General features: G+C 61.1%; 48 protein-coding genes, 1 tRNA gene and 8 pseudogenes. 25 read left to right on the plus strand and 32 right to left on the minus strand.

The window, feature by feature from the left end; translation table 11 throughout:
- Nucleotides 1-380: 380 nt before the first annotated feature.
- The 4 genes from NKJ93_RS31005 to ppdK all read right to left on the minus strand — a co-directional run bounded on the left by NKJ93_RS31005 (nt 381) and on the right by ppdK (nt 4,095).
- Complete coding sequence (locus NKJ93_RS31005) at nt 381-548, minus strand: hypothetical protein (protein ID WP_352593061.1); 168 nt, start codon at nt 546-548, stop codon at nt 381-383.
- A gap of 178 nt (nt 549-726) precedes the next feature.
- A complete protein-coding gene (locus tag NKJ93_RS31010; RefSeq protein WP_352593064.1) occupies nt 727-876 on the minus strand; it encodes a hypothetical protein in 150 nt (49 codons plus the stop codon).
- Nucleotides 877-1,046: 170 nt separating this feature from the next.
- A complete protein-coding gene (locus NKJ93_RS31015) occupies nt 1,047-1,232 on the minus strand; it encodes a hypothetical protein (protein ID WP_352593067.1) in 186 nt (61 codons plus the stop codon).
- 154 nt (nt 1,233-1,386) lie between these two features.
- Nucleotides 1,387-4,095: a pyruvate, phosphate dikinase gene (gene ppdK, locus NKJ93_RS31020; RefSeq protein ID WP_352593070.1), complete on the minus strand. Its 2,709-nt coding sequence runs from the start codon at nt 4,093-4,095 to the stop codon at nt 1,387-1,389.
- Nucleotides 4,096-4,280: 185 nt separating this feature from the next.
- Here ppdK and NKJ93_RS31025 point away from each other — a divergent pair, with 185 nt between their 5' ends.
- Together NKJ93_RS31025 and NKJ93_RS31030 are read left to right on the plus strand one after the other, a co-directional pair.
- Nucleotides 4,281-4,625: a VOC family protein gene (locus NKJ93_RS31025; RefSeq protein WP_352593073.1), complete on the plus strand. Its 345-nt coding sequence runs from the start codon at nt 4,281-4,283 to the stop codon at nt 4,623-4,625.
- A 121-nt stretch (nt 4,626-4,746) separates the two neighbouring features.
- A tRNA-Gln gene (locus NKJ93_RS31030) sits at nt 4,747-4,821 on the plus strand.
- 112 nt (nt 4,822-4,933) lie between these two features.
- Here the strand turns inward: NKJ93_RS31030 and NKJ93_RS31035 are convergent.
- The gene (locus tag NKJ93_RS31035; RefSeq protein ID WP_352593076.1) at nt 4,934-6,202 is read right to left on the minus strand and encodes a hypothetical protein; all 1,269 of its coding nucleotides are present in this window, start codon (nt 6,200-6,202) and stop codon (nt 4,934-4,936) included.
- A 182-nt stretch (nt 6,203-6,384) separates the two neighbouring features.
- On the opposite strand from NKJ93_RS31035, the pseudogene NKJ93_RS31040 reads away from it, so the two are divergent.
- The 4 genes and pseudogenes from NKJ93_RS31040 to NKJ93_RS31055 all read left to right on the plus strand — a co-directional run.
- Nucleotides 6,385-6,708 (plus strand): annotated as a pseudogene (locus NKJ93_RS31040) (SIS domain-containing protein); the annotation flags it as partial.
- 782 nt (nt 6,709-7,490) lie between these two features.
- Nucleotides 7,491-9,707: a calcium-binding protein gene (locus NKJ93_RS31045; RefSeq protein ID WP_352593079.1), complete on the plus strand. Its 2,217-nt coding sequence runs from the start codon at nt 7,491-7,493 to the stop codon at nt 9,705-9,707.
- A gap of 488 nt (nt 9,708-10,195) precedes the next feature.
- Nucleotides 10,196-10,381 (plus strand): annotated as a pseudogene (locus tag NKJ93_RS31050) (helix-turn-helix domain-containing protein); the annotation flags it as partial.
- Between the two features lie 295 nt (nt 10,382-10,676).
- Nucleotides 10,677-11,075, plus strand: coding sequence for a LysR substrate-binding domain-containing protein (locus tag NKJ93_RS31055; RefSeq protein WP_352593082.1), 399 nt, complete (start codon nt 10,677-10,679; stop codon nt 11,073-11,075).
- A gap of 90 nt (nt 11,076-11,165) precedes the next feature.
- On the opposite strand, the gene NKJ93_RS31060 is transcribed toward NKJ93_RS31055, so the two are convergent.
- Together NKJ93_RS31060 and NKJ93_RS31065 are read right to left on the minus strand one after the other, a co-directional pair.
- The gene (locus tag NKJ93_RS31060; protein WP_502898330.1) at nt 11,166-11,363 is read right to left on the minus strand and encodes a DUF2274 domain-containing protein; all 198 of its coding nucleotides are present in this window, start codon (nt 11,361-11,363) and stop codon (nt 11,166-11,168) included.
- Complete coding sequence (locus NKJ93_RS31065) at nt 11,296-12,003, minus strand: hypothetical protein (protein WP_352593085.1); 708 nt, start codon at nt 12,001-12,003, stop codon at nt 11,296-11,298. The genes NKJ93_RS31060 and NKJ93_RS31065 overlap by 68 nt, the downstream gene beginning before the upstream one ends.
- 146 nt (nt 12,004-12,149) lie before the next feature.
- On the opposite strand from NKJ93_RS31065, the gene NKJ93_RS31070 reads away from it, so the two are divergent.
- The gene (locus NKJ93_RS31070) at nt 12,150-12,314 is read left to right on the plus strand and encodes a hypothetical protein (protein WP_352593088.1); all 165 of its coding nucleotides are present in this window, start codon (nt 12,150-12,152) and stop codon (nt 12,312-12,314) included.
- 332 nt (nt 12,315-12,646) lie between these two features.
- On the opposite strand, the pseudogene NKJ93_RS31075 reads toward NKJ93_RS31070, so the two are convergent.
- A pseudogene (locus NKJ93_RS31075) lies at nt 12,647-13,558 on the minus strand (TIM barrel protein).
- 685 nt (nt 13,559-14,243) lie between these two features.
- Between NKJ93_RS31075 and NKJ93_RS31080 the strand changes: the two are divergent.
- From NKJ93_RS31080 to NKJ93_RS31115, 8 genes and pseudogenes are all read left to right on the plus strand, one after another.
- Nucleotides 14,244-15,431, plus strand: coding sequence for a magnesium transporter (locus NKJ93_RS31080; protein WP_352593090.1), 1,188 nt, complete (start codon nt 14,244-14,246; stop codon nt 15,429-15,431).
- A gap of 139 nt (nt 15,432-15,570) precedes the next feature.
- Complete coding sequence (locus NKJ93_RS31085) at nt 15,571-17,724, plus strand: SulP family inorganic anion transporter (RefSeq protein WP_352593093.1); 2,154 nt, start codon at nt 15,571-15,573, stop codon at nt 17,722-17,724.
- 312 nt (nt 17,725-18,036) lie between these two features.
- Complete coding sequence (locus tag NKJ93_RS31090) at nt 18,037-19,308, plus strand: tetratricopeptide repeat protein (protein ID WP_352593096.1); 1,272 nt, start codon at nt 18,037-18,039, stop codon at nt 19,306-19,308.
- An 11-nt stretch (nt 19,309-19,319) separates the two neighbouring features.
- On the plus strand, nt 19,320-20,129 hold the full coding sequence (locus tag NKJ93_RS31095) for a FecR family protein (RefSeq protein WP_352593099.1): 810 nt from the start codon (nt 19,320-19,322) through the stop codon (nt 20,127-20,129).
- Between the two features lie 63 nt (nt 20,130-20,192).
- Nucleotides 20,193-22,190, plus strand: coding sequence for a CHASE2 domain-containing protein (locus NKJ93_RS31100; protein WP_352593102.1), 1,998 nt, complete (start codon nt 20,193-20,195; stop codon nt 22,188-22,190).
- Between the two features lie 748 nt (nt 22,191-22,938).
- Nucleotides 22,939-23,184: a type II toxin-antitoxin system VapB family antitoxin gene (locus NKJ93_RS31105; RefSeq protein ID WP_023722247.1), complete on the plus strand. Its 246-nt coding sequence runs from the start codon at nt 22,939-22,941 to the stop codon at nt 23,182-23,184.
- Complete coding sequence (locus NKJ93_RS31110; RefSeq protein ID WP_023722248.1) at nt 23,184-23,612, plus strand: type II toxin-antitoxin system VapC family toxin; 429 nt, start codon at nt 23,184-23,186, stop codon at nt 23,610-23,612. The genes NKJ93_RS31105 and NKJ93_RS31110 overlap by 1 nt, the downstream gene beginning before the upstream one ends.
- Before the next feature lie 157 nt (nt 23,613-23,769).
- Nucleotides 23,770-24,435 (plus strand): annotated as a pseudogene (locus NKJ93_RS31115) (IS5 family transposase); the annotation flags it as partial.
- Nucleotides 24,436-24,459: 24 nt separating this feature from the next.
- Here NKJ93_RS31115 and NKJ93_RS31120 read toward each other — a convergent pair.
- Genes NKJ93_RS31120 through NKJ93_RS31150 form a run of 7 tightly spaced genes read right to left on the minus strand, consistent with a single transcriptional unit; the run spans nt 24,460 to nt 30,722 of the window.
- Complete coding sequence (locus NKJ93_RS31120; RefSeq protein WP_023722251.1) at nt 24,460-25,251, minus strand: sugar isomerase domain-containing protein; 792 nt, start codon at nt 25,249-25,251, stop codon at nt 24,460-24,462.
- A 36-nt stretch (nt 25,252-25,287) separates the two neighbouring features.
- Complete coding sequence (locus NKJ93_RS31125) at nt 25,288-26,058, minus strand: GntR family transcriptional regulator (protein ID WP_031195039.1); 771 nt, start codon at nt 26,056-26,058, stop codon at nt 25,288-25,290.
- Entirely contained in the window at nt 26,055-26,930 is an 876-nt protein-coding gene (locus NKJ93_RS31130; RefSeq protein WP_352593105.1) for an ROK family protein, read from the minus strand. The genes NKJ93_RS31125 and NKJ93_RS31130 overlap by 4 nt, the downstream gene beginning before the upstream one ends.
- Nucleotides 26,927-27,664: a PIG-L deacetylase family protein gene (locus NKJ93_RS31135; RefSeq protein WP_352593108.1), complete on the minus strand. Its 738-nt coding sequence runs from the start codon at nt 27,662-27,664 to the stop codon at nt 26,927-26,929. The genes NKJ93_RS31130 and NKJ93_RS31135 overlap by 4 nt, the downstream gene beginning before the upstream one ends.
- Complete coding sequence (locus NKJ93_RS31140; protein ID WP_352593153.1) at nt 27,661-28,494, minus strand: carbohydrate ABC transporter permease; 834 nt, start codon at nt 28,492-28,494, stop codon at nt 27,661-27,663. The genes NKJ93_RS31135 and NKJ93_RS31140 overlap by 4 nt, the downstream gene beginning before the upstream one ends.
- A 2-nt stretch (nt 28,495-28,496) precedes the next feature.
- A complete protein-coding gene (locus tag NKJ93_RS31145) occupies nt 28,497-29,429 on the minus strand; it encodes a carbohydrate ABC transporter permease (protein ID WP_352593111.1) in 933 nt (310 codons plus the stop codon).
- Between the two features lie 27 nt (nt 29,430-29,456).
- The gene (locus NKJ93_RS31150; protein WP_352593114.1) at nt 29,457-30,722 is read right to left on the minus strand and encodes an extracellular solute-binding protein; all 1,266 of its coding nucleotides are present in this window, start codon (nt 30,720-30,722) and stop codon (nt 29,457-29,459) included.
- 328 nt (nt 30,723-31,050) lie between these two features.
- Here NKJ93_RS31150 and NKJ93_RS31155 point away from each other — a divergent pair, with 328 nt between their 5' ends.
- The 4 genes from NKJ93_RS31155 to NKJ93_RS31170 all read left to right on the plus strand — a co-directional run bounded on the left by NKJ93_RS31155 (nt 31,051) and on the right by NKJ93_RS31170 (nt 34,994).
- Nucleotides 31,051-32,343 carry an ABC transporter substrate-binding protein gene (locus tag NKJ93_RS31155; RefSeq protein ID WP_352593117.1) on the plus strand — a complete coding sequence of 431 codons (1,293 nt, stop codon included), beginning with the start codon at nt 31,051-31,053 and terminating at the stop codon, nt 32,341-32,343.
- Nucleotides 32,344-32,386: 43 nt separating this feature from the next.
- On the plus strand, nt 32,387-33,277 hold the full coding sequence (locus tag NKJ93_RS31160) for a carbohydrate ABC transporter permease (RefSeq protein ID WP_352593120.1): 891 nt from the start codon (nt 32,387-32,389) through the stop codon (nt 33,275-33,277).
- Entirely contained in the window at nt 33,274-34,146 is an 873-nt protein-coding gene (locus tag NKJ93_RS31165; protein WP_352593123.1) for a carbohydrate ABC transporter permease, read from the plus strand. Before NKJ93_RS31160 ends, NKJ93_RS31165 begins: the two co-directional genes overlap by 4 nt.
- Nucleotides 34,147-34,313: 167 nt before the next feature.
- Nucleotides 34,314-34,994, plus strand: a complete 681-nt coding sequence (locus tag NKJ93_RS31170; RefSeq protein WP_352593126.1) for a hypothetical protein — start codon at nt 34,314-34,316, stop codon at nt 34,992-34,994.
- A 23-nt stretch (nt 34,995-35,017) separates the two neighbouring features.
- Here the strand turns inward: NKJ93_RS31170 and NKJ93_RS31175 are convergent.
- From NKJ93_RS31175 to NKJ93_RS31210, 8 genes and pseudogenes are all read right to left on the minus strand, one after another.
- Nucleotides 35,018-35,646 (minus strand): annotated as a pseudogene (locus NKJ93_RS31175) (DUF6088 family protein).
- 304 nt (nt 35,647-35,950) lie between these two features.
- Entirely contained in the window at nt 35,951-36,829 is an 879-nt protein-coding gene (locus NKJ93_RS31180) for an SMP-30/gluconolactonase/LRE family protein (RefSeq protein WP_352593129.1), read from the minus strand.
- Nucleotides 36,830-36,864: 35 nt separating this feature from the next.
- Complete coding sequence (gene kce / locus NKJ93_RS31185; protein ID WP_352593132.1) at nt 36,865-37,827, minus strand: 3,5-dioxohexanoate:acetyl-CoA acetone transferase; 963 nt, start codon at nt 37,825-37,827, stop codon at nt 36,865-36,867.
- A complete protein-coding gene (locus tag NKJ93_RS31190) occupies nt 37,824-38,771 on the minus strand; it encodes a 3-hydroxyacyl-CoA dehydrogenase (RefSeq protein WP_352484661.1) in 948 nt (315 codons plus the stop codon). The genes kce and NKJ93_RS31190 overlap by 4 nt, the downstream gene beginning before the upstream one ends.
- A 10-nt stretch (nt 38,772-38,781) precedes the next feature.
- Nucleotides 38,782-39,588, minus strand: a complete 807-nt coding sequence (locus NKJ93_RS31195; RefSeq protein WP_352593135.1) for an SDR family oxidoreductase — start codon at nt 39,586-39,588, stop codon at nt 38,782-38,784.
- Nucleotides 39,589-39,601: 13 nt separating this feature from the next.
- The gene (locus NKJ93_RS31200) at nt 39,602-41,671 is read right to left on the minus strand and encodes an ABC transporter permease (RefSeq protein WP_352593138.1); all 2,070 of its coding nucleotides are present in this window, start codon (nt 41,669-41,671) and stop codon (nt 39,602-39,604) included.
- Nucleotides 41,668-43,206, minus strand: a complete 1,539-nt coding sequence (locus NKJ93_RS31205; protein ID WP_502895957.1) for a sugar ABC transporter ATP-binding protein — start codon at nt 43,204-43,206, stop codon at nt 41,668-41,670. The genes NKJ93_RS31200 and NKJ93_RS31205 overlap by 4 nt, the downstream gene beginning before the upstream one ends.
- Before the next feature lie 72 nt (nt 43,207-43,278).
- A complete protein-coding gene (locus NKJ93_RS31210) occupies nt 43,279-44,406 on the minus strand; it encodes a sugar ABC transporter substrate-binding protein (protein ID WP_023722272.1) in 1,128 nt (375 codons plus the stop codon).
- Between the two features lie 232 nt (nt 44,407-44,638).
- On the opposite strand from NKJ93_RS31210, the gene NKJ93_RS31215 reads away from it, so the two are divergent.
- A complete protein-coding gene (locus NKJ93_RS31215) occupies nt 44,639-45,319 on the plus strand; it encodes a GntR family transcriptional regulator (protein WP_352484666.1) in 681 nt (226 codons plus the stop codon).
- 140 nt (nt 45,320-45,459) lie between these two features.
- Here NKJ93_RS31215 and panC read toward each other — a convergent pair whose 3' ends face one another.
- Both panC and panB read right to left on the minus strand, forming a co-directional pair.
- Nucleotides 45,460-46,419 carry a pantoate--beta-alanine ligase gene (gene panC, locus NKJ93_RS31220; protein ID WP_352494305.1) on the minus strand — a complete coding sequence of 320 codons (960 nt, stop codon included), beginning with the start codon at nt 46,417-46,419 and terminating at the stop codon, nt 45,460-45,462.
- Nucleotides 46,416-47,252 carry a 3-methyl-2-oxobutanoate hydroxymethyltransferase gene (gene panB, locus NKJ93_RS31225; RefSeq protein WP_352593141.1) on the minus strand — a complete coding sequence of 279 codons (837 nt, stop codon included), beginning with the start codon at nt 47,250-47,252 and terminating at the stop codon, nt 46,416-46,418. Before panB ends, panC begins: the two co-directional genes overlap by 4 nt.
- Nucleotides 47,253-47,700: 448 nt before the next feature.
- On the opposite strand from panB, the gene NKJ93_RS31230 reads away from it, so the two are divergent.
- Together NKJ93_RS31230 and NKJ93_RS31235 are read left to right on the plus strand one after the other, a co-directional pair.
- A complete protein-coding gene (locus tag NKJ93_RS31230; protein WP_023722276.1) occupies nt 47,701-48,012 on the plus strand; it encodes a hypothetical protein in 312 nt (103 codons plus the stop codon).
- Nucleotides 48,013-48,829: 817 nt separating this feature from the next.
- A complete protein-coding gene (locus NKJ93_RS31235; RefSeq protein WP_352593159.1) occupies nt 48,830-49,204 on the plus strand; it encodes an FCD domain-containing protein in 375 nt (124 codons plus the stop codon).
- Between the two features lie 153 nt (nt 49,205-49,357).
- On the opposite strand, the gene NKJ93_RS31240 is transcribed toward NKJ93_RS31235, so the two are convergent.
- The gene (locus NKJ93_RS31240; RefSeq protein ID WP_352593144.1) at nt 49,358-49,660 is read right to left on the minus strand and encodes a hypothetical protein; all 303 of its coding nucleotides are present in this window, start codon (nt 49,658-49,660) and stop codon (nt 49,358-49,360) included.
- On the minus strand, nt 49,657-50,319 hold the full coding sequence (locus tag NKJ93_RS31245) for a nucleotidyltransferase domain-containing protein (protein WP_352593147.1): 663 nt from the start codon (nt 50,317-50,319) through the stop codon (nt 49,657-49,659). The genes NKJ93_RS31240 and NKJ93_RS31245 overlap by 4 nt, the downstream gene beginning before the upstream one ends.
- A gap of 307 nt (nt 50,320-50,626) precedes the next feature.
- Here NKJ93_RS31245 and NKJ93_RS31250 point away from each other — a divergent pair, with 307 nt between their 5' ends.
- Nucleotides 50,627-50,890: a hypothetical protein gene (locus NKJ93_RS31250; RefSeq protein WP_352593150.1), complete on the plus strand. Its 264-nt coding sequence runs from the start codon at nt 50,627-50,629 to the stop codon at nt 50,888-50,890.
- A 55-nt stretch (nt 50,891-50,945) separates the two neighbouring features.
- On the opposite strand, the gene NKJ93_RS33690 is transcribed toward NKJ93_RS31250, so the two are convergent.
- Both NKJ93_RS33690 and NKJ93_RS31260 read right to left on the minus strand, forming a co-directional pair.
- Complete coding sequence (locus NKJ93_RS33690; protein ID WP_502895956.1) at nt 50,946-51,536, minus strand: hypothetical protein; 591 nt, start codon at nt 51,534-51,536, stop codon at nt 50,946-50,948.
- 229 nt (nt 51,537-51,765) lie between these two features.
- Complete coding sequence (locus NKJ93_RS31260) at nt 51,766-52,179, minus strand: Ros/MucR family transcriptional regulator (RefSeq protein ID WP_023722284.1); 414 nt, start codon at nt 52,177-52,179, stop codon at nt 51,766-51,768.
- Nucleotides 52,180-52,262: 83 nt separating this feature from the next.
- Between NKJ93_RS31260 and NKJ93_RS31265 the strand changes: the two are divergent.
- Nucleotides 52,263-53,123 (plus strand): annotated as a pseudogene (locus NKJ93_RS31265) (IS5 family transposase); the annotation flags it as partial.
- Nucleotides 53,124-53,324: 201 nt separating this feature from the next.
- Here the strand turns inward: NKJ93_RS31265 and NKJ93_RS31270 are convergent.
- On the minus strand, nt 53,325-54,911 hold the full coding sequence (locus tag NKJ93_RS31270) for a serine hydrolase (protein ID WP_023722286.1): 1,587 nt from the start codon (nt 54,909-54,911) through the stop codon (nt 53,325-53,327).
- A gap of 554 nt (nt 54,912-55,465) precedes the next feature.
- Here NKJ93_RS31270 and NKJ93_RS31275 point away from each other — a divergent pair.
- Complete coding sequence (locus NKJ93_RS31275) at nt 55,466-56,083, plus strand: alpha/beta fold hydrolase (protein ID WP_352484676.1); 618 nt, start codon at nt 55,466-55,468, stop codon at nt 56,081-56,083.
- Nucleotides 56,084-56,107: 24 nt separating this feature from the next.
- Here NKJ93_RS31275 and NKJ93_RS31280 read toward each other — a convergent pair.
- Nucleotides 56,108-56,523, minus strand: a pseudogene (locus NKJ93_RS31280) (molybdopterin cofactor-binding domain-containing protein); the annotation flags it as partial.
- Nucleotides 56,519-56,934: pseudogene (locus NKJ93_RS33695) on the minus strand (DHA2 family efflux MFS transporter permease subunit); the annotation flags it as partial. The pseudogenes NKJ93_RS33695 and NKJ93_RS31280, both read right to left, overlap by 5 nt.
- Nucleotides 56,935-56,995: the final 61 nt, after the last annotated feature.

Below are 56,995 nucleotides of genomic sequence, written 5' to 3' on the forward strand. Positions count from 1 at the left end.
GTCCAGAAGTTCCTTCTCAATAGCCATGCGATGATTCTCTCCTTTCCATCATCATGGCCTCGCGCACAGAATTCCCGACAGTCCCGTCCGCCGCTCCGCTAAACACGGGGGCTGCGCGGCGGACACGCCGACGTCACCGCGATGCCACGCCATTTTGCAGAACTTGACGCACACTACTCCGGTTGCCTCCAACCGTCAGACGAAAGCCTTGTTCGCACCGGCCAGCGGCACAGTTCTCTGGTCACACAGTGCAAGATGGCCCGAGCCTGACTTCACGACAGCTATTGCCACCCCAAACTATGGCTCATCACCCCCCTCGTTTGCACTCCGCGCGAGGCCAAGCTGGGCCATCAATGCTTTGGCTGGGCTGGCGTCTGGTATCAGCCCAGCGGCTGATCGTTGAGGGGACGTTGGCGGTTCGACCACCAGGTAAAGTAGATCGGGCCGATCTTGATGACGGGTATGCGGCGGGCGCGCTCGCGGTCGCGCAATTCGCGGTACACTTTCACCTTCAGCGTGCCGCCCGGCATCCTGATACGCACCGCCATCGGCCCTGCTCCATTGTGCAATGCAGCACGAGAGACCTTCCGTCGCGAAAGAGTCAATGCCTGGTCGCTGACTATTTCTGGGACTAGTTGAGCGGCCGTCGGAGGTTTGGGCGCGCACGGCGGTTCCTGATCCCGCACCGAGGCGTCAGTGCCGAGCCGAGATCGTCGGACGCGCGGGTTATTTCTTGGGCGAGGATTTTTTGGGCGAGGATGGGCGACCGGACATGCCGCTCGGCCACCAGATGACGAAGTAATTGCTGACCTGCCAAACCGGCACCTCGCGCTTCTGCTCGCGGCGGCGCAGCTCGTCCCTTTTCTTGATCTTCAAAGTCCCGCCCGGAAGCCTGATTCTTATCGTCACGTGTGCTCCCATACCCCCAAGGTACGAACGATAGACGGGAACAGTTTCATCCGGCTAAGCAATTTCGTCCAGGTCAAGCAATTTCGGGGCCGATAGACGCAGTACGGCGGAACGGAGCGAGATCACCGGAACCGGCTTCATTTGAAGAAATCTGCAATGCCGTTGATGGCCAGCACCGCGTAAACGATCGGTCCGGCGATAAACGCACAATAGAGGCAGAGGATCGCCGCCAGCACCACCAGCAGCGGCTTGTCGCGGCCGACCGCGCGGAGTTCGGACTTCACCGTCCAGCGCGCCGCAGCGGTTTGTTCATCATCAGACATGTTCACCATCCCATGCTCTTTTTCATATGGCCGGTTGATTCACATGGCCGGTTGAAAACATCAACTTACCCTTGCTGCGCGGAGGGATCCACTAGAAGGGTCGCGATGCCCCAAGCTCGGCGTCAGGCAGTAAGAATTTCCGTGGTCACCATGCTTATCTGTCCGAATCCCTTCGATCAGATTTATTCAGGTCCCCGGCTTTCGCAGCCTGTACAGCCGCCTGCGCGGCAGCCAGCCTGGCAATCGGCACCCGGTAGGGCGAACATGACACATAGTCGAGCCCGACCTTCTCGCAGAAATGGATCGAGGCCGGGTCGCCGCCATGCTCGCCGCAGATGCCGAGCTTGATGTCCGGCCGCGTCGCCCTGCCCTTTTCGACTGCCATCCGCACCAGCTCGCCGACACCCTCTATGTCGAGTGACACGAATGGATCCTGCTCGATGATGCCTTTTTTGCGGTAAGTCTCGAGGAACGAGGCCGCGTCGTCGCGCGAGATGCCGAAGGTGGTCTGGGTCAAATCGTTGGTGCCGAAAGAGAAGAATTCGGCCGCCTCGGCGATGACATGGGCGCGGATCGCGGCGCGCGGCAGCTCGATCATCGTGCCTGTCAGATAATCGATCCTGACGCCGGTCTCCTCCATCACGCTTTTGGCCACAGCGTCGATGCGCGCCTTGACGAAGTCGAGCTCCTTTACCAACCCGACCAGCGGCACCATGATTTCCGGAACCACCAGCGCGCCGGCCTTCCGGCCGGCCGCGACGGCCGCCTCGAAAATGGCGCGTGCCTGCATCTCGGCGATTTCGGGATAGGAGACGGCAAGCCGGCAGCCGCGATGGCCGAGCATCGGATTGAATTCATGCAGCGCTTCGGTGCGCCGCCTGAGCTTGTCCGGCGACACGTTCATGGCAGCGGCAACCTCGGCCACCTCCTCCTCGGTCTTGGGCAGGAATTCGTGGAGCGGCGGGTCGAGAAGGCGGATCGTCACCGGCAGGCCGGCCATGATCTCGAACAGTTCGAGGAAATCCGAGCGCTGCATCGGCAACAGCTTGGCCAGCGCCGTTCGCCGGTCCTTTTCCGTATCGGCCAGAATCATCTCGCGCATGGCAATGATGCGGTCGCCGTCGAAGAACATGTGCTCGGTGCGGCAAAGCCCGATGCCCTCGGCGCCGAAGGAGCGCGCCATGCGCGCATCGAGCGGCGTCTCGGCATTGGTGCGCACCTTCATGCGGCGGGCGCCGTCGGCCCATTCCATGATGGCGGCGAAATCCCCCGAGAGTTCGGGCTGCAGCATCGGCACGGCGCCCTTCAGCACCTGGCCGTTGCCGCCGTCGATGGTGATGATGTCGCCCTTGCGGAAGGTCGCTCCCATCGCCATCAGCGTGCCGGCCTTGTAGTCGACGCGCAGCGAGCCGGCTCCTGAGACGCAAGGCTTGCCCATGCCGCGCGCCACCACCGCGGCGTGGCTGGTCATGCCGCCGCGCGTCGTCAGGATGCCTTCGGCCGCATGCATGCCGTGAATGTCCTCGGGGCTGGTCTCGATGCGCACCAGGATCGCCTTGCGGCCTTGCGCCTTGGCCTCCTCGGCGTCATTGGAGGAAAAGACGACCTCGCCGGTGGCAGCACCCGGCGAAGCCGGCAGGCCGACGCCGATGATGTCGCGCGCCGCCTTCGGATCGATCGTCGGATGCAGCAACTGGTCGAGCGAGGCCGGATCGATACGGGCGACGGCCTCCTCCTTCGAAATCAGTCCATCCCTGGCCATGTCGACGGCAATCTTCAACGCCGCCTTGGCGGTGCGCTTGCCGGACCTGGTCTGCAGCATCCACAATTTGCCGCGCTCGATAGTGAATTCGAGATCCTGCATGTCGCGGTAATGTTCTTCCAGGCGGTCGGAGATGCTGACGAAAGCCTGGAAGGCGTCCGGCATGAGCTTCTGCAGCGACGGCTTGTCGGAACCGGCGGCAATGCGCGCCGCCTCGGTGATGTTCTGCGGCGTGCGAATTCCGGCAACGACGTCCTCGCCCTGCGCGTTGACCAGGAACTCGCCATAGAGCTGCTTTTCGCCGGTCGACGGATTGCGGGTGAAGGCGACGCCGGTGGCCGAGGTGTCGCCCATATTGCCGAAGACCATGGCCTGGACGTTGACCGCCGTGCCCCAGCTTTCGGGAATGTCGTGCAGGCGCCGGTAGGTGATGGCGCGGTTGTTCATCCAGCTGGAAAAGACCGCGCCGATGGCGCCCCAGAGCTGCTCGTGCGGATCCTGCGGAAACGGCTTGCCGAGCTCCTCCTCGACCTTGGCCTTGTAGAGCGCGATCACGCCTTGCCATTCGATGGCCGTCAGCTCGGTGTCGAGCTCATGGCCGAGACCGCCCTTCTGGTCTTCGAGGATTTCCTCGAACACCTCATGGTCGAGGCCCATGACGACATCGGAATACATCTGGATGAAACGGCGATAGCTGTCATAGGCAAAGCGCGGATCGCCTGAATCGGCGGCCAAGGCTTCGACCGTCTCGTCATTCAGGCCGAGATTGAGCACGGTGTCCATCATGCCTGGCATCGAAGCGCGCGCACCTGAGCGAACCGACACCAAAAACAGTTTCGAGGGATCGCCGAAACGGCGCCCGGTCAGCCGACCGATATGGTCGAGCGCGACCGCAACGTCCGCTTCCAGCGAAGCCGGGTAGGTGTGGCCGTTGGCGTAATAGGCGTTGCAGACCTCGCTGGTGATGGTGAAGCCCGGCGGCACCGGCAGGCCCAGGCTGCACATTTCGGCCAGGTTGGCGCCCTTGCCGCCGAGCAGATTGCGGTCGCCGGCACGGCCTTCCGCCGCGCCGTCGCCAAAGGTGTAGACCCACTTGGTCATGTTTGCTCCCCGGTTGCAGGAGATTGGAAAGGCTGGTGAATCGAGCGATATGATGCTGCAGTGCGAAAGGCAAGGCATCGACCAGGCCGGCTGGCCTCTACAATCGATTAATGAAAAGCGGCGCCGAAAAGACTTGCTTTTGGAAGGCTTTGTTTTAGAACATACCGAGAACAACGGGCAGAACGATGAGAATGACCGGAAAGCTCGATTATCTGGAAATGCCGGCGACAGGCGGAACGCTGGACAGCGTGAAGGCTTTCTACAGCGCGGCCTTCTCGTGGTCGTTCACCGATTACGGGCCGACCTATTCAGCCTTTGCCGAAGGGCTGGACGGCGGTTTTCAGGCGGATGCCGAAGATGCGCCGGCCAAGCCGCTACCCGTGCTCTATTCCGAAAGACTTGAGGAAACATTGAGCGCCGTCGAAAATGCCGGCGGCACCATCGTCAAGCCGATCTTTTCATTCCCCGGCGGCAGGCGGTTCCATTTCGTCGATCCGGCCGGCAATGAAATGGCGGTGTGGGGTGAATAGGTCCGTTCAAGTGACGATTGCAAAACTGGTGAATCGGTCGCGCATAGTCGATATGTCGGCATTGAGCTTTCTTCCGGCTCGTCCTATAAGGCCGCGCGCACAGCGGGCACGCTCCGGCTGTTGGGGCGTCGCCAAGTGGTAAGGCATCGGTTTTTGGTACCGACATTCCCAGGTTCGAATCCTGGCGCCCCAGCCATCGCCCTAGGGTCCATTCCGGAGACATGGGTAACAGAACCTGCGAAGCCGTTGCGCCGTTACATGATGCGGGTCCTGTACCATAAAAACACGGCGCGGCGAGGTGCTGCGGCCTAGGCGTTCCGATGCACACGTCTAGTCGGTGACATTACTCGCACTATGCCTCCGTCCGTCGTTCTAAAAGGGATGAAGTACATTGCCAGCCACACAACGGCGTATGCGAGCACGATAGGCCTCATCAACGCAAGAACGTTCTCGGGGCTGTTTCGGTGAGCATAGACGCCAAGCGTCGCGGCCAGAATGATAAACAAAAAGAACGTCATCCCGCCGCTACGCTGGACCAAATTGTTCAAGAAAACTAAGGACAGGCCGTAAACCATCCCGCCGATGATTACCCCGACTATGCCAAACATCGACCACCAGTGTGCCCAAAAGTTCGACGCGAGCCCGTAAGTCGCGTAGCTGATGACTTGGCTTTGTATCAGATCATTGTACCCAGTGCTGCCGAAGCCGAAAGCCGACGGCATCACCAAGAACTGCGCCAAGCAGTCCCGAACGGTCGCCCAAGGGGAATAGGAAACATTCAACGCGAGGACTCGTTCCAGCAACTCGTGAGTGCCGAAAGCTTCCCAGCCCATCTGGAATGACATAGTTGACATGCTGTTAAAAACCTCGCCGAACGAAGCTCCGGTTTTCAGCGCCACGTAAAACGGCTTGGCCAAAAAAATGATCGCAAGGACCAGGCCGGCGCCAAGCCATGCCCTGGGAGCGAACACCGCTCGACCAATTGGCATTCCCCAACTCAGAGACACAATGACGCCGACCATGGCGATGACTGGTGTTGTGCGATCACCAGCCACGATGTTGACCACAATCATCGCCCCGAAAAAGACAGTGTAGATTTTGCATAGCCGCGACCAGGTAAAAAAGTACGCTGCGATGAGGAGACCTAAGGCGTTGCTCCATTTCCAGATTAGCCAGTCCACTCCGACTAGTGAACTTAGATCTGAGCGCGTTTGCAGGAACCAACCCCCGCCGTACCTAATGACGAACGAGGCAAAAAGACCCATGCTGAGAACGAAGGTTAGGGTCAAGAATCGATTGATGTAGCGGGGGTGCGACAAAACTCGAACTTCTTGCCGATTTATGGCGTGAAAAGCGTTAGCAGCGATGATTGATAATCCAAACGCCATCCACACAACCGCCATGACCATGGTGGCCCGATCTGATGTGGGCGCGAAGTAGCCAGTCATACCAGGGGCGGCAACTGGACTGGTGAGCCCGACGAGTGCCGGGAGGGTGTATGAAAACAGCCCAGCGACCCCAATCCACGGTACCGACACTTTAGGGAAATTGGCAAGGCATACGGTGATGGTGCCCACCAAAGCGACCCATAGGACGAATATCAAGCTATATCCTCGCTGATGTTGATGACAGCTAGTCTTTGCTAGCCGGATTCAACACGGAAACTACCTGCTTCGCCGTAAGCGGTCTAGACGCGTCCGGGCCGAATTGCCTATTCTAGCATGTTGTATAGTTGCCAGCGTCGCAACGGCCTTGCCGTAAATACGGCCCGATCGCGCTGATCGACGAGAACATGCCAGTCATCGTCATCGCCCCGGCATGACCGCATCTTCGAAAAGACGGTGTCGAACATGCAGGAGGTCGCGGCACGCGGCGGCAAGATCATCCTGATCACCGAGAGCAAGGGCGCCGCACACGCCACGGTGAAGACGATGGAGACGATCGTTTTGCCGGACGTGCCGGAAATCATCTCGCCGATCATCTACGCGCTGCCGATCCAGATGCTCGCCTATTCACCGCTGTGTTCATGGGCACGGACGTCGACCAGCCGCGCAATCTCGCGAAATCGGTAACGGTGGAGTAAGTTTCTGGTCGCGGGTGTTTCTCGCCAACGAGATAGAAACGGAGATCAACCAGAAGCTCGGTCAGGAAGGCGATCCGCTGATTGCGGCCTCCATATGATGCATGCCCGACCCAACGACGCGCTTTCTGATGTATGGCCGAATCGTGCTGCTCGACATGCATAGCCCGACTTTCCAGTGGGTCGGTGCGGATGACTGAGTCGTGCTCTGGCACCTGCCCAGTGTTTGTCCACAACAAAGTGGTGTCGCCGGCAGAGAACATGGTCCGGCTAACACCTTAGCTTAACGTCGGCTCGATTGGCCGGCACGACAATGCATCTTGTGGAGAGAACCTGCTTGTCTCGCCATGGCTCGGCATTCTATTTTATAGCTTGGAACATCCTGATGTAGCCAACAATATTTTGCCGCGACAGCTTATGATAGGCGTACTACTATAAAAGTTTCTATACTGACTTGCTTCCAACGTCACTAATAAATACTTTTGACTGGTCGAGTTTTGTTAGAAGATATAAATTGTTCATTATCTTTATATAGTGTCAGCGTTAGGAAACAATAACACTTGTCAAATGACGATTCTATGTTTAACTGTTGAAAATCTACGTCAATAGATTGCAATTTTGAAAACTCACCCACTACTCAAAGTACAATTTTCCCGACATTGCGACAATCCTGCCGCCGATCAACCATTCTATCAGGGCGTGCAGGTATGTGATTTGGCGCTAATATACACCCTCTAGTAGGCAGACATCCGCGGGGCGCTATCGAATCAAATGAGGGATTATGGATGGCGACTCTCCATTACACGTCGGGCGGATCCGGCACGGACATTGCAAAGGCCGGATTCAATCTGGCTAGCGTGCAATATGTTGAGCAGGTCAACGAACTGCCGGAAGGCATGAAAGGCTTGGTCTACCTCGACGAAGCCAACGGAGTAACCCAATCCTTTATCGACAAAGTTACTCCTTTCCTCGGCAATCCGAACGTATTTGGGTTCTTCCTGGTTGACGAGCCGGATCCCACCGGCCAATGGGGCACTTACGCCTCCGCCGCAAATCTGAAGGCAGAATCCGACTGGATTCATGCGCATTTTCCAGGCGCCAAGACCTACATCACAATGATGAGCTTGGGGACGTCGGCAAATCCGGATTTTAGGGGGACGTACAATCCCGCCAATACGGGTATCGATTACTACGGCGTGGATGTCTATCCTGTCCGCACGGATGGCGCGGTCGACTACAACATGATCGACAAATTCGTCGCCGCCGCTCAGGCATCGGGCATCCCGACGAGCCAGATCGTTCCAGGCTACCAGGCGTTTGGAGGCGGCGAGTATAACACCGACATGGGTGGCAAATATGTCGTGCCCACCGCCGCCCAGATGGAAACCATGATGGAGCACTGGGCCAAGCTGGTTCCGTCACCCGCCTTCGACTACGCATACGCCTGGGGTTCTCAGCGAGGCGACACCGCGCTTGAGAGCTCCCCGGAACTGCAGGCCGTTTTCCGGCAACACAACCTCGCAACGACTACGACTCCCCCTCCTTCCGACACGAGCGGTACCACGCTTTATGGCACCAGCGGCGACGATGTGTTTCACGGGGCCGGCGGCCACACGATGATCGGCTATGGCGGCAATGACACCTATTATGTCGATGATGCCCGCGATAAGGAGATTGAGGCGGCGGGCGGCGGGGCCGACAAAGCATTCGCATCGGTAAGTCATGCCCTTGCGGCCGGCTCGGAGATCGAGCTTCTCGCCACCAACAACCCATCCGGGACCACGGCGATCAACCTCAACGGCAACGAGTTCGCCCAGATCCTCCAGGGCAATGCCGGCGCCAATGTCATCTACGGCGGCGGCGGCGCCGACACGATGACCGGCTATAGTGGCAACGACACCTATTATGCCGACAATGCCGGTGACAAGGTCATCGAGGCGGTGGGCGGCGGCTCCGACAAGCTGCTCGCCTCGGTAAGCTATGCGCTTTCGGCCGGCTCGGAGATCGAGACCCTCGCAACTAACAATCTGGCCGGCACGACCGCAATTAACCTCACCGGCAACGGGTTTACTCATACGATCGTTGGCAATGCTGGCACAAATATCCTCACTGGTGGCGGCGGCGCTAACATCATCTACGGCGGCGGGGGCGCCGACACGATGGCCGGCTATGCCGGCAACGATACCTATTATGTCGACAATGCCGGTGATAAGGTCATTGAGGCGGTGGGCGGCGGCGCCGACAAGATATTCACGGCGGTGAGCCATACGCTTTCAGCAGGCTCCGAGATCGAGATTCTCGCCACCACGAGGCTGTCGGGGACGGCGGCCATCAACCTTACGGGCAACGAGTTCGCCCAGACCATCCAGGGCAATGCCGGCGTCAATGTCATCAACGGCGGCGGCGGGGCCGACACAATGGCCGGCTATCTTGGCAATGACACGTACAATGTCGACAATGCGGGCGACAAGGTGGTTGAGGTGGCGGGCGGCGGCATCGACAGGGTGCTCGCCTCGGTAAGCTATGCCCTTTCAGCAGGCTCACAGGTTGAGTTTCTTGCCACTGCGAATCCATCCGGCACTACGGCAATCAACCTCACCGGAAACGAGTTCGCTCAGACGATCCTGGGCAATGCCGGCGCCAATGTCATCAATGGCGGACGAGGTGCCGACATCTTGACCGGTAACGGAGGCAATGATGCATTCGTGTTCAATAGCGCTCTTGGCGCGGGCAATATCGACAAGGTTACCGACTTCAACAAGCTCCAGGACAAGATCCAGCTCGACGACGCCGTTTTTGCCGGGCTTAAGGCGGGAGGCCTTTCATCCGACGCCTTCTTTGCTGGTACGGCTGCGCATGATAGCTCCGACCATATCATCTACAACAGCTCAACCGGAGCGCTCTCTTTCGACAGCGACGGGATCGGCGGCGCAGCTCAAATACAGTTCGCCACTCTCTCTCCAGGTCTGTCGCTTGCAGCAGGTTCGTTCCTTGTGATCTGAATCACCCGGAACGGCGGACCTTCAACTCGAGCCGGTCCGCCGCTCCGTCTTCGTTCAAGACCCGATTCCCGAAGCATGATGCCAGTTTTGGCCAATGATCTCCCCCATGGATCTAGTCTTACGGGGTGCCTTTCCATATGGTGAGCGAAAAGGCGGAGTGGCATCTTTGTGAGCGTTATCCGGGATCATCGCTGCAAGTGCATCAAGGCGAGCCGCCCTCTCTGTACATGAGAGCCACTTAAGGCCAAAGGCTGTCTTCAGGACAAGGCCAAAACCCAAAGAGATTCGGGTTCGTCTTCTCCGATGAGCGTTCCGAGGTCGTTTCGGTAATCGTGAGAGGTTGCTGCGAGCCATCTGACGCCCTCGTATGCGTTGCAAAGCGGCGTGGATGGTCTCTTCAGTGTCAATACTGAGATTTGGTGATAGCCCGCGGTCGCCAAAAGCGCTCAAAACGTCTTCAATTGTCGCTACGTAGACGTCGAGCAGAGATGCGGAGCTCCATTCAACTCGTGACCCTCAATTATGCGCTCATAGTCGCCGAGGAGGGCAGTTTTCTGCGAGCGGCGCGGCGCGCTGGGATCGATCACACCGCGCTCAGCCGGCGCATACGCGATCTCGAATACGCGATGGGAACGAGAATATTTCATCGCCATGCCGGCGGCGTTGGCCCAACCCCGGCCGGCGAGCGTTTCCTTGGTCGTCTACGGTCCGTGCTGCTCGAACTGGACAATACTCTGACGCTGGCTAGGACCGGCTTCAAAGACCAACAACAAAGACTTTGCATCGGCGCCAACGGGCTCATCCTTGCCGGGCGAGCGCTGGATGCGGTCCTCGAGTTCGGGCAATGTCATTCCAATGTGACCGTGAGCTTGATCGAAGGATCTCACCCTGAATTCGGGCTTGCCTCGGGCGGGGCGGACGTCGACGTCACCCTCCTCCCGATCTACTGGCGGCGCATTCGAACTGAGATTGTGGAACGATACCCTAGCCGTCGTTGTTGCTTCAAATCATCCTCTCGCAAGCAATTCCGTGATCGAGTGGTCGGAGCTAGGCCAGGAGACGCTGCTAGTGCGCAGGGGCGAAGCATTTCTCCTAGCCGATGCTGTTGGAAGCAGTGTACAGCTTCCCGCGATCGTCGAACATTGCGTCAGTGCGGGCATCCTGCTGCGCCTTGTCGGAAACGGTCTAGGAGTCGCTCTGATCCACCACGGAGATGCCAATAGTGTTCCTGAAGGTGCAGTCTGCCGTAAGCTGCGGATCGGGATCAAGCCAATCCAGATCTACAATTTTGCCCGTTGGCGCCCGGATAACGCCAATCCTGCCCTGCCGATCTTCATCGAGTTCCTGCGTGATCGGTATTCGTCCTGACGGCCGTCCGACCGGCATAAACTGGGAACACTTATCCCGGCTTCAGGCTTCGCCGGGTTCTGGCAAAGGCTCTGTCTTCTCATGAACGGGTCAGCATCGGGCTATCAGCTTTGCAGGATCGGCAACTATCTGTCCGGTCTCGCGGCCGAGCAATTCAGCATAGGCGACCAGATCGCGATGAAGGGCGCCGGGCAGTTCGACCGTGATCTTGACCGGACGGTCATCGGGAATAGCGGAGAGTTTCAGCTTGGTCGTGACGGATCCTTCGGCGCCACGCCCGGTCAGCACCAAAGCCTTCGGCGATGCGAACCAGGTCGCTGAGCGCCGAACGGATTTGCGGCCAAGGAAATTCGGAGCATTCCTCCCAGGCTTCGCCCTCGCGCAATACGGCATCGAGCTTGCCTGCCACACCGGCGACAGTGGTGGCGGGAGTCGCTGAGAACGCTTGCAGCAGATCTTGCATTTTCTCGCTAGCCTCGCGCTCGGCCCTGAACGCGGCAGTGTAGCCGGTTTCCTCCGCAGCCGCATCCCAGCGTGCCTGATGCGCCGCGAAATCAGCTTCGGCCTTATCGCGGAGAGCCGCCGTATCCGGCGCTTTGCCGAGCAGTTCATTGAGCATCTCGATCGAATGGACCGTCACCTGCTCACCCTCGGCCAGGCGGATGGTCACACAAGGAAAGCCAACGCTCTCGACAAGCCTTGTCTCCAGGCGCTGCTGTCTGCGGCAGAGCCGCTCGGTCTGTTTGTGGGCTCTCTCCCATTCCCGCCAAAGCGCCAGTGCAGGATCAGAACGCACATTCGTGCTTCCGGCGCCGCTTGCGGACGCGTTGCCTTCGAGCGTCCACGCGGTGGTGGCCACGACTGTTCCCGCAAGCACTCGCCTGCGGGTGACGTAAGGCAGAGTCGTGGTATTGTCGGAATCAGTCATGATCCGAGCTCCATCCAGCTTGGGTTGTGGTCAGGCTGACTGGAGTGTTGGCGCACTCTGGCCAGCCGCCGCACGTGCGATGCAAGTGCGATGCACGTGCATATTTATGCGCCTTTTGAAACCGAATATCAAGCCGCAGAGCGAAAATGACAAAAAAGCCGTTCACCACCCGCCTTGATCCGCCGGTGTTGGCCTTGGCGCAACAGCTTGCCGAAGCGGAGCGGCGTTCTATCACCTCGGTGATAGAACTCGCATTGATCGAATACGCGGAACGGCGCGGAATCAAGATAAGTGCGAAGGAAAGGGAATAGTCAGAAGCGAACTGGCGGACGCCGCCAAGGTACCGGGTTGGCGAGCACGCATGCGATCACATGGAGCAGAAATCAGCCGACGGCCCGACTGGCCAACGGGTGGGTGACTGGTATGTTTCCAGCCCCTGCCCCTGCTCGACCGTCACGGACCGGCCAACCAAATGCTGGCCGTCGTATTGTAGGCCGGCAGGCGCACGCTTCTTGCAATCTTCTCGAAAACAGGTCGACAAGACGCGTCACGGTTGATCTTGCTGATGCGGAACGGCTCGCTGCCAACGAGTTCGGCAGCTCTGGCCGACATTGGCAGCACCACGGCGGCGGATTCTCAACCTTTACTCCGCCGCTCCGCGCTCAGCGCAATTGTTCAAGGCAATGAGGTTTTTTTGCCCGGGCCAGGCTATCGGGCTGCTCATTGCGATAGCGTGGTCCGATTTCCATGATTAGGACGGTCCCGGGCAAGAACACCAGCTCGCGGAAGATGTCATCCCAGTCGATATCGCCCGAACCGAGGGGTAACAGGTCGCCCAGACCAAGCGCTGCATTCTCCTGCGAGAGGTAGGTTCGATGGAGACCCTGCGGGCGCCCGAAGGAATCATGGACATGAAGGTGCCCCGTGACCGGCGCCATAGCCCGCAGCTGTTCACGGAAGTTCAGGCCGCGATGGGTCGATTCAATATAAGCGTGACTGGAATCGATAAGCGCCACCAGGTTCGAATGGCCGACCGCCTTTACCGTCTGCGCCACCTCGGCCGGGGTCTGCCGGCGCTGACTTGGGTCCATGGCGAAGAGGTTCTCAAAGGCGATGCGCACACCATAGAGCTTGCTGAACTCAGCGAGCTCGAACAACGCCTCGCGTTCGCGTTCCTCGAAACCGGGACCATCGAGAATCTGGTCGGCGCGAAAATGCCCGCTATGCTGGACAAGCACGCGCGCATCGATCCGATCGCAGAGTTCGACCAAGGCCTTGGCTGCATCAATCTGGTAACGACAGACCGCCGGGTCCATGAGGTTCGATGAGACGACGCCGTGAACCGTATAGCGGAAATCGAACTGCCTCGTCAGCGCGATAAACCTCTCGGCTCTTTCAGGGACTATACGGCCACCGGCTATGAGGTCGAGGTCGTCAGTCCCAGTTCGACGGCCTCGACGCCCATATCCGCAAAGCTGCGAAGGTCCGCTTCAATGCTCTCCAACCCGCCATTGGGGGAGGTTGAGTTAAAACCCGTGGCGATAATGTTGCTCATATGCATCCCCCGATGACGAGCGGCCAGGAGTCCCAGCCGGTCCGGATCAGTGCTAGGTGAGATGGCAATTGCTGAACCGATGCCACTCTCGAAACGAGTCTTCGTTCGCCCCCAGGTGCGATCGAGCGGTCTACCGCTGTGATCAGTGGGCCTACATTAACGCGGATCGGACCGAAGCGACGTCGCGTCTCACAAAGCAGGCTGCCTGTCCCGGACCTGCAAGCTCTCAAGAGCACCTCTCGTTCCGGACAGACTTCATACAGAGAATCCCTTTCTCAGGCTAAACCATTACGGTTCACGCAAATCACCCTGTCATCCTGGCGAATTCATCAGCCTCAGAGCTGGTGGTACTGGCAAGATGCGCCGCATGAGGCAAATCATCCGAACGCCAGAGGCCCTGCCTCTGCAGAGTTTCCGGGTTTTAAGTTTCATTGGTGCGGCGTGCTCGCAGAGCCGACGAAAAGATCGGTGAAGTTCGCAACACGTTGAATTCTCGGCGACACGCAGAGGTTACAGCCCGCCTGTATGCACCCGCAATGGCTCAGATTTGTCTGGGTACAGTCTACTCGGCGCCTGGAGAAGGCGAAGATTCCCGGATCGAGGCGCTTAGGCCGCTGCGCCAGGGCGGAGCGATCAGATTCGTGTCATACCGTCAGAGGCAAGACACTCGCAATTGGGGGAACAGATGAAGGAAGAGAACGACGTTGAGAAGCTGGTGCGCACGCTGCGTGCTCGAGCACCTGATGACGCGGCGGTATTGCTGGCCCGAGAGTCTCCCGAGTTCATTCGGGACACACTAAAGTTGTTGCCGGACCGGCACGCCCGTAAGGTGGCGGAGCATTTGCCGCCGCACATGCGGCCTATCAAGCCTCACGGCGATGGCAAGGACCTCGCGATCCCCGAGTCGCTCGTCGAGCTGATCGACCCGATTCCCGCCAGCGTTCCTGTCGGCACGACGGTAGCCGCCGCGGTGGAGGCCGTCAGACGCACCCAGGTGCCGACCGAGCTCACTTATCTCTACGTCACCGACGAGGGCGACAAACTGGTTGGCCTCGTGGTCCTGCGCGATCTGATGCTGAGCGAAGCGGACGCCACGGTGGATCAGATCATGCTGCCAAAGCCGTTCGCCCTCCCCGTCGGTCTGTCCTTGAGCGACGCCTGCAAGGCAGCGGTACGCCGGCACTACCCTGTCTATCCAGTGGTGGACGCGGAGGACCGGCTGCTCGGGCAGGTCCGTGGCTGGCGTTTGTTCGAGCAGCAAATCATCGAGATTTCTGCCCAGCCTGGCCAGATGGTGGGTGTGCAGAAGGAGGAGCGTTCTTTCACGCCGCTGTTTTCAGCCTTCCTGAAGCGTCATCCGTGGCTGCAGCTCAACCTGCTGACGGCCTTCATGGCCGCTTTCGTGGTCAGCTCGTTCACAGGCACGATCGAGAAGATCGTCGCCCTGGCGGCATTCCTCCCGGTCTTGGCCGGGCAGAGCGGAAACACCGGCTGCCAGGCATTGGCTATGACGCTACGTGGCCTTGCCCTGGGCGATGTCGACAAGCGACCGAAACTGCACCTGGTGATGAGGGAGGGCGCGCTCGGGATCGCCAACGGCGTTCTCGTCGGTCTTGTGGCGGCTGCGGCCATGTGGTTCTACGCCTCGCGGCAGCCGGAGTCGGCAGCCCAGGCGCCCATGCTGGCACTTGTCATCCTGCTCGCCATGTCCGGATCGTGCCTCATGTCCGGAATCTCCGGCGTGCTGATCCCGTTGGGGCTGCGGCGGGTCGGCGCCGATCCGGCCGTAGCTTCGGCGATCTTTCTTACCACCGTCACCGATATCGTAGGCATGGGCCTGATGCTTGGGCTCGCCACCATGCTCGTGTTGTAGTTTTGGCGTGTCCGCCGATGCGCGTCCTGCACAGGACGCGGTCGGCGGGATCATCACCGTTGGATTTTTGGAGCTTTGAACCACCGTGACTGAGCAGGTTGCGATACAGACGGATTTTGCGCGTAATTTAAGCGCAGGCATGGGCTTTCTGGCCCAGGAACTCACCGCGGGCATGACGACCGCGGGCGTAGCATTGCCGATGTGCGTCTCCTCCGGCGTCCTTGCCCTATCACCGCTCGGCGCAGATCGGGTGGCGGAAGGCGCGCTTGCCGGCGTCATCGCTGCCATCGTCGGCGGCATTGTCGCGTCCGCATTTCAACGGTCGTGCTTCGTGACGACCATGCCCAGCAACTCGCTGATCCAGGCGAGCCTGTTGGGATCCCTGTTGGTCGCTCTCGGCGGCAACACGACACAAGCGCTGCTTGCCTTCGTCGGTTGCGTGATGCTGACCGGCCTATGGATGATGCTTATCGGCGCAACCGGACTCGCCCGGATCGTCAAGCTTGCCCCCCATCCGGTTGTCGCCGGGTTCGTCTCGGGCGTCGGAATCCTGGTCATCAAGAGCCAGACGCCGATGCTTCTCGCGGTCTCCTCCTGGAGCGGCATCGTGGCGGCGGATTTCAGCCTGGCCACGGTCACAAGACTTCCATTCGGTCTTGCGCTGATCGCGGCCATGGCGATGATCACGCGGCATGCGCCCAAAGTTCCGGCGCTGCTTGCCGGCCTGATCATCGGCTATGTAATCTACCATGCTGCCCGTCTGTGGGCGCCCGAAATTGAGCTCGGGCCCGTTATCGGATCGATCGATATAGAGGGCTGGGCACCGGTAAGCATGATCGAGGCTGCCTCAACGCTCCGGCTGGGGCTGAAACATATCTGGTGGACCCTGATTGCGGGCTCGTTGACCTTGGCGATCGTGGGAACGCTCGACACCGTCTTTACCCTGCGCACTGCGCGCAATCTGGCCGACATTCAGGTCGGCCAGGACCGCGCCCTTGTCGGGCTGGGCATGGCCAATCTTGTCTCTCCCATGATAGGCGGGCTGTTCGTATCCACGTCGGCCGCGCTGACCGCCGCCAACTACCGTGCCGGAGGGCGCATGCGCACCTCGACGTTTGCGAGCCGGGCGGTGCTGCTTGCGGCCATCCTTGCGTTCCCGAATCTGATCTTCTCGATGCCGCTGGTTGTGCTGTCCGCCATTCTGGTCTTCGTCGGCATCAATACCATCGACCGTTGGGCACTGCGGGCGGCGCGGCAGGCACTTCTCGGCGACAGCGCGGCGGGCCGCAGCCAGGCACGGCGCAATATGGCCGTGGTCGCCGCTGTGGCGCTCGCCACAGTCCTTGGCCAACCCGTTATCGGCGCCGTGGTCGGCGTGGCGCTGGCCTGCATTGTCTTCATGATCGAAATGAGCCGACCGGTGGTGCGGCGCAAGGAGATCGTCGGCAAGACGCGCTCCAGGCGCATTCGCTCCACTGCTCAGACCGAGTTGCTGGCGATTCACGAGCGCGAGCTGGCGGTCCTCGAGCTGCAGGGCGTGCTGTTCTTTGGCAATGCCGATGAGCTCGCGGAGGAAATTGACCGGCTGCCCAGCGTGGTGCGAGTGATCATTCTCGATTTCCGCGCCGTCAGCGACGTCGACGCCTCCGGCGCATTGACCTTGCAGCAGATCTCCGCTCGCAGCGCCCGGCGTGGTCAGCGATTGTTCTTCAGTGATCTCAGGGATGCCGAGGCCCTGGAGGAGTTTACGTCACAAAGCGATGGGCCCAACATCTACCCCGATCTCGAGGCAGCGCTGGAGCGCTTCGAGGAGGAAATCGTCGAGCGCACGGACAGTACTGCCCGCTCGGTGATAGCGGTGCCGCTCGAGCGCACCGATTTCGGCATGACCATGGCGCCGGAAGATTTGAAGGTCCTGATGAGCTATCTCGACCACGTCGAGTTCCCCAAAGGCGCCGTGCTGTGCCGCGCTGGCGAGCAGGCGGACCGACTGTGGATGCTGACGCGCGGTTGTATCAGCGTCTGGGTGGATGCGCCTGGCGGACGGCGGCGGCTGGCGAGCATCGGGGCTGGATGTACTGTGGGGGAAATGGGCTTCCTGACCGAGCGACCGCGCTCGACCGACGTGATCGCGGACGAGGACGTTGTTGCCTATGAGCTGGCCTCGTCTGCCGCCAACAAGATATCAAAGGCCAAGCCGCATATCGCGCAAGCCGTGTTGAGAAGCATTGCCCGCCAGCTCTCCGATCGCCTCCGCAATGCGACGGAAGACCTTCGGATGAGCCATATGTGACATCGATGGGGCAGGCAGGGCCCAAATGCGTGCAGAATCACGCGAACTATATTGATCTTGAAGCACACTAGTTTCGTTAGCGGGCGATCAGTTTTGTTAGTTTCTATCGCTACGGAATACTTCAACCGATACAGCAACGCCGATAAGATGTTTTGGCAAGCAGCGCAGCCGAAATACGAATTAACTCGATAGTTTGTTGCGCGGCTGCAACAGCTGTTGAAAACTCGGACGATTTCGTCACAGGTCAGTCGCCTTTTTCTTGTAGTCGTGCTAAATCGTTCGCACTAGTCGGGTTTGGGGTGGGTTCTCGGCATGCAATCCTCGTTTCGAATGATCGTCGGCTGCGCCGCAGCGCTGCTTTGTACCGGCGAATTGCCGGCCGGCGCGCAGGGTCTTTTTTCGGCCTATGACGATGCTTTTTCAGCCCGCATCGCCAGTCCGGCCGACAACGGAACGCTCGCCCAATTCGTCACGGTTGCCGTTAACGCCGGGCAGTACGATCAGGCGATCTCGTCAATCGAGCAGTATTTGATCAAATATCCCCGCGATGCGCGCGCCCGGCTGGCGGCCAGCCGGTTGTACTATCATGTCGGCTCCTATGAATTGGCCCGGCGGCAGGTGCAGTACGGCATCGAAGTCGGCGGCCTGACCGCAAGTGAGCAGCAGGAAGCCGTTCGCCTGCTCGCCCGCATCGAGCGCGCGTTGCGTGGTGTCACCTGGGAACTCGCCCTGACCGGCGGCGTGTTCAGCGCATTTACCGATTTTGAGCCGGGCGGGGCGCAGGACGACGACAGCTTCGTCTCGCCCTATGGGCGGGCGGAAGGCTTTGTCCGGTGGGACCTCGGCACGCCAAGTGCCGACGCTCTCGTCCTTTCGGGGTCGTTGACGGCGACACAGCGTTTTTTCACGGAAGACCTGTCGGTTCCGGGTAGCAAGGAGACCTTCATCCACGGCAACGCCGCGATCACCTGGGACAAGGGGCTGCCCAACAGTGGGATCGATTCGCTGCGCCTGCTGCTTTCCGCCTTCACAGTTACGGATCGCTTCGACAGCGATATCCAGGAAACCGGCATCGGCGTCAGTGGGCGCTTTCTTGTACGCCCGACGGTCGAGACGACGCTCTTCGCCGGTGGCGGCTACATCGATCTAGGCGCCTCGCAAGGCATTTTCGCCGATAGCAGGCTTTTCTATGAGGCAGGCGGCAGCTACCGCTTCCGCAATGGCCAGGCGCTCGGACTGCGCTTTGTCGGCTCGAATGACTTCGCCTCCGGATCTGAAATCGGCCGCAGCTACACGGGCGAGGTCCGCTATGGCGGCCTGTTGATGAACGTACCGGATCTTTTCGCATGGTCGCACCAGGTCGCTTTCTCGGCCGGACATAGCGACGCTCCCGATCTGTCCATCGGCATCGGCACAAGTATCAAGAGCGACTTCTGGCGCATTGCCTCGGAAAGCGATTTTCAGCTGACGGAGGCGCAGAAGATCAGTGTCGATCTCGCCTATCGCGAAACCAACTTCGACATCGCCAACCGCGACCGAAAATCGTTCGAAATGCTCATGAGCTATACGTTGACGCTCAATTGAAAGAGGCCGCGATGAGGACCCCGTACCGTCAGATCGCCATTTTTATCGCCTGCCTTGCCTTCGCGGCACCATCCGCGGCTGAGACGGTCGGGTCGATGACGGCCTATCAGACCAACATCGTCCGCAACAACGGCGGGACAATGAACGTTGGTGCCGGCGTCGAACTCGGCGACCAGCTGCGCAGCAATCCCACCGGTCTTGGAATGCTGGTGTTCCGGGATGAATCGAGCGCCAAGATTGGTCCGAACACCAGCCTGACGATCGATGAATTCGTCTACAATCCGGGCTCCGGATCGGGAAAGATCGACATCGGGATGAACAGCGGCCTGGCCCGGTTCTATGGCGGCCAGGTTTCGAAAGGCGGCGTCATGCAGGTTGCGACGCCGCATATGGTGCTCGGAGCCAGAGGCGGCATCATCGAAGTGCTGGTGGCAGCCGGCCAGACCGTCGGCATTCTGCGCGCCGGCCGCATGACCTGCACGATCAATGGGAAACGGCTGGTCATCACAAACCCGGGCTACGCCTGCACATCGGAAGATGGCAAGCTGCTGACCGGCTACGGCGGAATCGACACCTTCCCGATATTGGACAGCATCGACCGGATTGCCGGCACCGGCCTGCCAGGCGCACCGGGTCCGGGACTGGATGTAAGCGCGCTTTGTGCGTCGGCACTCGGCGGCTCGCTCAAAGTCTGCGACTCCACCGATGGCGCATTGCCAGGAGTGGTCATGGAGTTCCCCGACACCCCAACGCCACCTGTGGGCGGCGGCGTGAATAAGGGCGAGTGTGAGGGTGAGGGTTGCTGCTACTACTGCGATTAGGCCTGGCCGCACGACATGAGCCTCTTGGTGGGTTGGCGCTGGGCTGATTGGCGGCAAGCTGGCATGCGCAAAGTATCCGGCCTTGTGGTCGTGCTCCTGCTGCTCGCTTGCCATTTGGCTTTTGACGGGCCGTTGTCGCGCCTGCGCGAACGCACGTACGACTTCTACCAGTTTCTCGCTCCGCGCCAGGCGACGAGCAATCCTGTCGTGATCGTCTCGATAGACGACGCCAGCCTCAAGGCACATGGGCGATGGCCCTGGAACCGTGGCCTCTTGGCCGATCTGGTCGATGACATCACCAAGTCCGGCGCCGCGGTCATCGGGCTTGCGCTGGTACTGCCCGAGGCCGACACCTCGCCTGAGGGCATCGCCGGAGACAAGCGCCTGGCAGCGGCACTGGCGAAAAGTCGAACGGCGCTTGCTGTCAGCCTGGGCCACGAGGCGACGGTTTCAGAAGCAGGGCCCAAAGCCGGCTGGTCGATCGTCGGACAGGTACCCGACACACTTCCCGGCTTCGCCGGCCTGACCGGCTCGCTTGCCGAATTCTCCAACGCCGCCGCGGGCCTCGGCGTAATTCGCACCTTGCCCGATCCCGACGGCGTACTGCGCCATGTGCCGCTGCTGTGGCTTCGCAATACCGCTCAAGGCGTGCAGCTGTGGCCGTCCTTCGCGCTCGAGCTTCTGCGCCTTTACGCCGGGCAGGACGGCTACATAGCCCGGATGAATGCCGCCGGGTTCGACGCACTCAGGATGGCCGGCGCCATCGTGCCGCTCGAGCCGGAGGGGAGCATCCGCCTCTGGGAAACCGCCACGGATACGCCCCGTATATCTGCCAGCACTATCCTTTCGGGCGGCAGTGATCCGCGGCTGCGGGACGCCATCGCCATTGTCGATCTGTCGGCCGTGGGACTGACGCAGTACCTGCCCACCCCGACACGTCCAGCGCGACCAGGCGCGGACATCCACGCCGATGCAATCGGCCAGATGCTTGCCGGGCGCTACCTGGCAGAGCCAACGCACGCGCGTATGCTCGAGCGGCTCTGGTTTGTCCTCAGTGCCGTCGTTTTCATCGGACTTTCCGGAGTGCTCGCCGGGCGCGTCGTGCTTGGTGCCCTGGCTCTCGTGCTGCTGGCCGTCACGCCGTTCGTGTTCGGCGCTCTCGAATACAGCCTGCAGGGTGCACTCTATGACCCGCTGCAGCCGGCGCTTGCGACGATCCTGGTAGCCGGCTTCGAAGGCTATGTTCTCTACAGGCGCAGCGAGCAGCGCCGGTCCACCCTGGCACGGCAGTTCTCCCAGTATCTGTCGCCTTCCGTGGTGCAGCGCCTCGCAAGCTCGGACACCGAAGCGATCCTGTCCGGCGAGAAGCGCGAGATCACGATCCTGCTCAGCGACATACGCGGCTTCACGACGATGAGCGAACAACTCGATACCCAGGAAATCGCCAAGGTGGTCAATCACTTCCTCGGCATTGCGACCGATGAGATCCTCAAGCGCGACGGCACCATCGACAAGTTCATGGGCGATGCGGTGCTCGCCTTCTGGAACGCGCCGCTTGATCAGCCGGACCATCGCGAGCGCGCGCTCGACGCGGGGCTTGCCCTGATCGAACGGGTGAAGCGTGAAGACGCCGCCTTCACCGCGGACGGCCACCCCTCCATCGCAATCGGCGTCGCCATCGAGACCGGCATCTGCTCGGTAGGCAATTTCGGCTCCGAACGGCGCTTCGATTACACCGCGATCGGCTCCCCGGTGAACCGCACGGCACGGCTCGAGTCGACGACCAAGAAGCTGGGCATCCCCCTGGTGCTTGGTCCCGGCTTTGCGGCAGGAGCATCGATGCCGGTCGTCCAGGCAGGCGCCTTTGAGCTCCAGGGTTTCAAGGGCGAGGTGCCGGTTTTCACCGTTCCGGAGATGCAAGCTGCTCACCAAGGTATGAGCCGCGAAGTAGAGAGCCAACGTGGTGAGCAATCTGGCGCCCCTGCCGTGGTGGTTGGTTCGCCGCCATCCGTGCAAATGGCACCGCCTGATCTTGCACCCCGAACCCGAAGCACACGCTGACCGGATCCAGCGGATGGCAGGGGTGCCGACCTGCTTTGTGAACTAATACTGCTGGGGAGGCCTAGGTGTCATCAAACGGCCCTTTAATTGCGGGTGGCTGTCAATCCGGATCAGCGCGACAGCCGATGAGACGCGGATAGACGGCGAAGGGATCCGTCGAGGTAACCCCGGCAATGATTGTCGAGGCCGCCGAATTTTCGAGCGAGAAGATAGGCCGTGTTATCCAGTTCACCACGAATGCAGCACGGCTTCGTTGAGTTCGCCGGCGCCATCATGTGGAGGCAGCGCGTGGTTCAGATTGTTTATCCTCGCCGCCGGATCATGCGCTCGGGATGTTCCCAAGAGCATCCAGCCGTAGCACTCCCCGAGCTGCCCTACCGAGAGAGTTCGCTGGGCCGGGATTATGGCCGTTATGAACCTGACGCAATCGATGCAGCTGGCGCTGGCCTCGTCGGGCGCGTGGGCGGTCTATCGACATCAATCGGTCGCCGCGGATGTTGGGATGCGCAGGCGTCGGCGTACGTAGCGCCGATGCGCCTTGGGCATGTGGGCGTTGACAGTGACATGGCCGCAGCGACGTGTTTCAGACGCCGAGCAATTCCAAGGACTGAGCACCAGAACCGAACCTTCCGACGGATTTTCGCGAGCTGCATTCCTCCCTGCCCTCCATATCAAAACCGCCGCTCGCGAATTCGCTGGCCAGTATATCTGCGATATGATACACATATATCACTCAGAGGATATACAAATGCCGCTCTTCATTCGCGATCCCGACGTCGATGCCATGGCCGTCGAGCTGCAGCAGATTACCAACGCGCGCAGCAAGACCGAGGCCGTCAGAACCGCCTTGCGCCATGAGATCGAGCGCAACCGCGGCAGCGTCCCGCTGCGCGAGAGACTTGCCAAAGTCAAGGAAATGGCGCGGCGGATCGGGCCGGCCAACCCTGATTTCGATATGAAGAAATTCACCGACCAAATGTGGAGCGACGACTGATGTTCGTCGATGCCTCGGTGATCGTTGCCATCCTGAACGAGGAACCTGGCGCGGAAGAACTGGAAAAGCGGCTCGCGGCCGCGACCAAGCCGCTGTATATCTCCCCGCTCGTCCGGTTCGAGGCAGTCCAGGGTCTCGCGCGAGCATCGGCCGAAGCCATCAAAAAGAACGCCAAGCCCACGGCCGACATGCTGGCGCAAGCCCGTGAGACCGTCGACGCCTTTTTGATCGAGATCGCCGGCAAGGAAATCATGATATCCGGCGACATCGGCGACCGGGCGATCGAAGCCAGCATGAAATACGGCAAAGCAGTCGGGCACAAAGCCGATCTCAATTTCGGCGATTGTTTTGCCTACGCTTGCGCGAAAGCTCACCGGCTTGCCCTGCTTTACAAGGGCAATGACTTTTCACAAACTGATCTGGCGTAAGGCTTTCCTGGCCTTGCATCGCGGCGCAAGAGCCGATGGGCCCTTTTGCATGCTTTGGGCGAATCGTCGTCTTTCATGGTTAAACGCAATATTACGAGGAACGTTCGCTGCAGCACTGGTTTTCTTCGGCACGATCACCGTCCAGGCACAGCGGGCAGACGGCATCTTCTGGGTGCTGCGATCGGGTGCGCCATGCCGCGATCTTCCAGGGGGCGATACGGCCCACGCACCACGTGCTACAATCGCTTCGTTCGATGGCGGAAAGCAGGTGTGTGGGACCGCCTCATGCATGGCATCACCAAAGCCCATGATGCAACGGTGCAGATGATCGATACCTCCATTGTTCGCGTCCATCAGCAAGGCGCGACAGCAAAAAGGGGGATCGAGATTATTGTCTCGGTCGTTCCCGATGCGCGCTGACGACCAAAAATTCATGCTCTTGTCGACGCCGAAGGCAGGCCGATCAAGCTGACGCTCACGGCAGGTCAAATGAGTGACATCGCCTACGCAGCGGACTTGATCAAGGATTTGCCCGAGGGTGCCATGCTGCTCGCCGACAAGGGCTATGATGCCACGCCTTGCGCAATGCCGTCACCGAGCAAAAGGCATGGGCCAGCATCCCGCCCAAGGCCAACCGCAAGGACCCGATGTGCTTCAGCCCCTTTCTCTACAAGACCCGCAACCTCGTCGAACGTTCTTCAACAAGGCCAAGCAGTTCCGTCGCATCGCAACTCGATATGACAAGCTGGCAGAAAACTACCTTGCTGCCCTGAAACTCGTGTCAACTCGCATCTGGCTACGCGGTGATGAGTCTACGTCCTAGCGTTTTGCGTGCCCTGCCCGGTTGTCATTCGCCGCGCATGGTCGCCTGGAACGTCGGCAGGTGCTTCTTCTGCGCCTCGAGCATTTTCTCGCGATAGACGCCATAGATGACGTCGGTGTCGTGCAGTGTGACGCCGGCAATTGTCGGCGAGGCAAAAACCGGCAGTTCGATGCCGCGTTTCGAAAGCGCCTCGGCGGTGCGGGCGATCAGCTCATGCGCCAGGATCATGGCAAGCACGGTCGACGAACCGGAGACCGGCCGGCTCCAGCCCTCGACCGGCACGATGGCATCCTCGATCGGCGAGCAGGTGTCGATGACAAGGTCGGCGGCATCGGCAAGCCGTTTGCCGGAAGAGTGCGTCGCCGGCTTGTCGAGATTGTTCTTGCTAGTTATCGCAACGACGAAGATGCCGCGTTTTTTCGCATAAAGCGCGGTGTCGATGCCGGACGAATTGCGGCCGCTGTGGCCAAAGATGATGATCGAATCGCCTTTGTTCAGCGGCTGGTGGTCGAGGAATTTCTCGGCGTATTTCTCGGTCCGCTCCAGCCACAGAAGTTCGCGCACGCCGCCGGCGCCGAGCACGTTATGCCACATGACACGCGGGTCGGTCAGCGGATTGAAGCCGACATAGCTGCCGTAGCGCGGAAACACTTCCTGGACCGGCAACACCGAGTGGCCCGAGCCGTAAAGATGAACCAACCCGCCGCTCTCGAGCGTGTCGGCAAAGCGGCTGGCCGCTTCGCCAAAGGCCTCGGCATTGGCTTTCGAGGCCTGTTCGATGAGGGCGGCAAGGCGGGGTATGTAAAGATCGGACACGTCGGTACTCCTGTTATGGGTCGGCTTGGGTATGGCTCAGCTTCTTGCGGTTGGCGCGGCGCGACCGGCACGCAGCGTCGAGCGGATTTCGTAGCGGTCGCCACGCATCACCGAGACGGTGAATTCGAACGGGCCGCGCTCGTCGGTGGTGATGCGCTCGACCACGAAAGCGGGGCTCCCCGCAGGCAGATCGAGCAACTCGGCATCCGCCGCCCCGACGGCGCCGACACGGTAGTTTTCGCGCGCCGCGACCGGCACGATGCCGTAATGGCGTTCCAGCGCTTCGTAGAGCGAGCCTTGCAGCAGGCCGGCATCGAGAAAGCCCGGCACGCGCGCGGCCGAGAGTTGCGCAGTCTGAATACCGATCGGTTCGTTGTTGCCGAGCCTGAGCCGCCGGATGCGCACCACCGGGTCGCCCTCCTCGATCTCCAGCGCTCCGGCCGCGGCGGCATTGGCGGTGGTCAGGCTGCAGTCGAGCAAGCGCGAGCCGGCGACCACGCCCATATTGCCCATTTCCTGCGTGAAGCTGGTGAGTTCGCGGGTGCCGGCGACCAGCGTGGTGGAGCGCACGAAGGTGCCACGGCCATGTTCGCGCCTGAGCAGCCCGTGCTCCTCAAGATTGCGCAAGGCGTGTCGCAGCGTGATGCGGCTCACCCCGAACAAGGCGCACAGTCTGTCTTCGGCCGGAATCTGGTCGCCGGTCGCCCACTCGCCACTCTTGACGATGGCGCGGATGGCCTCTTCCACCTGATACCAGAGCGGCTCGGGCCTTCTGCGGTCGGGCAGATGGAAGCTCGCTTGACTCATCTTATCTGCCTCCACTGTGCTCCGGCGAGACCAGCCAGCGAGGCGCCGACGAGACCGGCGCGGGAGCCGAATTCGCCGGACCGCAGAACGGCGTCGCGCAGATGCGGCGGCAACTGACGCCGCAATGCCGCAAGCAGCGGCGGCCCTACCACGTCCAGCGAATCGGCAAGCCCGCCGGAAATCAGGATCGCCTGCGGATCGAGCAGCGCGACCGCACCCGCAAGGACAGTGCCCAGCCGGCGCGCCGGCAGCTCCAAGGCGTCAAGTGCGGCCGTGTTGCCAGCCCGCGCGGCCTCGATCAGCCTGCCGCCATTGGCCAGCCCGATCTGGCGCGCCGCGGCGTCGAACGCCCGCCCGGAAGCGAAGCGCTCCAGCCAGCCGCTGCGGTCCTCGCCTTCATCCTCGATGTCGGCGCAGGCCCAGCCGAATGAGCAGGCGCCGCCACGTGCGCCTGCAACGATGCGGTTGTTGGCCAGAACGGCGGAGCCGATACCGGTGCCGATCGCCAGCAGGATGGCATCGGACAGGCCTTTTGCGGCACCTTCGACCGCTTCGGCCAGCATGGCGACCTGCGCGTCATTGCCAATGGCAACAGGCAGACGAGGAAACAAGGTCGCGATGTCGATGCCGTCGAGATAGGGCAGGTTCGGAATCCAGCGGCAGACCGAGCCCTCGACAAGTCCGGGCACCGCAAGCCCGAGGGCGTCGACCGGACCGGCCTCGGCGCGCAAGGCACCGATACGGGCGACGAAGGCATCCAGGCTTGTCGGCGCAGGCTCGCGGCTCAGCATCTCCAGCCAGCGAACATCGCCGCTATGGATTGCGGCGCGCAAATTGGTGCCGCCAAGATCGATAGCCAGAATGCGTGTCATCGAGAGCCGCTCCGATTGGCCGGCGCGAACAGGCCACTGCCGGCTTGCCAGGACTGCGAGGCCGCCGCAAAACCCTGCGCGTAGCGCGTGCCGCGCAGGCAGCCGCGAAGCCGATAAAGCGCACTGTAATAATCGACGTAGGGGAAACTGCTCAGGCCGCGTGCCAGTTCGTATTCCCGCACCGCCTCGCTCCAGGCCTCGAAGCCGTCGCTGACGTCGACGAGGTGTTCGGGGCGAAAGCCTTCGTCGTCCTCCCAGTTTTCGCCGAACAGCAGCAGTTGCGGTGTGTGTGCAGCATGGTCGCGCTTCAGCGTCGGCAATGCCGCAAAAAAAATACCGGTCTGTGTCAGTCGGGCCGCGGCGCGATGGTCCTTGTGCCAGCTGCCATGCCAGTGAGTGATGACGATTTGCGGCTTCAACTCGCGCACAACATCGCAAACCTTGAGCGCCGTCTCGTCGTCGCAGGGCAGGAAGGCGTCGTGCAGCCCGAGACTGCGCATGGCAACGCCGAGCCTGGCTGCGGCCTTTGCGGCCTCCTGCTCCTTCTGGACCCAATAGTGCTCGGGGATGAGGCTTGGATGGCCCTGCTCGCCCATGCTGAGATGCAGGAAGGTGACTTCGGCACCGCCTTGCACCGCCGCCGCCGCCAGTGGACCGGCAATCACCTCGGCATCGAAGGCATGCGCCCCGACGACCAGAATCGAGCGTGCGGCATAGACCTTGTCCTCGATCATTTCGCGCCTCCCCCGGAGCCGACGCCCTCGCGAATCTGGCGGGCAAGCAGACAGTACATGATCAGGATGGGCGCCATGGAGATGGCAAGCGAGGCGAACACGAGGCCCCAATCCGTGCGGAACTGGCCGACAAACACGCTGATCGCCAGCGGCACGGTCTTGTAGCGGTCGTCGAAGATGAAGATCAGCGGGAAGAAGAAGTCGTTCCACACGGCGATAGCGGTGAAGATGGCGACGATCGATACGGCTGGCTTCACCATTGGCAGCACGATCTGGAACAGAATGCGCGCCTCGCCGGCCCCATCCATGCGCGCAGCCTCGTCGAGCTCGGACGGCAGTACCCGCATGAAATTTGCGAAGATAAAGACGGCGAAGGGAATGCGGATGGCCGAATAGACGAGGATCAGGCCGATCAGCGAATCGAGCAAGCCAAGGTTGCGCATCAGCGTGAACAGCTCCACCGAGGCAAGCCGGATCGGCAGCATGATGCCGGACAGGAACAGGCCCAGCATGATACCGTTCCAGCCCAGCCGATAGCGGCTCAGCGGATAGGCGGCCATTGCCGACACGATAATCGTCAGGATCACCGCACCGCCGGTGACGATCAGGCTGTTGATGAAATTCTGGCCGAGATCGGCGCGCGTCCAGGCCGCAACGAAATTGTCGAAGGCAAAGCTTTGCGGCAGGCCGAGCCTGTTGTCGTAGATCTCCGCCGTGGTCTTGAAACAGGAGACGACGAGAATATAGAGCGGCAGCAGCACCGCTGCGGTCCACAGGACCAGCGCCGTCCAGCCGGGCAGCCGAACAAGCTGTCGAGGGATGGCGAGCATATTCACAGTTGCACCGTGCGGCGGTCGAAGAAGCGCAGCATCACAAGCGTGCCGATGCTGAGGATGAGAAACAGCAGCGTTCCCAGCGCAAGCGCCAGGCCTATATCGGTGATACCGACCGCGCCTTCGGCGCCGAAAGCGAGCCGGTAGAAATAGGTCACCAGCGTGTCTGTGGAATAGCTCGGATTGCCCTGCACGCCTTGCATGACATAGACGATGTCGAACTGGTTGAAGGTGTTGATGAACGACAGCGTCGTCAACGTGCCGACGGCCGGCATCAGCAAAGGCAGGGCAACCGAGACCAGCATGCGGCCGCTGCCGGCGCCATCCAGCCTGGCAGCCTCGAATATCTGGGACGAAATCTGCCTTAGGCCGGCGGTGTAGATCAGCACCGGCAGGCCCATCCAGTTCCAGGCGTCGACGGCGATCAGCATCACGAGTGCCGTGTGGCTGTTGCCGAGAACCGTCAGGCTGCCTTGATGCAGGCCAAGGCCGTTGAGCATCCATTCGATGGTGCCGCCGGGCGCCAGCAGCAGCCGCCACAGGGCGCCGACGATGACCGGGCTCAGCACTGCCGGGAAGAAGAAGACCGACTGGAAGAAGGCCGCCCCTTTGGCGCGCAGGAACAGCAGCCAGGCCAACAGCAGACCAAGGCCGTTCTGGAACAGCATGATGCCGAAGAACCAGGCGACGTTGTGCCAGAGCGCTCCGTAGAGCCGCCCACCGCTCGGGAAAACGAACAGGCGGGTAAAATTCGACAGGCCGGCGAACTCCAGCATGCGCAGGCCCCTCCAGACGAAGAAGCTGCCCCACAGCGACATCAGCAGCGGATAAAGGACAAACAGCGCATAAACGGCCAGTGCCGGCACGATGAACAGCACGGCCATGCGCTGCTGGGGGCGCTGAAGGCTGCTTTTGCGGCGACGGGCGATCATGTGCTGTTTCGCGCAGGGTGTGACGGCCTACTGCTTCGGCTTGAACCAGCTGCTGACGGCGGCCTGCATGTCCGCCGCCAGCTTCTGCGGCGTGATGTTGCCTTCGACCATGTCGATGATCTCGGACTGCAGGATCGAGGAGGCCGTAGGCGTCTGCCAGCGGAAGCCGACAAGCGTCAGATAGGGTGTGGAATTCTTCGACATCTCCATCATCGTGGCGAGTACCGGGTCTTTCACGGTGACGTCGGTACGGGCCGGCGGCCAGCCCAACTCGTCGGCGAAGAGCTGCGCGAACTCGGCCGAAGCCATGAAGTTGAGCACCTTGATCGCTGCCTCCTTGTTGGTGCTTTCAGAGACCAGACCATAGGAGCCGTCCGAAAAAGCCGAGGTGTAGAGCTTGGTGGCAGGATCGTCGGCGGGGAACGGGAAGATCGAGAATTTCAGCTTCGGGTTCTGCGCCTTGAAGCTGCCGTTCTCGAACGAGCCGCCGAAGAACATGGCCGCCTTGCCGCCGATGAATTGCTGTGTCGAGGTGGTGTAATCGACCCCGGCAAAGCCGTCGGAGAAATACGGCTTCAACTCGGCATAGCGTTTCAGGGCAGCCACGTAGCGCGGATCCTCGAAGGTCGCCTTGCCGCTCATCATTTCGTCGTAGAAGCCCGGGCCATAGATGGTCGGGCCGACAACACCGACGCCGATCTCCAGCGCCCAGGCGGAGCCGTTGGCACCGCCGGCGGCTATTGGCGTTATCCCCGCCGCTTTCAGCTTCTCGCAGGCGGCGACGAAATCTTTGTAGGTCTTGGGAATGTCGATGCCCTGGGCGGCGAAGATATCTTGATTGTAGAAGACGCCCATCATCGGCACCGAATAGGGCACGCCATAGGTCTTGCCGTCGGCACGGCCACGAGCGCCGCCCAGCGCGCTATCGGGCATGTTCTTCAGCTCCGGCACGCTGTCGTCGAGCGCGTCGAGATACCCACCCTCGATGAACGGTTGCAGTTCGCCGTAAGCCTTGAGCTGAGCGATATCAGGCCCGCGGCCGCCACGCAGCGCCGTGCTCAGCCGGTTCTGGTAGTCGGCGTCGGGGGTGAACTGGATGTTGACCTTAATGCCGGGAGTCTTGGCCTCGAAGGCGTCGAAGATGCGGCGCATCGCAGCCTCGTCCTCGGTGCGCCAGCTCCACAGGGTCACGGTGTCGTCGGCCTTGGCCGGCAGTGCGGTGAGGACCCCGGTGCAGACTGCGGCAAAGCCGCCGATCAGGCCGAGTGTGGCGCGTCGATGAATTGAAAGCATGCTCAGTCTCCCATTCTTGTCGATATTGTCATCCCCACGGCGGTTCAAAAGCCGCAAGGCAGTCATAGCTTTTCTCATGTCATTATAATGACATGACTTCGTTCGCAAGAGCCTTGCGATATGTTCGGACATGGCCGGCAGGGAGAAACGGCTCGAACCATTCCAGATAATTGCCTGTTTTCAAAGTATTATCCCGCACCTTTGTGGGCCGCAGCAAGAAAACGCCGCAGTACCGGCAGGAGCTCTCCGACGAAGATAGCGCTTGCATCGTTGCTTCAACTTGTCATAACGTCATTGACGTCGCTGTGCGGCTATGCGGAGGGTCCGGATGTCTTTGGCTTGGATTTCGAAACTGGCACTGGCTGCAGGGCTGCTGACGTCGCCCACCATTGGTTGCGCCCAATCGGTCAACATCTCCTATCTGACCCACTGGTCGCCCGAAACGGTCGCTTTGCTGGACGCCGCGGCCAAGGACTACGCCAAGATCAATCCGGATGTGACCGTCACCGTGCGCGCCGTCCCCTTCGGCGACCTCCTAACGACACTGCGTTCCCAGGGCGGCAGTTCCGATGGGCCGACGATCGGCGGCATCTACGATTTGTGGCTGCCCGAACTGGCGCGAGACAAACTGGTCGCGCCGGCCCCCGACACGGTTGCCGGCGAGGTCAGGAGTGCGTGGCCGGCCGGTGTCGTCAGCGCAGCCTCCGTTGGTGGCACGCTCTACGGCATTCCAAACGAGATCGACGTCTATGCGCTGAACTACAACAAGGAGCTGTTCAAGCAGGCAGGCATTACGGCCGCGCCGAAAACCTGGTCCGAATTGAAGGATGCGGCCCAGAAGCTGACCAGGAAAGATGCCGGCCAGCAAGGTTTCGGCATGATCAATTCCTGGGCGGCGGGCGTCGTCCATCCCTTCGCCTCGCTGCTGGCCTCCAATGGCGGCGAGCTGGTCAAGGACGGCAAACCGGTGCTCGACAGTCCTCAAGCCGGCGAGACTTTCCAGCTCTACGAGGACCTGATCAAGTCCGGTGCCAGCGATCCGGCGATGGCCACGGCCGACGCCAACACAACCGGTCCCTTCCTCGACAATTTCGTTTCCGGCAAGACCGGCATGATCATCATGGCCAACTGGTGGGAAAGCGCATTGAAGAGCGGCATGGGCGACAAGTTCTCCAACATCGCCACCGCACCCATCCCGGTCGGTCCGAGCGGCGACAAGCCGCACTCGATCTCCTATTCGTGGATGACCGTCGTCAACGCCAATGCCGGTGAGGCCGAGCAAAAAGCGGCATGGGATTTCCTGGCATGGCTGAACAGTCCGAAGTCCGGCAAGAACGGCGCCTCGGCAATGTCGGATATTCTGATGTCGATGGGCATCCTGCCGACGCGGACCTCCGACATCGAAGCCCATAAGGACAAGCTCGGTTCCGAGTTCCTGTCCGGCTATGTCAGCGTGCTTGCCGACGCCAAGCCCTTCCCTGTCGTCCCGGGCGGCCAGGAGTTCAGCGAATCGCTCCAGCAGACGCTCGAGGCGTTGCAGTATGGGCAGCTCTCGGCCAAGGATGCGCAGGCGAACGCGCAGGCCGATGCCGTCTCGATCCTGGAGCGTGCCGCCAAATAGCGAAGGCGCTGTTTCGAGAGCCCGGCGCTTTGGAAGCAGAGCGATGATCAAGACCTATCGTGCCTCGGCGGGCATCATGCTGGCGCCTGCCGTGACATTGATCGGTGTTTTCATCCTGCTGCCGATGCTGCTCACCATCTGGCTCTCATTCCAGGACTGGTCGACGCAGACGCCTTTTTCCAATGCGGGCTTCATCGGCTTCGACAATTTTCGCGAAATATTCGGACCGACCTCGGTCGGGCGGGATTTCAAGCGAGCACTGCTCAACACCGCGATCTACACGGCATTGTCGGTGATGCTCATCCTGCCCCTTTCGGTCGCGTTCGGCTTGATGGTCTACCAGCGCGATGTCGCAGGCGGCACGGCGCTGCGGACCGTGTTGTTTTCCACCTACATGGTGCCGATGATCGCCGTGACGCTGGTCTGGTCGAAGCTTTATTCGCCGAGCGAAGGGCCGCTCAACCAGATGCTCGGCCTCGCCGGCATCGGCCCGCAACCCTGGCTGTCCTCGCCAAGATCGGCGTTGATCTCGATCGTCGTCCTCAATGTCTGGCAGCAGATCGGCTATTTTACCGTGCTGGCCGTTGCCGGGCTGACCCAGATCCCGGGCAGTCTTTACGAGGCGGCGACTCTGGACGGCGCCACCCGACGCGAACAGTTCCGCTTTATCACGTTGCCGCTGCTGCGGCGCACGCTTCTGTTCAGCGCCGTCATCGCCATCATAAACGCCGTGCAGGTGTTCGAGCCGGTGGCGCTGATCACCCAAGGCGGGCCGGTCGGCTCGACCAATGTGCTGACCTATCACATCCGCCGTGTCGGCATCGAGCGCGCGCAAGGCGGATTGGGCTCGGCCATGGCAGTGATGCTGATGTTGGCGCTGATCGTCGTTGTGTGCGCGCTGTTTGCATTTGCCAACCGGAAGGATGACGAATGAGCGCGCCGGGCCGATCAGCATCGAGCCGGTTGGCGCGCAAACGCCTGGCGGGCCGCAGAGCACTGCTCGCCACGCTGATGCTGCTGGTTGCCGTGGCCTCCGCCTTTCCGCTGTTGTGGATGGTGCTCTCCAGCCTGAAGACGCCGGCCGAAACCATGCAGGTGCCGCCGGTGTGGATACCGCGCACGCCGAGCCTCGAAGCGTATGAGAAAGTGTCCGGCGTCATCAATGTCGGCCGCTCGATGTGGAATTCGCTCGTGATCGCCACGATCACCACCGCCGGCATTCTGGTCACCAGCATGATGGCTGGCTACGCCTTCGCCAAGCATCACTTTCCCGGCCGCTCACTGCTGTTTTCGGTGCTGATCGCCACAATGTTCCTGCCGCCGATCGTGACTTTGGTCCCGCTGTACCGTCTCGTCGGATCGGTCGGTCTGAATGCCAGCCTTGCCGGCATCATCGTGCCCAACCTCGCCAATGCCTTCGGCATTTTCCTGATGCGCCAGTTCATCGCCGGCGTGCCGGACGATTTGATCGACGCGGCACGGATGGATGGGGCGTCGGAACTTGTGATCCTGTTCAAGATCGTCGCGCCGAGCGTGGCGCCGGCAATCGCGGCACTGGCGCTGTTTGCCTTCGTCTACCACTGGAACAGCTATCTCTGGCCGCTGACGGTTCTACAGGGCAATGCACACGATTATCCTATCGTTATCAGTCTGAGCCGCCTGCTCAGCTACAACAGAGGCGCCCTCAATACAGGACTGGTGATGGCTGGCGCCACACTGGCTGTGCTGCCGCCGTTGGTGCTCTTCGTCTTCCTGCAGCGCTTCTTCGTGGATTCAATCGTCGGCTCGGCGGTCAAGGGGTAGCGTCGGCGGCACGGCCGGCGTCCGCCTGGCCGTCATCGGGACGCGCTCTGCAAGCTCCAGGCAATCAGCGAACTTGGACGCCAAATGCCCACAGCTTAGCTGCACCTGTGATACCGGTTGTTGTGCTACATATTTAACCATGCTCATCACCCCAGGAGCGGGAGATCATGGCACTTACCCATGAGACTATTGAACTGTCGGGATTTGGCGTCCTCACCGGAAGGCCGAAGGAGGTTGGTGACCGACTTGATCGCCTAACTGCCGAGCTGGTCATAGCACTGACGGTCGAGCATGGGAGTGAACCTGCTGTGCGCGGCCTCGCGGACACGCTCGTCAGCATTGCGCCTCTGGTGCGTACGATCCTGATGAGTCGCCAGCGCGAAGCCATAAGCACGATAATCGACGCCCTGGTCCCTGACGTACTCCCTCCGCAACACGTGCTCATACAAGCGCGGATGGCGGCCGAGGCGAGAAGAGAAGTATTGGAAAGCGGCGGTTGGCTGACCGCTCCTCAAGTCGCGACAATGGCAGGGTTCAGCACGAGCAACCCACGTGCGCAGCCAAACAAGTGGAAAAAACAAGGCCGCATCTTCGCAGTTCGGCATCGGGGTGTAGACTATTTTCCCGGCTACGCTCTGGATATTGCAGCTGGATATCGGCCCACTAAACCGCTCGCTAAGGTTCTGAGTGTGTTTCGCGGGAAAAAGGATGCCTGGGGGCTCGCCTATTGGTTTGCATCGATCAATAGCTTCCTTGGCGGCAAACGTCCGCAAGATGTGCTCGCCTCGGACCCCGAACGCGTTCTTTCAGCTGCCGTGGATGAGTTAGCACGCGCACCACATGGCTAACCGACGCGGCTTGGCGCACGAAGCTATCCATGAGCCGCATCCGATGGTGAGTCGCCAATGGCGCTTAGTATCGGACGCATCCAAGCCGCGCCTGTATGGCGGTTGAGACGAGTCTCTTTTTGTTACTCAGGGACAGTTGGCGCGACGCGATCTGAACGACATCGGCGGCCCGTGATGGCCCGAGATGCCGCAACGCCTGAACGACTGTTCCCGCAGCACTCCCCGGTGCTATCGGGTGTTTGGGCGACGCATGGCGCAGGTCGATAACACGCTTTCCGAGCACCACGCGACGGGATGGACCATCCGTGAGATATGAGGTTCGGGCGGGAACTTGGCTGGTCAGACCAAGCGCATTGGCCGCATGCGTCCCGGCGACCTGCACATGAGAGCCCGTCTCCCTGGCCAGCGCCTGGGCAACATAATCGGGCGACGGGGAAAGCGCCCCAAGTTTTGGATGCAGTTTCGGGAAATCGTAAAGTCCGCGGGCGAGACGCCGCAACCTATCTCTTTTGACGAGGCGCGAGAGCGCCTGATCGATCGCTGACCGTCCCGCCAGATCAAGAAAATCGCTGGGCGTGAAAACGCTCCCGCGCCCACTACCGCGGGCGCGCCTCAAAATCCGATCAGGAACTGAGGAAACGACCATCTTCATGCGTCAGAAAATAACGCATCTTTTACTGACATTCATCGAAAAAATAGGCATCGCTGTCTGGTTGCTAGGTTTCTCAACAGAGTGCGAGAGCCCAACCAAGCGCCGCGGACTCAGTTGGCGGGCCGCAGCGACAGAGGACTCGGAGACGGCTTGTCCGTGAGAACCTGTTGTTGAAACGAATTCGGGCGCGAGGGTCATGCCGGCCACCGGTCACGCCCGTCGGATGGCAGCCTGCTACAGACTGAGTACTGCGGAAAGCTGCCGAGACGATGACCGCCACAAAGTGACGGCTCGATGCCGAGCTTCACGCAGCAAATCTTGGCTCCGGAACTCCCGTTACGCCGAGGCCGGTGATGGCAAAAAGGCTGCCGCGTAAAACTCCGTCGCCCGGAAAGCGCGGCAGCGGCGGCTTGGCCATCGACGTGACGTACAGGGTATCGAGCTTCGGCCCGCCGAACATGACGCTGGTGATCTTCTTGACGGGCATGTCGATGATGCGGTCGACGCTGCCGTCGGGCGCGTAACGCACCAGCCTGCCGTCATAGACCAGCGCGTTCCAGAGGAAGCCCTCGGCATCGACAGTTGAGCCGTCGGCCGCCCCTCCCCGGCTGGTATCGACGCGGGTGAAAGTGCGCCGGTTGGTGGCGGCACCGGTTTCGATATCATAGTCGTAGGCCCAGATCTCGCCGGTCCAGGTGTCGGCGAAATAGAAGGTGCGGTCGTCTGGACTCCAGCACGGGCCGTTCGAGCAGATAATGCCGGAATCTATCCTGGTCACGGAGAAATCGGGATCGAGCCGGTAGAGCCCTCCGGAGGGTCCCTCTTCCATCGTGTCCATTGAGCCCGCGAAGAAGCGGCCGCGCCGATCGACCTTGCCGTCATTGAGCCGGTTCATCGGCCGGTCCGGCTCCGGATCGTGGATCGGCGTCACCTCGCCGGTGGCGAAATCAAGCAGATGGAAGCCGCGCTGCAGCGACACCACCGCGCCACCGCCGTCCTTGCGCAACGCCATCGAGCCGATCTTCATCGGCACGTCCCAGCAACGGATCTCGCGGCCGTCGGCGGTCGCCCGAAACACGCGCCCATCGAAACTGTCGATCCAGTAGAGGCGCTCCTGTTCAACGTCCCACAGCGGTCCCTCGCCCAGCGTGGTTTTCACGTCCACCACGACCTCGATCTTCATGCCGTCCTCCTCTGTTCGAACCTTGCAGAAACCGGTCAGAACGCGACCTGGTCGCCGCCCTTCAATGACAGGATTTCGCGAGCCTCGTCGGGCGTCGCCACTTCCATGCCGAGGCCTTCGATAATCTTACGGGCAAGCACCACCTGCTCGGCGTTCGATTTGGCAAGCTTGCCCTTGCCGGCCCACAGACTGTCTTCGAGCCCAACGCGAATATTGCCGCCAAGCGCTGCCGATTGCGCGGCAATGCGCAGCTGGCTGGCGCCGGCACCCAGCACCGACCAGCGGTATTGATCGCCGAACAGGCGATCGGCGGTGCGCTTCATATGGGCGACGTCTTCCGGGTGCGTACCGATGCCGCCGAGCAGGCCGAACACGGACTGTACGAAGAACGGCGGTTTCACCAGCCCGCGATCGGCGAAATGCGAGAGGTTATAGAGATGGGCAATGTCGTAGCACTCGAACTCGAAGCGCGTGCCGTTGTCGTAACAGGTCTCCAGTATGTACTCGATGTCCTTGAACGAGTTGCGGAAGACCAGGTCACGCGTCGCTTCCAGGTGCGGCCTTTCCCAGTCGAACTTGAACGTTTCGTATTTGTCTACGAGGTGATAGAGCCCGAAATTGATCGACCCCATGTTGAGCGAGGCGACTTCCGGCTTGAACTGGGCGGCGGGGCGCACACGCTCCTCCACCTTCATGTAAGGACTGCCGCCGGTGGTGATGTTGATGGCGGCATTGGTGCCTTGCTTGACGCGCGGCAGGAAACGCGCGAATGCCTCCGGCGTCTGGTCGGGCTTGCCGGTCTCAGGGTCGCGGGCATGCAGATGCAGGATTGCCGCACCAGCCTCGGCCGCCGCAATCGCCTCCGAGGCGATCTGGTCTGGCGTGACCGGCAGATAAGGCGACATGGTCGGCGTATGGATTGCCCCCGTCACCGCACAGGTGATGATGACCTTGCCCTTGGCCTGCGGGGCGCCGGGCTTGCGGCTTGTTTCCATCATCGTCCAAACTCCTGATCCGATTTTTTCTTGTGCGCCGCCAGCGCCATCAGCCGACGGTCGCGCCAGACCTGCCGTTCGCCGAGTTCTTCCCGCGGCAGGCGCGTGCGGCGCTGGGCCTCGATCGTCTCCATGACCTCGCCGGCCCAGTCGACCCGACGCAGCATCTGCGGGAAGATGTTGGAATAGATCGTCTGGTAGCGCTCTACATAGTCGCGCACACCACCAGGCGCGTTGAGGTCGATCGTTTCGAAGGGACCCATGAACGACCAGCGCAGCGCCAGCCCCTCGCGCAGGCCCGTGTCGACGTCCTCGACACTGGCGTAGCCGTCGGCGACGAGCCGGAACGCCTCCTCCAACAGCGCGCCCTGCAAGCGATTCATGATGAAGCCGTCGAGTTCGCGCTTCATCACCAGCGGCGCGTGGCCCGCTTCGACAAGAAAGGCGCGGGTCCTTTCCACCGTTTCGGCGGAGGTCCATGGCGCCGGCACGACTTCCGCTGCCGGGATGAGATAGGGCGGATTGATTGGATGTACGACGAGGCAGCGATGCCGCGCCTGCAGATGATCGGTGAATTTCGACGGCAACAGCGCCGAGGTGGAACTGGCGATCACCGCCTGCGGACCGGCAAGGGCGTCGATCCGGGAGAATACGTCACGCTTCACCTCCAGGTTTTCCGGTGTGTTCTCCTGGACGTGGACGGCATCGGCCAAGGCTTCTCCAAGCTCCGCCACAATGGTGATGCGGCCAAGCACGGCATCCACCGCCTGTCCCCGCAGCAAATCGTTTGCGGCGAGGTCGCCGAGCACGCCGGCGATATAGTCGCGCGCGCCGCTGGTCGCGGCCGCCGCCTGGTCCCACATGCGCACATCATGGCCCGCACGAGCGAAGCTGATCGCCCACGCTCGCCCGATGAAGCCGCTTCCGACAATTGCTACCTTCGCCATGATCGCCCCCTCACAGTGTCTCGACATTGCCGTCGACGCCAAGCGACTGGCCGGAAATGTTGACGCCCGCATCGGAAAGCAGGAAGGCCACCATTGCGGCGACATCGTATGGGCTGGTCATGCGGCGCAGCGAGATGTTCTGCAGATAGCGTTGTGTCATCTCCTCGTTTGACACGCCGAGCTGCTTTGCCCGGTCGGCAATGACCTTGTCGATGCGCGGCCCTTCGATGATACCGGGCAAGATGGCATTGACCCTGATCGCATGCGGTCCGAGTTCCTTGGCGAGGCTCTGGGTCAGGCCGACAACGCCGAACTTGGCAGCCGAATAGGGGGTGCGGAATGCGTAGCCATGGCGGCCGGCGGCCGAAGACATTGAGACGATCGAGCCGCCGCCCGCCGCCTTGATCAGCGGCACGGCACGCCGCGCGCACAGGAACTGGCCGGTCAGGCAGATATCTATGCAACGCCGCCAATCTGCCGGATCGATCTCGTCGACGCCGCCGGTCGGCCCGGCAATGCCGGCATTGTTGATCAGGGCGTCGAGCCCGCCGAGCTTCTCCTCGACCGTCTCGAACAGCCGGTCGACATCGTCGTCGCGCGAAACGTCGGCCTTGACTGCGGCGGCGAGCGTAATTCTCTCTGGAGCAGCGGCCAGCGCCTCGTCGGAAATGTCGCAGATCACGACACGCGCGCCGAGCCGCGACAGTGTCTCGGCAATGGCAAAGCCGATGCCGCCAGCGCCCGCCGTGACCAGCACACGCTGGCCTTTGAGCCCGGTCAGGAATTCGTCCGCCGATGCGGGTGCGCTTGAGCTCATTGTTCCATTCCTTTCACTGAATTCGCCTTTCGCGCAGCGCCATGACGGCACCGAGCACCACCAGCCCAAACAGGATTGCCCGCGTCGCGTAAGGCAGCGTCGTGCCAGCGAGCAGCATCTGCAACGCGGTCAGGAGCAGCACCCCACCCAGCATGCCGAGATAGTGGCCGCGCCCGCCGGTGATTAGCGCACCGCCGACCACGACGACGGCGATGGAGGGCAGCAGATAATCGTCGCCCATGCCCAGGCTGGCCTGGCCGGAAAAGCCGGTCAGCATGATGCCGACGATCGCCGCGCAGACCGCCGACAGCACATAGACGAGGATGAGCGTGCGACCCACCGCGATGCCGGAGAGCTGGGCTGCGCGCAGGCTGTTGCCGATGCCGTAGATGCGGCGGCCGAAAGCGGTGCGGCCAAGCAGCAGCACGGCAAAGACGGCGAAGGCGATTATGAACAGCACCACCGGCGTGATGGCGAATACCTTGCCGGTCATGAACCAGCGCAGCATCGGCGATGAGAAGCCGGCCGGCGTGCCTTGGGAGTAGAGCAAAGCGAAACCTTGCAGAATGCCGTTGGTGGCCAGCGTCATAACGATCGGCGAGATGCCGAGAAAGACGATGCCGATGCCGTTGGCGAGACCGATCAGGCAAGCGATGAGCAGCACCGCCGGCAGCGCATAGGCAAGTGCAGCATCCGACCCGTTGACCATGCCGGCAAGCAGGATGCCCGAGAGGCCGATCGTCCACGGCAGCGACAGGTCGAGCCCACCGGTGAGGATTACGCTGCCCTGCCCAAGCGCCAGGATGGCAAGGAAGCTCGACAGCACGAACAGCGAGTTCCAGTAGGTGACGTTGACGATGGCGCGTCCAAGCCAGATCTGGGTGACGATCACGACGACGGCCAGGCAGACATAGGCCGGCAGCGCATAGCGCAGCGTCTCGGCGTTACGGACATGGAAGGCCGGCTGCGGCGCCTGCTGGTCGCCAGCGCTGCCCCGCTTGATTCTCAGCCGCCGGTCGGTGCGATCGATCTGCGAGGGCAGCATTCCGGCGCGCCACGCGGCCAGCCGAGCCCGTAGCGCACGCAGTTGGCGGGCAAGCACGGAGCCATGCGACAGCGAGCCGGCAAGCACGGCAAGGATCAGGATCATGCCCTCGGCGATCGTCGAATAATAGGCCGAGACGTTGAGCACGAGCAGGATGTTGACGACCATCATCAGGATGTAGGCGCCGAAGACGGTGCCGACTGGCCCGCCTTGACCGCCGCCCAGCCTTGTGCCGCCGACGACGACTGCCGCGAACATCGACAGCAACAACGGGTTGCCGACCAGCGGATCGCCGCTGCCGGTCTGGGCGCTGATGAAAACGCCGGCAAGCCCATAGCAGCCGCCGGCAATGACATAGACCAGGAAGCGTACGAGAACGACGCGCACACCGACCGCGGCGGCGGCATCCGGGTCGCTGCCGACCGCATAAAGCGCCGTCCCGAAGCGTGTTCCTTTGAGCCAGAACCAGCCGAGCAGGACGACGCCGATGACCACCAGCGGCATCGGTATCCAGCCGGCAATGGCATCACCGAGATAGAAGGCGCCAAGATCGGGCGAGACGAAACCGCCCGGCTTGTCCATGACCAGCAGCGTTACCCCCTGCAGGATGAACATGGTCGACAGCGTGACGACGATTGGCTGCATGCGCAGGACGGCGATGAAGAAGCCGTTGAAGGCGCCGACCAGCATGCCGACACCAATTCCGGCCAAGGTCCACAGCGCGACACTCGTGCCGGTTGCCATCGGATCCATGCCTTTTGCCAGAACGACATTGACCAGCGAGATCACCGCGCCCGCGGACAGGTCGAAACCGCCGGACAGGATGACCAGGGTCTGGCCGATCGCCGCCAGTGCCGAGGTGGCGCCGCCGCTCGACAGGAACGAAATATCGAAATAAGTGAGCCGCCCGGCACTTACCAGATCAACGATTAGCAGGAGCACGGCAAAGACGATCGCCGCGATGATCGCGCCGCGATGCCGCGCGAGGAGCCGCGACACTGTTGCGGCCGGTGCCGCGGGCGAACTCGTCACGCTCATTCCGCCGCCTCCCGGACCAACTCGCCATGGCCAAGCGCCGGCCGCATGATCGCGCCTTCCGTGATGTCGTTGCCGGCAAGCTCCGCCACCAGGTGACCGTCGTAGAGGACGAGCACCCGGTCGCATTGATGGACCAGCTCGGGAATTTCGGTTGAATGCAGAAGGATCGAGCCGCCGGCCGCCACATAGTCGCGCATCATCACATAGAGCTCGTGCTTGGTGCCGACGTCGATGCCGCGGGTCGGATCGAAAAGCAGCAGGATCCGGCTTTCGGCGACCAGCCATTTGGCAATGGCTATCTTCTGCTGGTTGCCGCCAGAGAACGCCCCTGCCCTCGTCCATAATGCACTGCGGTCGACCTCCACGGTTGAGAAGGCGGACTGCACGGCCTTTGCCTCCTCGTCGTTTCTGATCAGGCCAAATCGGGTAAAGCGTTCGACCACAGGCAGCGATGCATTCTGCCGGCCCGAGAGCTTCAGGAACAGGCCTTCGGTCTTGCGGTCCTCCGGCACCAGCCCGATCGCCATGTTGGGCTTGAGCGCATCGGAGGGCGAGCCGAGCCAGACCTTGCGGCCGTCGACCAGGACATGGCCGCGCTCGATCTCGGCCATGCCGAAGCAGGCGAGGAACAAGTCGAGCTGCCCCATGCCCTGAAGCCCGGCAATGCCGAGAATCTCGCCCTTGCGCAGGTCGAAATCGACGCCGTCGAGCTTCCTCCCCGTCTTGAGATCGCGCACACCGAGCACCGGCGGACCGAAGGCGGCCTCACTTTGAGGTTTCGGCGGGAAGGTCTGGGCGATGCTGCGGCCGATGATCTTTTCGATCACCTCACCATCCGAAACATCGGCAACCGGCGCGGTCACGATGTGGTGGCCGTTCCTGAGAATGGTCAGCGTGTCGCAGAAAGCCCGCACCTCGCGCATGCGATGGGTGATGAACACGACCGTGGTACCGGCCGCTTTCAATTGCGCGATGATGGCGCCCAGCCACTCGACATCGCCACCTGACAGTGTCGAAGTCGGCTCGTCGAGCAGAAGGATGCGCGGCTTGCGATAGAGCGCGCGCGCGATTTCGATCTTCTGGCGGATGGCGAGATCGAGCGTCGCTACCTCGGCATCGAGATCGACCGTAAACCCCAGATCGGAGATGTGCTTGCGGACTGCCTTGCGCGCGCTCAACCGCCTGATCAGGCCGATCGAGCCAACGGGCGCGTAAGGCAGCAACATGTTATCGAGAACGCTGAGATCGCGTACCAGGGTCATTTCCTGGAAGGCTGTCTGCACGCCTTTGGCATGCGCGGCGCGCGGCGAACCGAGTGGCGCCGGTTCGCCTGACACGGTGATTTGCCCATCGTCGGGCCGTACCAGCCCCGACAGCAGCTTAACGAGCGTGGACTTGCCCGCACCGTTCTCGCCAAGCAAGGCATGCACGCTGCCGGAAGCGATCTCGAAGGAAACGCCATCGAGGGCAACTGTTGCGCCAAACGCCTTGCGGACGCCCTCTATGCCGACAGCTGTCGAATGCGCTGACATCATGATCTCAGTCCCAGCCCGCATGAAAGCTGCGTGGAGCGCCTCGAAAGCACCCCACGCCCCACTTCGGAAGGCCTACTCCTCGGGCTGGCCTACAAGGGCGGCCGCGAGACCGATCTCAGGTGTCTGATCGGAGAAGATCGAGGCGAACCAGCCTGGGTTCGAGACCAGCGACGGTTTGAACGCATTGCAACCAGCCTTCATCTCCGCCCAGGTGCCCTCGTCGCAAAGCTTTATCGTCTCGTTGGTGACGACCGGCAGCGGCAGGATCGTCTTCTTGGCAACGTGCTTGCCTTCAAGCGCCTCGACGGCAAGCTTGAGAGCGAGCGCCCCGGAATAAGGCGGCGAGGCGTAGGAAATGCGCGGCGCGCCGAGCGGCGCATAGGGAGAGGTTGCGCCCTCGACCTCCGTGCCCTCCGGCAGCATCTGGATGCGCCCGCCATTGGAGCCCTCGCCGGCGCAAGGCAGGAGTTCGCTGACCTTCTTGCCGGCCTCGAGCTGCATGGAATTGGCAGTGAAGCAGCCTACCTGCATCCACAGCCCATTTATGTCATCCCAGCTGCGCGTCGCCAATATCTTGGACAGTTCGGTACGGGCCACCGCCTGGCTCCACATGCCGACAGCTTCGCCGACGATCTTGATGTCGGGATGCTTGGCAAACACCTCCTTCGCGGCCTTGGTGCGCAGATCATCGACCGACGTGCCGGGAACGCCGGTCACCGCGATGATGTTGCCCTTGCCATTAAGTTTCTTGACCAGCCACTCCGCCGTCACCCGGCCAGCCTCTTCCTGGTCGATATGGACGTTGTAGGCGCAGGGCTCGGTGATCTCGGCATCATAGGCAAACACCTTTACCCCCTTGTCGCAGGCGTTCTTCACCACCTGGTTGAGCGCTGTCGGCGAGATCGGGAAAATCACGATGGCTTCGGCGCCTGCCTGCACCATCGCGTTGATCTGCTGGATCTGGCGCTGTGCGTTCGGCCCCGCCACCTGAACCTGGAGGTCGACCTTGTCGGCCATGCTCTTGTGCGACGCCATCGCCTTGAGCATGTTGGCGGCCTCGGCCTGCCAATCATTGCCGATGAAGCTCATGCTGAGAAATATCTTGTGCTTTCCGGCCGCTTCGGCGGCGGACGTACCACAAACGCAAACAGCCATGCCGGCAAGCAGCGCAAGCCGCCGGGCTTTCGATCCGATACCCATTCGAAACTCCTCCCAGTTCAGACGACCGAATGCCTCCCAAGGGTACGAAACGTACTCCTTGTCATTCGATGCGGCTGACCGTATCATGATTTGATCAAAGATCAATGATGAAATGGCTAAGAGGGAAAAGTCGGAAACGCGGGCGCTTGACGCGGCAATCCGAACCTTGCATTCCGGACACAGGCGCCGGGTATGACAAGAGCGTCGCTCGAATGGGGGAAGGTTGACAGAAATGGCTGGGGCGGCATTCAGGAAGCCGGGCGTCGAGATCACGCCGCTGTCCAGGGAAACCCTGCAGGACAGGGTTTACCGGCACGTTACCGAGTTGATCCTCGACGGCAGCATCGTTCCAGGTGAAATGGTGACGGTGCAGAGCCTCGCAGACGCTTTCGGCGTCAGCCCGATGCCGGTTCGCGAGGCTCTGAGGCGTCTGAGCGCGGCCAACGCCTTGATGGTGGTTTCGGGCCGTTCGATCGGTATCCCGGCATTAAGTCGTGCGCGGCTTATCGATCTCAGGAACGTCAGGTTCGAAATCGAGGCGATCGCCGCCGCATGGGCCGCAGAACGCATTGACGATCACGGCGTGATGCTGCTGGGCCAGCATCTGGAGGCACTCGAGCAGGCCAATGCCGCTGGCGACGTCAAATCCTATCTCAGGGCCAATTACGCCTTTCACTTTTCCATCTACCGGGCCGCGGGCTCGGAAAACATGCTCAGCATCATCGAGAACCTGTGGCTGCAGATCAGCCCCTATTTCAACATGCTGCACGATTCCGGAAACTATTCGACCGCCAACCAGCACCATCAGGAGATGTTTGCAGCGCTGCGAAACCGCAACGCGGAGGCGGTCCGGGCTGCGGTTCGCGCTGACATCGACGCGGCTTTCACTGTCCTGATCAAACTGCTGAAATAGTCGCAGGTCGCCAAGCCCGACATGGCAGGACGGTGATGCTCACCACGAACCGAACCGCCGAGCATCAGCGGGCATTTCCGGCGCCTTGCTGCGGTGATTCATCCAGAGGGGACGATCCAGCGCTCACAGGGCCGAGTTGGTCAGGGGTAGCGCTTGCCAGAGCCTACAAGCTCATCCTTGAATGCTGGCGTTGCGGTGTGACCGTCGGCACGGGTGAAGGCATGCCCGAGCGGCTTGTCAACAAGAACGGGAGACGGCAGTGTTCTGACGTTATCAATGAGCCGCGTTTCGCCGAGCCAGGCCGCTGCAAACAGGCGTGCCGGCCGATCCAGGCTTGCTATCGGTTGCAGATCTGCCTCGCCACGGAGTTCCAGGTACTCGACCTCGCGATAGCCCGCGGACAGGATCGCTGCGCGCGCTTCGGCAAGCGTTGGCAGGACGGGAGAGCCGTTCGAGAGCCCCGCCGCCGTATTGAGTAGGACCGATGCTAGCCTTGGGGCGACGGCGCGCTCTGCCGGCGAGAGCCGGACATTGCGCGATGACAAAGCGAGACCATCGGCTTCCCGGACTGTCGGACAGGGGACGACGGTGATCGGAATATCCAGGTCCCGGACCATGCGCCTGATAAGTTGAAGCTGCTGGAAGTCCTTCTCTCCGAAAAAGGCGAAATCAGCGCCGGTCTGCAGGAAGAGTTTTGCAACGACGGTCGCCACCCCATCGAAATGGCCGGGCCGGAACGCACCGCAAAGGCTTTCACTGACGCCCGACACGGACACGGTCGTGGCGAAGCCGTCAGGATACATCTCAGTCGCATCCGGAACATAAAGCAGGTGGGCGCCCAGCCGCGTGAGCTTTGCAGCGTCTTCGTCTTCCGTGCGGGGATAGGCGGCAAGATCCGCCGCACTGTTGAACTGCTTGGGATTGACGAACAGCGTCACGATCACGCGATCGGCCTTTTGAAGCGCAGAACGCACGAGACTCAAATGCCCTTCATGCAAGGCCCCCATCGTAGGCACCACGGCGATGTTGGCACCAGAACGGCGCCATCCCGCCACAACGGTACGAAGCCCGGCAATGGTGCGGACGATCGGCACGCTCACGCGGATTCTCCGGCCTGCGGCGCGTCGGCGGAGAGATGTTCGGCCGCCGGAAAGCGCCCTCCCCGCACATCAGCCGCATAAGCCGCAATGGCCGCTTCGGCCTCTGAGCCCAGTTCGGCATAGCGCTTGACGAATTTCGGACGAAAACCGGTGAACATGCCCAGAATATCGTCGACGACCAGAACCTGGCCGTCGCAGGCGGCGGAGGCGCCGATCCCGATGGTTGGAATCGTAACCTCCTCGGTTATTCTTCGTGCGAGCGGCTCGGCCACCTTTTCCAGCACAACGGAGAATGAGCCGGATTCGGCAACAGCAACAGCGTCCCGCAAAATCCTGTCGCCGTCTCGGCCCCTGCCCTGGACCTTGTAGCCGCCAAGCACATTGATCGCTTGCGGTGTCAGCCCGACATGGCTCATGACGGGGATGCCGCGGGCAATGAGAAAGCGGATCGTGTCAGCCATGCTCTCGCCGCCCTCCAGCTTGACCGCGGCGCATCCGGTCTCCGCCATCAGCCGGGCGGCGTTGCGAAAGGCCTGTTCGCAGCCCTCCTCATAGGAGCCGAACGGCATGTCGACGACCATCAGCGCCCGTTCAAGACCGCGGCGCACGGCCTTGCCGTGCATGATCATCATCTCCAGCGTAACTCCGAGGGTTGACGTCAGGCCATGAAGCACCATGCCGACGCTGTCGCCGACCAGGACCACGTCGCAATGCCTATCGGCGAGGCGCGCAACCGGCGTTGTATACGCTGTTAAGCAGACAATCGGCATCTTGTGCTTTCGGGCCGCAATGTCCGGCGGCGTCAGCGCCTTTGTTTCGACCTCCACACTCATCGGCACATTCCCTTGGGTCAAGTTCCAGCGGTGACGGTTTTGCATAGTTCTGTGCAGGTGCGAAGGCCAAAACCGCACTGCATCAGAAAAGTTTGTGCGTCGCGAAGCAGGCTCTCCGCAAAGCAAAGACAGAGGGCCAGCGTTTCTCTGCTTCGGTGATCCTGCGCGACAACCGTGTTGCTGATCGGCTGAGCAATCGGGCTCCGGCCGTTTTCAACTCGAACAGTTCAACTGCCGCACGGCGGTTCACGCCAGAAGCGACCTTGGTTGCAAGCCTACCCGAAATGCGTTGTGACGGAAGCATGCGCCCGCACTCCAGACGCTACGATTTGAATCAAAATCGCTGGTTCGACTCAGTTCCGAAACAAGGTGCACGCTGGCGGTGTTGGCATCTTCCGCATATTAGCAATCCCTTGACCACCGTCAAAGCCGCTCCAGAATCAGGGGCATGGCTTGGGAAATTGCGGACATCAATATCGGCGATGAGGTGGCGATCACCGTGACGGTGCTGAAGCTCCTGGACGACGGAAGAGCTAGCGTCAGCATCCCCTCCTATGGTTTTCCGCATTCCATCCCTGCTCCTAAAAAGTCCAAACCAGGTGACGAGCTCCAGCTCACTGGCGAGGTCACGCGGGTCGACGAGGAAAATCGAAAGGTGACCGTGAAAGCTGGCGGGCTAATCACCGTCGATGCTGATACGATCATCGACTGGACGCCTGTCCGCCGCAAAAAGATGTCGCTCAGAGATGAGGCGGATTAGCGAACGCAGATCAAACCATCGATGCCGAAGACAAGTCCGCAAGGCCTGGCCGCCCTTGCTCTGGTGCGCGTGGCATCGAGGAGACCTGCCCGGCCGGCGTGCTGCCGATCGAGGAGGCTGTCTTCCTGCTCTTATGGCCAAGAGCCCATGCATGAGGGTGAGGCGCTTGCCAGGGCTATCATTGAAACAGTTGAACGGCTAACTGCTTGCGGAAAGGCAATCGGCCCCAGGTGGCGCACTGTACGAAAATTACCAACTTCGTTAGCCGGGAACAAGCACTCTACATCAAACGTTTTTTGCGCGAGAACTCTCCTCCGTTCTCCAGTCTGGCTGTAAAGGCCCGCTGCTCTGCACGGGCAGCGGGCCTGAGGGTTCGCACATGCCGCAGCGCCAGCGTACCAATCGCACCTGCCTTAGTCCTCATGATTTGGCTATTTGCCAGCGCGTTTTCGATCAGATTTGCGCAGACGAAGACCTCGACCCTTTAAGCCAACAGGGCAAAATCCTGGCGGAAACGGTAGTGGCGACTTTTCGAAATGCTTACACTGACGAGCGGGAACTGCTGAAGGCAGTCAGGTCTCATCGAGGAAATTGAGCGGCAAAATTTCACCCGACCGACAAGGTCGGGCTTGACCCATTCGGCCTTGTCCCCGGAGCAGGCCCGGAAGCTAACGAGGCCCTAACTGCCAACAAGATAGGCGTCACCGATTGCGGCGTCGCTGTGTTGACGGTCGTTTTGCGCCCTCATCATTCCGCTCTTGCATAGCAGTCCCAGTCTTCAGCGGCTGTTCCCGTAGTCTGGCCGTTTTTGCGTCCCGTGCCGTACGCTCAGTGCGGTCCTTGCTTTCCTGATGAGCAGCCATGCTTCACCTACGTTTTTTGCTGGTGCCCAAACCTTCGTCAAAACCCGCTGTTCCACTCCGGATCCTACCTCAGGGCTAACTACGCCTTTCATTTCTCCATCTATCGAGCCGCGGGCTCGGAAAACATGCTCAACATCATCGAGAACCTGTGGCTGCAGATCAGTCCCTATTTCAACATGCTGCACGATTCCGGAAACTATTCGACCGCCAACCAGCACCATCAGCAGATGTTTGCAGCGCTGCGAGACCGTAACGCGGAAGCGGTCCGCGCCGCGGTTCGCGCTGACATCGACGCGGCTTTCACAGTGCTGATCAAACTGCTGAAGTAACATTCAGGTCGCCGTAAGCGACATGCCGCCTCCATTGCTGATCAGACTTCCAGTTCTTTTTCCGCCCACTCCGCGAACTTTTCCAACTTGTCGAGCAAGCTCTCCGCTTCGGGTAATGATTTTGCCCTGATTCCGTATTGAGTTTCGTCCTTCTCATCGAGGATGCTTCGCAACCTGCTGGCCTGCGCTGCAGGAAGGCGATTTCCAAGCGCGTCGCATGGTTTTCACCACGGCCGCATGATCCGCGCGGTTGATCTTTCCTGCAAATCGGGCAGTGAGCGCATCGGCGTATGCTATTGCCGCATTCACGATCTGCGACATAGCCGGATTTCCGATGTCACCCGTTCCGGACATTGCCACCTCTAAACGGGCAGCCTTCAAATATGAGCGGGCGATGCGCAATCGCCCCTCGCCAAAGCCTGTCTCGACTGCTTTCGTCGCACCTCTTCTGGTCATGCCAACGCCTGCCGGCGAGTTTTTGTTGCGAGTTCGTCCGGGCGTGAACCCAAGACGAGCAGGGCATTGGCTTCGACCCCGCCCCACCACGGGTCTCGCGTGCTCGACAGCCTTGCCACATCCTCCGGAGTGAGTCCCACGACCGAGGGATTGAAGCCAAGCTTTTGACCTTGGGTCACCAGTGCCTCACGGATTTCTTGGAGCGCGCTATCTAGCTTTTCGGATGGCGTAACCACTGCGATGTCGAGATCGCTGTCTGGACGGTCCTCGCCCCTCGCTACGCTGCCGTAAATCCAGGCCGCGAGTACTTTCGGCCGAACTGCGGAGACCGCCTCAGTGATTACGGCGCGAATATTGGAATACCGAAGCGCCTCCTGCTCGAAGAGAGCTTCCAGTGATGTCGCCAGCGGATGGCGATCATTCAACCGGTAAAGACGAGCCCTGCCCGTTCCCTCCGAAGATACGATGCCAATCCCTTCCAAGGTTGCGAGAGCAGACCACACGCTTGCCCTTGCAAGCCCGCTACGAGTCGCAAGCAATGGAGAAGAAAGCAAGCCGCCGTGGCGCGACAATTCCCGGAGCAATCTTACGCTTGCTTCGGTGCCGAGCATAATGGTGAGTGGATAGCGCAAAGCGCTTTGAGCGGTCGAGTGTGCCATGCGCAAGTTCCTTCTGCTGTGGACTCATAGCACATCAAATCGTCGGATATCAAATCGGATGTTTTGTTTTCTAAACGAACGTCCTGTTGTCTGAATCCTGGGCGGTTGCTGCGCCACGTTTGCATCTGGACCTGATGCTGGTCGCCGTCGGCCATCTGTTCAGAGGATATCGGCGGCTTGGGCAACCCGCTCCAAGTGTTGATAGTGTTCCGCGACCTGCACGGGCTCCTCAAAACGGTGGTCTTGCATGCGCACCTCCCGAGTCTCGAACACGACTCAATCCTCGGTCATGTGACAGGTTCCTGCCATGTCTGATCATATTCTGCCCGGTCAAAAGAAGCCCAAGCTAATCGTCGTAGTGGCATTCGATCGTGGCCAGGACGGCGAACTGTTTCCCGCCTTTGGTCCCGCCGATCAGCAAAGCGAGGAACGCGCAATCCGCACCGGTCAGGCGCTCGCAGGGAAGCACGTTGGCGTAATCGCATGGAGCCGCGACGCCGACCCGGCTATTGGCGACTATGGCCCGCCGACCGTGCTATTCACCTGCCGTGACGTGCCGGATATGGAGTAAATTCAGCCCCGAAATTCCATTTCGCGGCGTTCGGAGAACTCCCCTTCACTGCCCTTCACTGGGTATTTTGTGAATCATTTATTGGGTAACGCCGCTCTTGGCGATGCGCTCTTCGAAACTCGGGGCCGGCCCGACGTGCTGAAGCACTGGCCAGCGTCCATCGCGGCGGCAGCTTCTGGGCTAAGCGGATGCCTTCTGTTACTTGCGGACGTTTGATGTGGCGCAAAGGATCAGCAGAAGCTAACATATCTTGTTCTTGGAGGCTGTCGTGCGTACGAAACGTTTCAGAAAGCCCGTCATCATTCAACCCGGCCGGATCGATCGCGACAGAGTTGTTGCGTCGGTATCCGACGCGGCCGAAGTTCTGCTGAAGGATTGGCCGAGGCCGGAGGGCAAGTCGCGGCGCGCCGCAATCGAAGCATGCCTTGCCGTAATCCGTGGAGAAAAACCACCAAGGATAGCACGCCAGGCGTTCATCGCTGCTGCCAAGGAGGCCAGGATATTGCTCGGGGAAGAAATTTAGGCTTACCCAGCACCCGTATGGCCATGCCCTTGAAGCACGGAGCGCTGCTGGATTCAGCGGCTTTGTTGCTTTGTGGCATCGAGCAGAGCTTGATGTATCGATGTAGTGCGATTTTATCGACATGATTTGATTATCTGTCGAGGGCGACGATGTATCAGCTCGACTTGTCGATCGCACATTGATCCACCTCTCCTGCCCCCGCCAGGATACGAGGACGTGAAGACGCAAGCAGTGCTGAAGCTTGTGTTGTGGCGTGAGCGGCGCTTACTGAACTGCGAAGCCAGGCAGCTCATTCCCAGCCACGCCACCTGGACCATCTAGACCTGATGGCATGGCCCGAATTCGTGCACTGTCAGGCTTTGGCCTTGCGCTTTGCTGGTGCTTTCTTTGGCGGCGTTTTGGCAACCGCCCTGCGGCCGAGACCGGCAGCTTTGGCCAGCGCAGACCGCTGAGCCGCATAGCTTGGCGCTACCATAGGATAGTCCCGCGCCAAACCCCACTTGGCTCTGTACTCATCAGGTGTCATGCCAAGCAAGCCCAGGTGGCGCTTCATCGACTTGAACTTGCGCCCGTTCTCAAGGCTTATAATGTATTCGGGAAAGATCGACTTCTTAGGATTTGCCGCGGGCGTAAGTATTGGCGATGGTGCAGCGACCGGCTCATCCAGGCCAGACAACGCAGAATTAACACTGGCGATCAAATTCGGCAGATCCGCCACGGGCGTTGCGTTGCTCTGGACATAGGCTGCGACGATATCTGCTGTCATCCCTAGCAGGCTGTTGAAAAAGTGGCTCGCAGCGAGGACGTGAGCGTGATTCAGTGTCTCCGGAGAGATTCGGAGAACGAGGCATGCGCGGTGGACACGAACGGTCTGGCGAACTGTTCAGTTATGTTGATCTCGAGGCTCGGGTGCGGCGCGATCATCCGTTGCGGCGCATTCGGGCGATTGTGAACGAGGCGCTGGCGGCGTTGGAGCGGGACTTGGCGGCGCTGTATTCGCCGATGGGGCGGCCTTCGATCCCGCCGGAAAAGCTGCTGCGAGCGATGCTGCTACAGGCGTTCTACTCAATCCGCTCGGAGCGGCTTTTGATGGAACGGCTGGAATACGACCTTCTGTTCCGCTGGTTCGTCGGCATCGGCGTCGATGACGCGGCCTGGGACCATTCGGTGTTCTCCAAGAACCGCGACCGGCTGCTGGAGGGCGACATCGCCGCAAAGTTCCTGAGCGCGGTGCTGACGCAGCCCAAGGTCAAGAGGCTTCTGTCAACGGATCACTTCTCGGTCGACGGGACGCTGATCGAGGCCTGGGCGTCGATGAAGAGCGTCAAGCCGAAGGACGGCTCGGGCGAGCCGCCGGCTGAAGGGGGCGGGCGAAACGCGGAAGCGGACTTCCATGGCCACAAGCGCTCGAACGACACACATGCCTCGGCCACCGATCCGGATGCCCGGCTCTATCGCAAGGGCAAAGGCAAGGAGGCCAAGCTGTGCTTCATGGGACATGGCTTGATGGAGAACCGCCACGGCCTGCTGGTCGACGCCTGCCTGACACTGGCCGACGGACATGCTGAGCGGGTGGCCGCACTGCACATGATCGAACCTCGAGCGGAGCGGCCACAGGCGATCACGCTCGGCGCCGACAAGGCCTACGACGCGGAAGACTTCGTCAATGAGCTGCGCTCGATGAGGGTGACGCCGCATGTAGCGCAGAACAAAGCTCATGGCGGAGACCGGCTGATGGCCAAGGTCAGGGCCACCGCCGGTCGGTGGCCACCACCCAGGGTGGTTTTGATCCCAACGAGACGAGGCGCTTTTTAAGACACTGCGGCTCTGTCTGGCGAGCGCCCACGAGGCTTTGAAGCGTGAGGTCGACCGACGGTATGGGGTGTATGAAGCACCCGACGCCTTCACCCCCTACCTCTGAAAATGCCCCAACTCGTTCTCATTCAGATAGTCCACCGTCATCACCCGCGCGCGAATGCCGCCGGGGGAACCGACGAACTTCACCGATGACAGCGAGCCGGTCGGCGCGTTCTCTCCGCGGGGCGTGAGGGCGTAGGTGTCGCCGTCCCAGTGCTCGAGCGTGAACTGCATGGGCTTGGGGCCGAGTTCGAGCATCAGCTTGTCGCCATCGGCCCGCACGGTGGCGGTGTCGAAATAGTTGCTCGTATATTGGCCCTCGTAGAAGGATGGACTGCGCGCCTTGGCGGGGTTCGTCGGCTTGACCTTGCCGGCGAGGTCGCCCACCGGCTTGTAGTAGCCCATGAACCGCGGCTTCATGTAGGGATACCAGTCGCGGGTGATCTGGCCATATTGCACGATGTCCATGAAGCTGGCGGCGACCGCCTCGGCGGCGCCGACGGGGGAGCCGTTGGTGAGCACGACGATGCCGACGTCGGCCGAGGGCAAGATCTGGAAGGTGGTGCCGGCGCCGAGCAGGAAGCCGCCGGAATGGCCCATGGTGGTGCGCCCATTGGCGTTCACCCCCACATTGAAGCCATAGCCATAGGAGCTGGCCCGCGTATCGGGCGTCTCGCCGCGGTAGGTCACGCTCTGCGGTGTGATGGCGGGCTGCAGGATCTTCGGGTCGATCATGGGCTGGCCGTTATAGGTGCCGTCGCCAAGCAGCAGGATCATCCACTTGGCAAGATCCTGGACGCTGGAGGAGACGCCGCCCGCCGGCGCCTGCTGGTCGGGATCGCGGTCATAGAGCGGCTCGAACACATTCTCCGCCACGCGCGCATGCAGCAGGGCGCGGTTCTTGCCGGCGGCCATGAAGTCCTCGTGCCGATAGCTGCTCGAGCGCATACCGAGCGGATCGAACAACAGGCTCTTGGCCAGCGGCTCCCAAGGCTGTTTCTCGGCGTGGGCCACTGCCTCGGCGCCGATCGTCGTGCCGAAATTGGCGTAGTGATAGGAGATGCGGAAGGGATCGAGCGGCACCATCCACAGGCCGCCGACGATCTGCTTGCGCTGGAAGCCGAGATCCTCGAGCTCATCGCCCGCCGCCATTGGCAGGCCCGAGCGATGGGCGAAGAAATCGCCGATGGTGGCGTTGCCCGAGACATAGTCGAGATTGAGGCGGAAGCCGTCCCAGACCTTGCCGACCGCGGTATCCCAGTCGAAGCTGTGGTCCTTCGTCATGGCGATGGCGGCCACCGTGGCCGAGATCGATTTCGACACCGAGGCGACCTGGAAAATGGTAGTGCTGCTGACCCTAGAAGTGTCGTCCCGGTTGTCGCGAAGGCCATAGCCTTCGTCAAAGATCATTTTGCCGCCCTGCACCACCGCCACGGCGAAGCCGGGAACGTCGGATGCTTCCTTGACTTTCTTGACGATGTCCGACAGGGCGGCCACAGCCTTCTCGACACCGCCGGGATACAGCTGCATAGCATCCTGCGGCGGCGACGGCCCAAGCTCCGGCACGTAGGACTGCGCGGCTGCCATTGCGGGCAGCATGGTAACGAGGGAAAGTACCAGGAGAGCAGCGGCCTTCTTCATTGCATGTCCTCAAACTTGCACCGGCAGATGATCGGACCATACGCGGCAAGATGAAAGATGGTTACGGTTATTTTCTACTGATATGTTTAAGTCCAAAGATCAGACAAAGACGGCGGCTGCGCGCATGTGATTTCGGGACCTGGCGAAGTATCCGCGTTACCTACCCGGGCGGCAATTGGATGGGACTGCGCGGGAGAACGTCAAGTTCCAAGGCCGGGCGGCAAATGGCATCCAATCAGGAGTTGTTCGCCAACGGGCTGGCGGCAAACCAGAAAGTCATCGAAGCCAATTATATGGCCCATCGCGAGGCCCTATGGCCTGCTGCATGGGGTCCGATGGCCGAGGGGCCGGGACGCTTCGTCTTCACCGATCTTGCCTGCGGCAGGGGGCCCGTTTGCTGTCCGTCCGGTTATTGCCGCGGGACCAGTTAAAGCCGCCATTCGGCTCACGACCTCTTCTCGGAAATACGTGGCAAGTTCACATCCCGCGGAAGCCGACATTGAACTGCCTCTCCGTTTACACGTTTGGCAAATGTTGCGAATGGAGGGAGTTGCATGTTTGAAGGTTTCTCGCTGGAGCAGATCAAACTTCCGGAAGCGACGCTCAGAGTGCGGGTTGGTGGAAGGGGCCCACCGCTTCTGATGCTGCACGGTCATCCTCGCACCCATGCCACTTGGCATCGCGTGGCGCCGATTTTGGCTGAGGAATACACCGTAATTTGCCTGATCTTCGCGGTTTCGGCCAAGCCCTTTGACATGCCTGACCATTCGGGCTCGTCTAAAAGGTCCAATGCCCGCGATTGCTTAGCCCTTATGTACTATCTGGGCTTCGATCGCTTCGGACTTGCGGGTCAGGACCGTGGGGCGTACACCGCATTTCGGACAGCAATGGATCATCCGGCATCCGTCAGCCGGCAAGCCATTCCGATCGGCATGCGCTGGCGCGATGTGACGCTCGGTTCGCATCGGCTTGGTGGCATTGGTTCTTCTTCGCTCAGCCTGAAAAGCCGGAGCAGGCTATCCTTGCCAATCCAGACGCATGATACGGCGGTGATCCCGCGGAGATGGGCGCGGAGGCTTACGCTGATTTCTCGCCTCGATCCACGATCCGGCGACGGTCCACGGCGTGATCGAGGACTACAGGGCCGGGTTAGGCATAGACCGACAACATGACGAGGACGACCGAGCCGCAGGCCACGAGCCGGTCTCGGAATCCACCTCGATATGGCAGATGTGGGTGGCGAAGGAGACGCCGGCGCCGTGGGCGACGAGCTCACTGTGGCCGGCGATCGGTCCGCCGGTCTCCCCGACGCGGCGTCCTCCAGCGACAGCGGCGAAAGGTTGCCGTGCGTCGCGCCCCTGGCGATCGCGTGGCCCTTTTCCCAGGCCAGGTCGTCGACCGGGATGTCCCACGTCTGCGTGGCGCGGTCCCGCAGGATCTTGATGGCGCTGCGGGCGGCGGAGATCGCCGCCATCGAAGACGAGAAGGCGCCGCGGCTGCCGTCCGTCATATCGTTGTAGCCGAGGCTGGAGGTATCGGCGACCACCGCCTTGACCTGCTCATAGGGGATACCGAGTTCCTCCGCCGCCACCAGCGAAATCGAGGCGCGAGCCGCCGATGTTGCGGGCGACGTTGATCAGCGCTGACGCCTGATTGGTCTTTGCGCAGGGAGACCGACGTAAGCCGCGGTCGAAATAGGGATGATCAGGAACGCAGTCCGATCATCAGGAAGACGCGCCCAAAAGGCAAAAAGTAGTAGCTGGCGTCGGGGTGAGCGACGTCATATGCCATAGGGCGAACGTAGCCACCACATACCCGCAGCATGGCGATGCCGCCCGGCATTATCGAGAGGCCCGACAGCGTCCCCTGTGTAGGCCAATGCCGTTTGTTGCAGCTGTGGCATGATCTGCGTTGTGCTGAACATGACGGCGCCGACTGCCATCATAACCAAGAAACATGCACCAAATTGGCGAGTGAACAGCAGGCGTATTTCGACGGTCGGATCGCCGCGGCCAATATCCCAGAAATGACTGCAAACGTCGTGATGAAGCTCGACACGAACCAGCCGTTGCGTTGGCCTTGGT

The organism is Mesorhizobium sp. M0028 (assembly GCF_040323855.1).
Classification (GTDB): Bacteria; Pseudomonadota; Alphaproteobacteria; order Rhizobiales; family Rhizobiaceae; genus Mesorhizobium.

Excerpts from the sequence above, each read along its gene's own strand:
- kce (WP_352593132.1), bottom strand. The coding sequence starts at position 37,827 with ATGATGGAAACAAGCCGCAAGCCCGGCGCCCCGCAGGCCAAGGGCAAG.
- NKJ93_RS31250 (WP_352593150.1), top strand. The coding sequence starts at position 50,627 with ATGTCTGATCATATTCTGCCCGGTCAAAAGAAGCCCAAGCTAATCGTC.
- NKJ93_RS31080 (WP_352593090.1), top strand. The coding sequence starts at position 14,244 with ATGAAGGAAGAGAACGACGTTGAGAAGCTGGTGCGCACGCTGCGTGCT.
- NKJ93_RS31105 (WP_023722247.1), top strand. The coding sequence starts at position 22,939 with ATGCCGCTCTTCATTCGCGATCCCGACGTCGATGCCATGGCCGTCGAG.
- NKJ93_RS31065 (WP_352593085.1), bottom strand. The coding sequence starts at position 12,003 with ATGACTGATTCCGACAATACCACGACTCTGCCTTACGTCACCCGCAGG.
- NKJ93_RS31245 (WP_352593147.1), bottom strand. The coding sequence starts at position 50,319 with ATGGCACACTCGACCGCTCAAAGCGCTTTGCGCTATCCACTCACCATT.
- NKJ93_RS31195 (WP_352593135.1), bottom strand. The coding sequence starts at position 39,588 with ATGAGCTCAAGCGCACCCGCATCGGCGGACGAATTCCTGACCGGGCTC.
- panB (WP_352593141.1), bottom strand. The coding sequence starts at position 47,252 with ATGAGTGTGGAGGTCGAAACAAAGGCGCTGACGCCGCCGGACATTGCG.
- NKJ93_RS31170 (WP_352593126.1), top strand. The coding sequence starts at position 34,314 with ATGGCACTTACCCATGAGACTATTGAACTGTCGGGATTTGGCGTCCTC.
- NKJ93_RS31230 (WP_023722276.1), top strand. The coding sequence starts at position 47,701 with ATGGCTTGGGAAATTGCGGACATCAATATCGGCGATGAGGTGGCGATC.
- NKJ93_RS31260 (WP_023722284.1), bottom strand. The coding sequence starts at position 52,179 with ATGACAGCAGATATCGTCGCAGCCTATGTCCAGAGCAACGCAACGCCC.
- NKJ93_RS31205 (WP_502895957.1), bottom strand. The coding sequence starts at position 43,206 with ATGATGTCAGCGCATTCGACAGCTGTCGGCATAGAGGGCGTCCGCAAG.
- NKJ93_RS31015 (WP_352593067.1), bottom strand. The coding sequence starts at position 1,232 with ATGTCTGATGATGAACAAACCGCTGCGGCGCGCTGGACGGTGAAGTCC.
- NKJ93_RS31270 (WP_023722286.1), bottom strand. The coding sequence starts at position 54,911 with ATGAAGAAGGCCGCTGCTCTCCTGGTACTTTCCCTCGTTACCATGCTG.
- NKJ93_RS31100 (WP_352593102.1), top strand. The coding sequence starts at position 20,193 with ATGCGCAAAGTATCCGGCCTTGTGGTCGTGCTCCTGCTGCTCGCTTGC.
- NKJ93_RS31095 (WP_352593099.1), top strand. The coding sequence starts at position 19,320 with ATGAGGACCCCGTACCGTCAGATCGCCATTTTTATCGCCTGCCTTGCC.
- NKJ93_RS31210 (WP_023722272.1), bottom strand. The coding sequence starts at position 44,406 with ATGGGTATCGGATCGAAAGCCCGGCGGCTTGCGCTGCTTGCCGGCATG.
- NKJ93_RS31150 (WP_352593114.1), bottom strand. The coding sequence starts at position 30,722 with ATGCTTTCAATTCATCGACGCGCCACACTCGGCCTGATCGGCGGCTTT.
- NKJ93_RS31025 (WP_352593073.1), top strand. The coding sequence starts at position 4,281 with ATGAGAATGACCGGAAAGCTCGATTATCTGGAAATGCCGGCGACAGGC.
- NKJ93_RS31085 (WP_352593093.1), top strand. The coding sequence starts at position 15,571 with ATGGGCTTTCTGGCCCAGGAACTCACCGCGGGCATGACGACCGCGGGC.
- NKJ93_RS31165 (WP_352593123.1), top strand. The coding sequence starts at position 33,274 with ATGAGCGCGCCGGGCCGATCAGCATCGAGCCGGTTGGCGCGCAAACGC.
- NKJ93_RS33690 (WP_502895956.1), bottom strand. The coding sequence starts at position 51,536 with ATGTCGATAAAATCGCACTACATCGATACATCAAGCTCTGCTCGATGC.
- NKJ93_RS31110 (WP_023722248.1), top strand. The coding sequence starts at position 23,184 with ATGTTCGTCGATGCCTCGGTGATCGTTGCCATCCTGAACGAGGAACCT.
- NKJ93_RS31275 (WP_352484676.1), top strand. The coding sequence starts at position 55,466 with ATGTTTGAAGGTTTCTCGCTGGAGCAGATCAAACTTCCGGAAGCGACG.
- NKJ93_RS31125 (WP_031195039.1), bottom strand. The coding sequence starts at position 26,058 with ATGAGTCAAGCGAGCTTCCATCTGCCCGACCGCAGAAGGCCCGAGCCG.
- NKJ93_RS31145 (WP_352593111.1), bottom strand. The coding sequence starts at position 29,429 with ATGATCGCCCGTCGCCGCAAAAGCAGCCTTCAGCGCCCCCAGCAGCGC.
- NKJ93_RS31045 (WP_352593079.1), top strand. The coding sequence starts at position 7,491 with ATGGCGACTCTCCATTACACGTCGGGCGGATCCGGCACGGACATTGCA.
- NKJ93_RS31155 (WP_352593117.1), top strand. The coding sequence starts at position 31,051 with ATGTCTTTGGCTTGGATTTCGAAACTGGCACTGGCTGCAGGGCTGCTG.
- NKJ93_RS31190 (WP_352484661.1), bottom strand. The coding sequence starts at position 38,771 with ATGGCGAAGGTAGCAATTGTCGGAAGCGGCTTCATCGGGCGAGCGTGG.
- NKJ93_RS31200 (WP_352593138.1), bottom strand. The coding sequence starts at position 41,671 with ATGAGCGTGACGAGTTCGCCCGCGGCACCGGCCGCAACAGTGTCGCGG.
- NKJ93_RS31070 (WP_352593088.1), top strand. The coding sequence starts at position 12,150 with ATGACAAAAAAGCCGTTCACCACCCGCCTTGATCCGCCGGTGTTGGCC.
- NKJ93_RS31140 (WP_352593153.1), bottom strand. The coding sequence starts at position 28,494 with ATGCTCGCCATCCCTCGACAGCTTGTTCGGCTGCCCGGCTGGACGGCG.
- NKJ93_RS31130 (WP_352593105.1), bottom strand. The coding sequence starts at position 26,930 with ATGACACGCATTCTGGCTATCGATCTTGGCGGCACCAATTTGCGCGCC.
- NKJ93_RS31160 (WP_352593120.1), top strand. The coding sequence starts at position 32,387 with ATGATCAAGACCTATCGTGCCTCGGCGGGCATCATGCTGGCGCCTGCC.
- ppdK (WP_352593070.1), bottom strand. The coding sequence starts at position 4,095 with ATGACCAAGTGGGTCTACACCTTTGGCGACGGCGCGGCGGAAGGCCGT.
- NKJ93_RS31005 (WP_352593061.1), bottom strand. The coding sequence starts at position 548 with ATGGCGGTGCGTATCAGGATGCCGGGCGGCACGCTGAAGGTGAAAGTG.
- NKJ93_RS31135 (WP_352593108.1), bottom strand. The coding sequence starts at position 27,664 with ATGATCGAGGACAAGGTCTATGCCGCACGCTCGATTCTGGTCGTCGGG.
- NKJ93_RS31180 (WP_352593129.1), bottom strand. The coding sequence starts at position 36,829 with ATGAAGATCGAGGTCGTGGTGGACGTGAAAACCACGCTGGGCGAGGGA.
- NKJ93_RS31090 (WP_352593096.1), top strand. The coding sequence starts at position 18,037 with ATGCAATCCTCGTTTCGAATGATCGTCGGCTGCGCCGCAGCGCTGCTT.
- NKJ93_RS31215 (WP_352484666.1), top strand. The coding sequence starts at position 44,639 with ATGGCTGGGGCGGCATTCAGGAAGCCGGGCGTCGAGATCACGCCGCTG.
- NKJ93_RS31240 (WP_352593144.1), bottom strand. The coding sequence starts at position 49,660 with ATGACCAGAAGAGGTGCGACGAAAGCAGTCGAGACAGGCTTTGGCGAG.